Here is a 57,671-nt window from a genome sequence, read left to right on the forward strand (position 1 = left end):
ATGGCGTTTGGCCGCGCCGGCGGCCGTCCCAATCGTAGAGCTCGTTGTCCCTTATTTCATAACCGGCGCTGGTCGGCATGGCATGCAGTCGATGGCGTCCGCGCGGCAGCGAAACCGTCCGCATGGTTTGGCCGTTGGCGATCAAATCTTGCAGCACAAAATTACCCTTGAAAGCATAATAGTTCTCTGGTCGGCCAGATGATTATAGGCATAATTCCGGCCAGAAAACAGCATGGGCCTGCCGATGAGGACCGGCAGAAGGAGGAGAAAATGCTGGTTTTGCCGTTGTCGCGCTATCAGCGCGCCCATGGGATGAAAACACCATCTTCTTCTCCGCTGCTGATTGTTTGATCGACTTCAAGGTGAGGATCATGAGTTTCAAAATCGCCATTATCGGCGCAGGCAGCGTCGGCTTCACGAAAAAATTGTTCACCGACATTCTCTGCGTGCCGGAATTCCGAGACGTGGAATTCGCGCTGACCGATGTCAGCGAGCACAATCTGACGATGATCAAGGCGATCCTCGACCGGATCGTCGAGGCGAACAAGTTGCCGACGCGGGTGACGGCCACGACGGAACGGCGCAAGGCGCTGGATGGCGCGCGCTACGTCATCAGCTGCGTGCGCGTCGGCGGGCTGGAAGCCTATGCCGAAGATATCCGTATTCCGCTGAAATACGGCATCGACCAATGCGTCGGCGATACGATCTGCGCCGGCGGCATTCTCTATGGTCAGCGCAACATTCCGGTTATTCTCGATTTCTGCAAGGATATCCGCGCGGTTGCCGAAACGGGTGCGAAGTTCCTGAACTATGCCAACCCGATGGCGATGAACACCTGGGCGGCGATCGAGTATGGCAAGGTCGATACGATCGGTCTCTGCCATGGTGTCCAGCACGGGGCCGAACAGATCGCCGAAGTTCTCGGCGCCAAGGACAAGTCGGAACTCGACTATATCTGCTCGGGCATCAATCACCAGACCTGGTTCGTCGATCTTCGCCTCAATGGCCGCAAGATCGGTAAGGATGAGCTTATCGCCGCCTTCGAAGCTCATCCGGTCTATTCGCAACAGGAAAAGCTGCGCATCGACGTGCTGAAGCGTTTCGGCGTCTATTCCACCGAAAGCAACGGCCATCTCTCGGAATATCTGCCCTGGTACCGCAAGCGGCCGGACGAGATCAACCGGTGGATCGACATGTCCGACTGGATCCACGGCGAGACGGGCGGCTATCTCCGCCATTCGACTGAAACTCGCAACTGGTTCGAGACGGAGTTCCCGCAGATCCTCGAGAGCGCCTCGAAGCCCATCGACCCGGCCAAGCGCTCGAACGAGCATGCGAGCCATATCCTCGAGGCGCTGGAGACCAATCGCGTCTATCGCGGTCACTTCAACGTCAAGAACAACGGCGTCATCACCAATCTGCCTGCCGACGCCATCATCGAGTCACCCGGCTTCGTCGATCGGTTCGGCATCAATATGGTAGCCGGTATAACGCTGCCGGAAGCCTGCGCCGCGACCTGCATTTCCTCGATCAATGTCCAGCGCATGTCGGTTCACGCAGCCGTCAGTGGCGATCTTGACCTGCTGAAACTGGCAGTTCTGCATGATCCGCTGGTCGGCGCCGTATCGACGCCGGAGGAAGTCTGGCAAATGGTCGATGAAATGATCGTCGCCGAGGCCCGCTGGCTGCCGCAATATGCAGATGCCATCGAAGGCGCGAAGGATCGTCTGTCGCGCGGCAAGGTGAAGACCCGTGACTGGAAGGGTGCGGCCAGCCGCAACGTGCGCTCTATCGAGGAGCTGAGAGCGGAAAAAGCAGCCGTGAAACAGGCCGGCTAGCGAAGGGAAGTTCGGGGCATGTTGGCGGCGACGGGACTTTCAGGAGGAGACCCGTCGCGCAACGCCAGCCGGTTCCCGTTCGATGGAGGAGCGCGGCGCACCCATGGGGCGCTCGCGACAATGGGAGAGAGAAAACGATGAGACATGTTCGACCGATCAGCATTCTTGCGGCGTTGACGATTGCCACATCAGCAATCGCCATGAGCGCCTACGCATCGGAACCGACGGTGCCACCCGTGCCGCCGGTTTTCCCGGCCGAAGGCAAGATCAAATATGTGCCACGCGACTCCATCCTGGAGTTCAAGGCGCTGCCGGAATATCACGAGCCGGGTTGGGTCACCGATAAATTCGTGAAGACCGGCAAGTTGCCGCCGGTCAAGGATCGCCTGCCGAAGGAGCCGCTCGTCTTTAAGACCGGCAACATGCCTGACGGCATCGGTGTTTACGGCGACACGCTGCGCCATGTCATCGGCGGCCGGCCGGAAGGATGGAACTACGGCGCCGGTCAGACGCAGGGCTGGGGCGGCATCGACATCGGCCTGTCCGAGTGCCTGACGCGCACCGCGCCGCTGTTCCAGGTGGAGGCGAAGGATACCGAGCCGCTGCCGAATCTCGCCAAGAGCTGGGAATGGTCGCCGGACGGCCACAAGCTCACCATGCACCTGATCCAAGGCGCGAAATGGTCCGACGGCGTGCCCTTCAATGCCGACGACATCATGTTCTATTGGGAAGACGAAGTCATCGATCCGAACGTCTCGCCGCTCGGCGGCGGTGCATCGCCGGAAGCCTTCGGCGATGGGACGACCCTCAAGAAGATTGACGACTACACGATTGAATGGACTTTCAAAGACGCCTTCCCGAAGCAATATCTCTACACGATGGCCTATCCTAACTTCTGTCCGGGTCCATCGCATATCCTGAAGCCGCAGCACCCGAAATATTCGAAGAACACCTACGACCAGTTCAAGAACGCTTTCCCGCCGGAATATATGAACATTCCGGTTATGGGCGCCTGGGTGCCGGTCGAGTACCGTTCCGACGACATCATCGTCCTGCGCCGCAACCCCTACTACTGGAAGGTCGACGAAAAGGGCAATCAGCTGCCTTATCTCAACGAGCTGCACTACAAGCTCTCGACCTGGGCGGACCGCGACGTACAGGCGGTTGCCGGCTCCGGCGACCTTTCCAATCTGGAGCAGCCGGAAAACTTCGTCGCCTCGCTGAAACGCGCAGCCCAGCCGGATGCTCCGGCACGCCTCGCCTTCGGACCGCGGCTCATCGGCTATAACTTGCAAATGAACTTCTCCGCCAATGGCTGGGGTAATCCGGACGCACGCGGCCAAGCAATCCGCGAGCTCAATCGCAACGAGGATTTCCGCAAGGCCGTGACCATGGCGCTCGATCGCAAGGCGATCGGTGACTCCCTGGTCAAGGGACCGTTCACAGCGATCTATCCCGGCGGCCTGTCCTCGGGCACCAGCTTCTACGACCGCAACTCGACGGTCTATTATCCGTTTGACCTTGCCGGCGCGAAGGCCGAACTGGCAAAGGCCGGTCTCAAGGACACCGACGGCGACGGCATTGTCAATTTCCCGGCCGGCGTAGCCGGCGGCAAGAATGTCGAAATCACGCTGCTGGTCAGCAACGACTACACCACGGACAAGAGCCTTGCCGAGGGCGTCGTGGCCCAGATGGAGAAGCTCGGGCTTCGGGTTATCATCAACGCACTCGACGGACCGAAGCGCGACGACGCCAATTATAGCGGCCGCTTCGACTGGATGGTCCGCCGCAACAGCACGGAACTGGCCTCGGTCGTTCAGAACACCGAACAGCTTGCTCCGGTTGGCCCGCGCACGAGCTGGAACCACCGCGCGCCTGAAAGTGGTCAGTTGGACTTGATGCCCTTCGAAAAGGAGATGGTCGATATCGTCAACAAGTTCGCGACCACGCAGAATAGCGACGAGCGCGTGGCCCTGATGAAGCAATATCAGAAGCTCTCGACCGAGCACCTCTACAACATCGGCCTGACGGAATATCCGGGCGCGCTCATCATCAACAAGCGCTTCTCGAATGTGCCTCCGGGTACGCCGATCTTCATGTTCAACTGGGCCGAGGACTCCATCATTCGCGAGCGTCTATGGGTCGCGGCCGACAAGCAGGGCAAATACGAGCTGTTCCCCGAGCAGCTTCCGGGTGCCCCGGGCAGCTCCGGTCCGATCAACTAACGGGGCAGGGCAGCCGGTTTCCGGGCCGGCTGCCCGCCACAAGCCAAGAATTCCGGCTGCGTTAGGTGCAAGCCGGGCAAGGTGAACCCAGCCGGTCCGTGCTATTCTCAGCGAATGCAGACCGCCGGCGGCAAGAAGAGAAGCGAACCGTCCCATGTTGCGATTCCTGCTCGTGCGCATAGCCTCTGCCATACCCGTGCTCATCATCCTGAGCGTGGTGACTTTTGCCATCATCCAGGCACCACCCGGCGACTATGCCGACTTCATCCGCTCGCAGCTGATGAACCAGGGTGGCGCTTCCTTTGCCCAGGCAGACGCTCAAGCCCAGATCTATCGCCACGAGCACGGGCTCGATCAGCCGATCGTCGTACAATATTTCAACTGGATCGGCGGGATCCTGACCCGGGGCGATTTCGGCTACAGCATGTTCTACAACAAGCCTGTCGCCGATGTCGTCGGCGAGCGCCTGCCGCGGACCCTGGCGCTCGCCCTCGTATGCCATCTCTTCGCCTCCGTCCTCGGTATTGGCTTCGGCATATGGGCCGCCACCAGACAATATAGCTGGATCGACAGTCTGCTTTCCGGCATCTCGTTTCTGGGCATGACGGTGCCGCGCTTCCTGATGGCGCTGATCATTGTCTACATTCTCGTCTTCCAGCTCAACGTCTCGGAAATCGGCAGCTTCTATTCGCCGCAATTTGGCGGTGCGCCGTGGTCATGGGACAAGTTCGTCGACCTGGTCAAGCATGTCTGGCCGGTCGTTGCGATCGCCACTTTCGGCGGGCTCGCCTATAACATGCGCGTCATGCGCGGCAATCTGCTCGATACGTTGAATGCGCAATATGTCGAGACTGCCCGCGCCAAGGGCCTGTCCGGCGGCGCCGTCGTCATGCGCCATGCCGTCCCGAACGCCCTGCACCCGCTCGTCATGTATCAGGGTGTCGTACTGCCCTATATGCTGACCGGTGAGATCGAAACCGCCATCATCTTTGCGCTGCCGACCGTGGGGCCGGCGATCGTCGGCTCGATGGCGGTCGGCGATGTCTATGTCACCGCCACCTTCATGATGGTGCTGTCGGCAACGCTGATCGTCGGCAATATCATCGCCGACATGCTGCTGGCCCTGCTTGATCCCCGTGTCCGCCAACAGGGAGGGATCCACTGATGCTCGCCTTCAGCACATCCCCGCCGCCGCTCGACGACGAGAAGATCAAACCGAAAAGCGGCAATGAGAGCTATGTCGCGCTCGTCTGGCGTCGCCTGAAGCGCTCCTGGACAGGCATGGGTGGCCTGATCCTTGTTGTCCTCTTGCTGCTGATGTCGCTCTTTGCCGAATTCGTCGCACCCGTCGACCCCAAGGCGACCGATACCGGATTTGCGCCACCTCAGGTGATCAGCTTCCACGACAAAGACGGCAATTTCGTCTTCCAGCCACGGGTCTATGCGCTCGCCGAAACCGATGAACTCGATCCGGTCACCTTCCAACCGATCGTCGGGCCGGACTACAACAATCCGCGCCTACTCGGCTTCTTCGTCAGGGGTGCGCCCTATAACCTGTTTGGCCTGATCCCCGGCAACCGCCATCTCTTCGGCTCGACCGACGGCCAGCCGGTGCATTTCCTCGGCACCGACAAGTTCGGCCGCGACGTGCTCTCGCGTGCCATCTATGGTTCGCGCATCTCGTTGATGATCGCACTGACCGTCGTCTTCATCGTCACCGTCGTCGGCACGACCGTCGGCATGGTTTCCGGCTATTTCGGCGGCACATTGGACGCCTGGATCCAGCGTTTCGTCGAGCTGGTGCTGGCTTTTCCGCAATTGCCGCTCTACCTGGCGCTGACCTCATTGATCCCCGTGACGGCGCCAACCAACGTTTTCCTTGCCTTCGTCATCATTGTCATGTCGGCGCTTGGCTGGGCGCAGATGTCACGCGAGGTGCGCGGCAAGACTTTGGCCCTGGCGCGGATCGATTACGTTCGGGCCGCCATGGCGGTCGGGGCCACCGACCGGCGCATCATCCTCCAGCATATTTTTCCGAACGTGATGAGCCATGTCATCGTCACCGTGACACTGGCAATCCCGAGCGTCGTGCTGCTCGAATCCTTCCTCGGTTTCCTAGGGTTTGCGGTCAAGCCGCCGCTGATCTCCTGGGGGCTGATGCTGCAGGACACGTCTACCTATTCGGTCATCGGGTCCTATCCCTGGATCCTCTCACCCGTAGCCTTCGTGCTCGTCACCGTCTTTGCGTTCAATGCGCTCGGCGATGGCCTGCGCGATGCGATCGATCCCTATTGAGAGGAGACGGAACATGGCTCTCGCGCTCGTCAATCCCTTCGCCCCCGATATCAGGCTCGATGCTGCCAGCAAAACCGTGGCGCCGGTCATCGACGCCCGCAACGTCGCCGTTAAATTCAAGGTCGAGGACGGCATCGTCGACGCTGTCAAGGACATCTCCTTCCAGCTCTATCGCGGCGAAACCATCGCCATCGTCGGTGAATCCGGCTCAGGAAAATCGGTGACCGCCCGCACGGTGATGGGGCTGCTCACCAAACGTGCCGTCGTCTCAAAGACATCCACCGTCAGCTACGACGGCAAGAACGTGCTTAAATTTTCCGAACGCGCCCGCCGGCAACTGCGTGGCGACCGCATCTCGATGATTTTTCAGGAGCCGATGAGCTCGCTGAACCCGATTTATACGATCGGCAGCCAGATCGTCGAGGCGATTCGCGTTCACCGCAAGATCGGCCGCCGCGAGGCCGAGAGACGGGCGCTGGCGCTGTTGCAGCAAGTGCAGATTCCCGATCCGGAAGCGCGGCTCAGGCAATATCCGCATCAGCTTTCCGGCGGTCAGCGCCAGCGCGTGATGATCGCCATGGCACTCGCCAACGACCCGGACGTGCTGATCGCCGACGAGCCGACGACAGCGCTCGACGTTACCGTACAGGCGCAGATCCTGAATTTGATCCGCAACCTGCAAAAGCAGCTCGGCATGGCGGTCATCCTGATCACTCATGACCTAACCGTGGTTCGGCAGTTTTCCGACTATGTCTACGTCATGCAGCATGGTGAGATGCGCGAGCATAATACGACGGAAGAGCTCTTTGCCCATCCGCAGCATCCCTATACACAGCATCTGCTCGCCTCCGAACCACGAGGGCAGGCGAAGCCGCTGCCGCCGGACTGCGACACCATCCTCGAAGGCAAATCCGTCAAGGTCGCCTTCATGCTCCGCCACGGCTCCTTCCTCAAGCCGGATCTGCGCGAGCTGATCGCCGTCGACGGCCTCAGCCTGGAGCTTCGCCGGCACGAGACCTTGGGTCTCGTCGGGGAATCCGGCTCCGGCAAGACCACATTCGGCCAAGCGCTGCTGCGGCTGATCGATGCCGATAGCGGCGAAATCTATTTCGACCGGCAGGCGATCCACGGCCGCTCGCGGGCCGAAATGCGGCCTCTACGCTCGCGCATGCAGATCGTTTTCCAGGATCCCTTCTCCTCGCTCAACCCACGCATGCCGATCGGCCAGATCATCGCCGAGGGGCTAGTGGTCAATAATATCGGCGCCAACAAGGCCGAGCGACTGGAGAGAGTGAAGGAAGCGCTGGTCAGCGCCGGCATGCCCTCGAACATCCTGTCGCGTTTCCCACACGAATTCTCCGGCGGCCAGCGTCAGCGCATCGCCATCGCCCGGGCCATCGCGCTGGAGCCGGAATTCATCCTGCTCGATGAGCCGACCTCGGCGCTTGATCTCTCTGTCCAGGCGCAAATCATCGATCTCCTGCGCAAGCTGCAGGACGAGCGAGGCTTGAGCTATCTGTTCATCTCCCACGACCTCAAGGTCGTCCGCGCCCTTTGCCATCGCGTCATCGTCATGCAGCACGGCAAGATCATGGAAGAGGGACCGGTCGACGACGTTCTTTCCCATCCCAAGACCGCTTACACCGAGCGCCTCGTCAGAGCGGCGTTCGAAGTAGCCTCATAAGCATTCAGGAGACTTTCACATGGCAGGCAATCCCAAGATCACCTTTATCGGCGCCGGTTCAACCGTTTTCATGAAGAACATCATCGGTGACGTTTTGCAGCGTCCGGCGCTCACGGGCGCAAAAATCGCGCTGATGGATATCAATTCGCAGCGACTGGAAGAAAGCGCCATCGTCGCTCGCAAACTGGCCTCGACGCTTGGTGCATCTGCCGCGGTAGAGACCTTTACCGATCAGCGCCAGGCCCTTGACGGCGCCGACTTCGTCGTCGTCGCTTTTCAGATTGGCGGTTACGAACCCTGCACCGTGACCGACTTCGAAGTACCGAAGAAATACGGCCTGCGCCAGACGATCGCCGATACGCTGGGCGTCGGCGGCATCATGCGCGGCCTGCGCACTGTGCCGCATCTCTGGAAGATCTGCGAGGACATGCTGGCCGTCTGCCCCGAGGCCATCATGCTGCAATACGTCAACCCGATGGCAATCAACACCTGGGCGATCGCAGAGAAATACCCCACGATCAAGCAGGTCGGCCTGTGCCATTCCGTGCAGGGCACGGCGATGGAATTGGCCAAGGATCTCGACATTCCCTACAACGAAATCCGCTACCGCTCGGCAGGCATCAACCATATGGCCTTCTATCTGAAATTCGAGCATCGCCAGCCGGATGGCTCCTACCGCGATCTCTATCCCGATCTCGTGCGCGGTTATCGCGAGGGGCGGGCGCCAAAGCCCGGCTGGAACCCACGCTGCCCGAACAAGGTCCGCTATGAGATGCTGACCCGGCTCGGCTATTTCGTCACCGAAAGTTCCGAGCATTTCGCCGAATACACGCCCTATTTCATCAAGGAAGGCCGTGAGGACTTGATCGAGAAATTCGGCATTCCGCTCGACGAATATCCGAAGCGTTGCATCGAGCAGATCGCGCGCTGGAAGAACCAGGCCGAGCAATATCGCAGCGCCGACAAGATCGAAGTGGCCCAATCGAAGGAATATGCTTCGTCGATCATCAATTCGGTCTGGACCGGCGAACCCTCGGTCATTTACGGCAATGTCCGCAACAACGGCTGCATCACCTCGCTGCCCTATGATTGCGCCGCCGAGGTTCCCTGCCTGGTCGACGCCTCCGGCATCCAGCCGACCTTCATCGGCGACTTGCCGCCACAACTGACCGCATTGATCCGAACCAACATCAACGTTCAGGAACTGACGGTGCAGGCGCTGATGACCGAAAACCGCGAGCACATCTACCATGCTGCGATGATGGATCCGCATACGGCCGCCGAGCTCGATCTCGACCAGATCTGGTCGCTGGTCGACGAGCTCCTGGCCGCGCATAGCACCTGGTTGCCGGAATGGACTCGCAGCGACCGCAAGGTTCAGGCCGCTTAAAACTATTCTCTCCCGGTTTTGCGGCCAAAAGGGCCCCGCAGCATCGCTGCGGGGCCCTGCCTCTTCGCCGCCGTGGAGAAGGTGAAAATCCAAAGCCTGCTATTCTTAAAGCTGATCTGATGTGGCAATGCCCCGCCGCCTGCGCTAAAAACGGGGCGAACATTGGGAGAGATCAATCACATGACGAGTTCAGACATCTTCAAAACCGGAACTTTTGTCGGCCGCATTTGGCGTCCTGACGTGAAAGGGCCGGCTCTTGTCGTCGTTCGCGACGGCGCGCTTTATGACATCACCTCTAAGGAAGCGCCGACCATGCGCGACCTCCTGGAAAAGGATGATCCCGTCGGTTTTGTCCGCGCGCAGACGGGCGAAGCCGTCGCCAAACTCGATGACCTGCTGGCCGCAAAGACTGACACTTCAGCCGTCCATCTCCTTGCCCCCGTCGACCTGCAGGCGATCAAAGCCTGTGGCGTCACCTTTGCCCGCTCAATGCTGGAACGCGTTATCGAGGAGCGCGCCGCCGGCAATCCGGATCTTGCGGAATCGATCCGAGGCAAGGTCACGGCCCTCATTGGCGACAGCCTTCGCAACCTGAAGGCCGGTTCGCCGGAAGCTGCCAAAGTGAAGGCGGCGCTCATCGAAGAAGGCGTCTGGTCGCAATATCTCGAAGTCGGCATCGGCCCGGATGCCGAGGTCTTCTCCAAGTCGCAGGTCATGTCTTCGGTTGGCGTGGGCGCCGATGTGGGCTTGCACCCGATCTCGAAGTGGAACAATCCCGAGCCGGAAATCGTGCTTGCCGTCGACAGTCAGGGCCGGGTCAAGGGCGCGACGCTCGGTAATGACGTCAACCTGCGCGATGTCGAGGGACGCTCGGCGCTGCTGCTCGGCAAGGCGAAGGACAACAACGCCTCCTGCTCGATCGGCCCCTTTATCCGCCTGTTCGACGAAACCTACACGCTCGACGATGTGCGCAACGCCGATCTCGACCTCAAGGTCGAAGGCGAGGACGGCTATGTCCTGCACGGCCGCTCGTCAATGAAGGAAATCAGCCGCGATCCTCTCGATCTCGTCTCCCAGACCATCGGCCGCCATCACCAGTATCCGGACGGCTTCGTCCTCTTCATGGGCACTCTCTTCGCTCCCGTTGAAGACCGCGATACGCCCGGCCAGGGTTTCACCCACAAGGTCGGCGACATCGTCACCATCTCCAACGACAAGCTCGGCGCATTGAAGAATCGCGTGCTGCTGTCGACGGAATGTGCTCCCTGGACCTTCGGGACATCACATCTGATGCGCAATTTGGCTGGGCGAGGGCTGATTTGACGGCGGCGAGACGCGGAGATTCGGCTATCTCACGTCGCTGCCGGTAGGTCATGGATTGTCGGGGCTGGCGCCTCTACCAACACTCTCAAAGGCCGTACGGCTGCACAGGGCGTTGCACCGAAGATCCGATCAGCCGCCCGGATCGCCGCGATATCGACACAAGCCGCCGGCACTCCGAAACTGTCTTGTCGAGCATGGCACCTGACAGAGGCACGCCGTTCGTTCTGGGATAGGGCATACCGTCGTCCCGGAGGATGTTTATGAGGCGATCCAATTCAATCTGCTTCTCACGCTCGGTCATCGCTCTATGGTTCCAATCGCAAAGGATGAACGCCATGAACATCATGGCGTCTCCTTACCGCATCGGAAAATTTGAGCGCATTGAATGCGAAGGACAACTTGGCAATCGAGGCAATGAATCATCCATTGTCCATATGAAGGCTGCAGTGAATATGTGGCCGAACGTCCGAAAGCTCACCTGCCAGGACGTGCGTTAGGAGAAGCTTTCCTGACGCTGTCATGCGATGGAGGTAGTGGTACGGTTTATCATCCTACCCCATGCCAATGAGCTAAGAGACGGAAGCCCATTTACTGGAATGCTTGCGCACGCAGTACGCATTCGCGCGAGACCCCAAAAGGGCCGAGCGCCCGCGACGGCCCATGTCAATGGGTCGACATTGGCTGCGGCTGGTTCTGACGGCTGCGCGCTGCGGTGAGTTCGGAGGTGGTGTGATTGAGGCGGTCGGCGAGGACGCGCATGATTTCCACGGCCATTTCGGGAAAATCGCTGAGCAGCTTCAGGAAATGCTCCTTGCTGATCTTCAGTGCCTCCAGCCTTGATGTCGCCTTAACGGTGGCGGTACGGGAGACGTCGCAGAGGATCGCGATTTCGCCGACGATGGAGTTGATATCGACCTCGGCGACTTTGATCTCTCCGGTCGGGCTATCGACAAGAATATCAGCGGTTCCGGAAAGAACAACGTAAGCGGCATCGCCTTGATCGCCTTGATGAAACAGTGCCTGACCGGCATTGTAGCTGACGCGATCCGAGGTAAACGCCAAAAGCTTCAATTTTGCGGGTGCGATGCGCGCAAAAATCGGCACCCGCTTCAGCATTTCAACTTCATCTTTCAGAAGCATGAGCTTCAAACCCCCACAGTCGGGCCCCAAATACCACCGAGGTAATAGGATATTACGATAACAGTTCCTTGAACATACCGTTTTTCTCTAAAAGATCGGTGGATGTGCCGCTTTCGACCAGGCTGCCGCGGTCGAAAACCAAAACACGATCAAACAACTCCGCAAAGCTCGGATTGGATAGAACCCAAACGACTGCCGGCGCGTACTCGCTGTTGTCGACCCCGGTCAGGATCGCGCGGGCGATCTGGTCCTGGACGCGGTGGTCCAGCGCCGGCAGTGGGCGATTGCAGATGATGTAGTCTGCTCGCTTCAGCAAAGCGCGGCCGAGACTGAGTTTCTGCCGCTGCACGTTGGTCAGTCGCTTTCCGCCGGAACCGACGTCGAAATCGAGGCCGATCGACAGCACGCTGTCCTGCATGCCGAGCCGTTCGAAGACATCATACAGGATGCTGTGGATGCGCTCGGGCGCGTCGGCCTGCTGGTGTGCGATCCTGCCGAACAGCACGTTGTCCATCAATGTCGCCGAGGCAGTGAAGCGTTCTGGATCGTAGCGCTCGATCACACGGGCCAGATCGGCCGGGATATGCTCATGGAATTTGGCGCGCGCCTTGACGATCTTCTCCATCAGCATCTGTGTCAGAAGACCGAAGCGGTGACGAGGTTCGATATAGGAGAAGCTGAGGCGGATGATGGACACCCGCTCGTCCGGCGTTGCGGCGTCGAAGCCCTTTCCGTTTAGCTTCTGCAGCAAAGCTTCGTAAGTTGGAATATCCTCGGCCGTCATGAAGGTGAGCTGCTGGAAGAACGGATGGTCCGGCGGCAGGTCGGTGAAGAGTTCGACGGCGTTCTCCGCAATTTCCAGGCCCATGTCGTAGAGATCGGTATCGAGGCCGGTCTCGGTGAATAGCCGTTGGAAATAGGGGTGGGCTGCGAGCTTGCGGTTGGTCATCAACGGCCGTTTCAGCGTGCCGAACAACAGGTTTTCGCCGACAGTCGCCTGCGGATTGTAAGTGTTGAATTCGAAAGGCACGACAAGCCCGTCGAGATTCTCCTCCTGCAGTCTGAGGCGCAGTGCGTGGCGCAACTCAACGATGCGTGAGGTGAGATCGTCATGTGTCGCCGCGTCGACATTCGAGCGCAGTGCCATGTCGAGTATATCCTGGGACATGGCCACGGCGTCGAGGACAGGGCGGATGACCGAGTAGATATCATGCGGCCCGGTGGCACCGGCGGCGGCGTAGTCCACCCAGTCGCTGTTGAGATCGAGTTCCGGGTTGCCAGCGCGACGCGCCTCGACCATCTGCCATTTGATCTCGTTAGCTGCGGCATCATCATAATCGGCGGTCTTCAGTGGCGCATGCTTCAGGCCGTAGAGAAGATTGCTGCGCAGCGTGCCATGGAAGAAGAACGTATCCGACGAGGCATAGGCGATGCGCCGTCCCGTCAGCGATTCCGGCAGCTCCAGCAGGTCGCGGCCATCGATCGCGACGCGGCCACTATCCGGCCAGACAAGCCGGCCGAACGCCTCCGCGAGGTATTCGCCGCCAGCGCCGCTGTCGCCGACAATTGCCACCTTCTCGCCAGGTTGGATCTCGACCGAGACGTGATCGAGCACGCGAGCACCGCTGTCGTCGACCACAGTCAAATTCGTCGCGACCAGCGCATGGGTGATCCGGCCGGCGGGTGCAGGCGAGACAACCTGGATCTTCGAGTCAATCAGGCCATCGACACTGAACTGCTCGACGACCTGATTGTATTTGACCTGCACGTCCTGGCGCGACTGATCCCAGTCGATGAGCTCCTTCAGCGGCCCCGGCAGGTCTTTGTAAGCGTTGATGACAGCTACAAGCTGACCGATATCCAGGCGCCCCTGCAACGCAAAGAAACCGCCGATCGAATAGAACAGGAAGGGCGTGACCTGGGCGAGGAAGTTGTTGATGAATTTCACCAGGAACTTCCATTGATAGAGATCGTAGCGGATCGAGAATATCAACCCGAGACGAGCAGCGATGTCGGCGCGCTCCAAATTGGTGGTGTCGTTGGCATGGATTGTGCCGATGCCTTCGACGATTTCGCCGACGCGGCCGGAAAGTTCGCGGGCCGTGAGCTGCCGCTGGCGTCCGAGTTCCAGCAGCCGCTTGCGCATGCGCGGGATGACAACCGCCTGCACCGCGACGATGGATGCAGCGATCATGCCGAGCCAGAAATTCTGCATGATGATGAAGACGAGCGCCGTGATCGCCTGGCCGCCGAGCAGCGCCGGCGTCACATAGGCGTCACCGGTAAAGCCGCCCATGGGCTCCACTTCGTCCTTGATCATCGTGGCGATTTCAGCCGGCTTGACCCGCTTGAAATGCGCGGGCGGGAAACGCAACACACGGTCGACCAGCTCGAAACGGATACGACGCAGCATGCGCTCGCCGAGTCGGCCCTTGTAGGTGTTGATGTAAAATTTGAAGAGGCCGTTGAGGACGACAAGCGCCAGGAACACCAAACTGAGCGCAATCAACATCCAGAAACGGGTGAGTTGCAGGCCTTGAAATACTTCGAAGTGCCCAAGCACGGGCACGTCGAAAGCGATGTGCATGAAGGTTTGGGTTTGGCCCGGATGCTCGAAACCCTTGCCCTGGATCGGTCCGTTGACGATCTGCTTAGGCAAGTCGAAGGACAGAAAGTATGGGATCATCGAAGCCGCGACGATCGTCAGGATCCAAATTTGCTCCAGCCGAGTATTCGACCAGATGTAACGCGCTAGGCTCTTTTCCATCGCTTAATGCATGCTTCCAAATTCAACAGTCTTTGCCGTCGGCGCCGATGTTGCAGAGGTGCGGGAGGAGTTCATCGTGAATGCGCGGCCCCCATATTGGAGTCGGAACGCTGCCCGGTCTTTCGCCCGGGGACCTCCCGATTCATTGATTTCTCGATTTATATCACAAGATTGCAAAAGACGAGGAGGGCAAAACGATAAGGCGTTGCAATCGATTTTTTGCCGCAACCGTCACGACGCGTCGCGAATGATCGCCGAGGTTCGCTGGGCACCGGCGAGGTCGATATCGGGGTTCGACGGCTTCGGCCGCGACAACGCAATTTCCACCGCATTCACGAGCTGATCCGTTGTCAGGCCCGCTTCCGGAAGGGTCAGCGCCAGGCCGAGTTTTTCCAGTCGCTCCGCACGCACCGACTGCTCCGTCTCGCCGCCGGCCGTAAACGGGACCAGGATTGACCGGCAGCCCGTGACGAGGAGATCGCCGACCGTATTATAACCTGCCTGCGAGATCGACAGTTCGGCGGCCCTCAGCAGCGACGGGAAATCCTTGCGGAAACGGACTAGGTCGACATTGCCGGGCGCGTCCTTCGCCAATGCGCCAAAATCCTGCTCCGGCAAGTTCGGTCCGGTGATCAGCAGCCAGCGGCGATCGATCGCTACGCGGCTTGCCGCCTCCAGCGAGGCACGGACCAGGTCGCGCCCAACCGCACCGCCGCCGGCCGAGACGATGATGTCGAAAGTCTCCGTTGGTTCCGGCGGCAGGGGCGGGGCGACAAGGCCGGTATAGGTTATCTTGTCGGATATGGCTGATGTCAGCGGAAACGTCTCTTCCAGCCGAACGAAGCCGGGATCGCCGTGGACGAGAACGCCGTCGAAATGATCGCGCAGCAATACCACTGTCTCTTCATCACGCCCCGGCTTCTTCTGCTGCTGCAAGATATCACGCACCGAGGTATAGAGCTTCGGCTTGGGACTGGCCGCGGCGATGGCGTCGAGCAGCGGCAGCAACTCGAAGCGCATTTGACGGCGGCCGAACGGAAAGGCCTCGACGATGACGACATCTGGCTTGGCCGTCCGGAAGGCCTCCAGCAGCAGGTCGCGACGCGCTGACAGGAATTCTTCGCCTGCGGCATTTCCCGTTTGATCGGCCAACCCTGAGAATCCCGCACTGCTGGCGACGACCGGCGGCAGGGTGACCGAGGTGACATCCGAGCCTGGAAAACCGTTCACCGGTATGCCGCCAGTGACCACCGTCACCTGGCAGCCGTCCTTGGCAATTGCGCTGGCGATGCGGCTTGCACGGGCGAGGTGACCGATGCCGAGCAGGTGCTGAACATAGAAAAAGACACGCGGGGACGAAGTATGTGAAGGCGTCATGCGGATTTTCGCCATTGCTCTTCTTTTTGCCACTGCTCCTCGAACAGCCGCGTTAATTGCCGGATGCTGGAATGGTGGTCGAAATGTTCGCGCACCCGCTTCTCGGCGGCGTCGCCAAGCCGATGGCGCAGTGTCGGATCGCGGATTGCCCGTTCCATTGCCGCTGCCAGTGCCTTCGGGTCTTCCGGCGGCACGACAAAACCATTCTCGCCATCCGTGAGCAGCTCTGGCACACCGGAAATATTGGTGGAGAGGCATGCAAGACGCTGACTCGAGGCTTCGACCAAAACATTCGGCAGGCCATCGCGGTCGCCATCGGCAGCCACACGGCAGGCAAGCGCAAAAAGATCCGCCTGGCGGTAATGCGCCAGCACGTCTTCCTGCGCCATCGCGCCCTTCCAGGTGATACGGTTGCTAATGCCCAGCGTCTCGGCAAGTGCCTTCAACTTCGTCAGCCCATCGCCGCCGCCGATATGGGTGAAGCGCCAATGAAGATCGGTGGGCAGCAGCGCCAGCGCCCGCAACAGCACATCATAACCCTTCTTCTCCACGGCGCGACCGACACTGAGCAGGAAAGCGGGCTCGGATACCTCCGAGCCGTCACGGTCGGAATGTTGCCCCGCAAATGCGTCGAAACGGGCGAGATCGAGGCCGTGATAGCTTAGATGCACGCTCTCCGGCGTCGGTGTCAGATCACGCATGTGCTCAAAGCCGGTGCGCGTGCAAGTCACTGTCCAGCGCGCGCGTTCGAGCTTTTCCGACAGCTCCCAGTCCGGTGAGGTCCAGATATCCTTGGCATGCGCAGAGCAAGTCCAGGGAACGCCTGTCATGATGCTGGCATAGGCCGCCACCGAGGCCGGCGTATGGATGAAATGCGCGTGCAGCCACTCGCCATTGTCGGGCCACTCATGCACCAGCACCAGCGCCTGGCCGAAGCGGCGCACGCGGTTTGGCGTGATGTCACGCTTGAGATCGGCCCAGAATTGCCTTAGCAGCGGCTTGAAACCGGGCTTCTTGATCCCGGCCAGAAAGGCGCGCAGCACGCGTAGCGGCTCGTTGTGCAGATACTCCGGCAGGTAGACAACCCGCGCCCTGATCTCGTCATGGATGGGATGGCGCTTCTTGTCCGTCGGCTTGCGCATCGAGATCAGCGTCAGGTCGAAGCCGGCCCTCTCCAGCCCGAGCAGCTCCTGCGCGATGAATGTCTCGGACAGGCGAGGGTAGCCCTTGAGAACCACCAGGATTTTTTTTCGCATCGATCGGTTCCGATGCACTATTCAGCGACGACCGATAGCGGCGGATAGTGGTCGCGGTCATCAAACCATTCACCGACGATGCGGGAAATATGCACCAGCCCTTCCAGCCGCATGTTCTCGCCGCTCGCCGACGGCGGCGCGCGGTTCGGCAGGCGCTTCAGCGCCGCCGCGAGCTGTTTCGGATCGGCCGACTCCTCCGGTAGCAGCATGTCGACAAGGCCCAGCTCGCTTGCCCGCTGAGCGCGGATCAGCTGTTCTTCGCGTGGCCGCGTGCGCGGGATGATCAGCGCCGGCTTATCGAAAGACAGGATTTCGCAATAGGTGTTGTACCCACCCATAGCGACCACGCCCTTGGCGCCCGCGATCAACTCTTCCATCTTGTTGTCGAACTCGATCACCTGCAGGCAGTCAATCTTGCTCGCGCGCTCGATCAACTGGTTGCGCTCCTTGGCCGGCATGTAAGGGCCGAGAACGATCAGCGTCTTGTGTTGAAGCGTATCGTCGTGCTCGAAAGCGCCGATGACATCGCTGACCAGATCGGCACCGTCGCCGCCGCCACCGGTCGTGACCAGAATGTAATCATCGTCAGGCACATGTTCCGACCTGGTGCCCAAAGTGGACACACCGCGCTGCAGGAAGCCGACGAACTCCATCTTGCGCCGCACACCTGACGGCACGTCGAGACCGAGAAGCGGATCATGGAAATCCGGCGGGCCGTAGACCCAGACGCGATCGTAAAACTGATCGATCTTCTGCAGAACGTTGTTCTTCTTCCACTCCGCTTCCAGCAGGTGCGGCGCGTCCATGACGTCGCGCATGCCGAGCACGAGCGTGGTGCCGCGCGCCTTCAGATATTGCAGGGTCTCCTCGACCTCACCCTTCAGGCCCATCGGCTCCTTATCGACAATGAAGATGTCGGGCTGGAAGGTCTCCGCCGTGTGGCGGATGATCGACTGGCGCATCTTCAACGTGTCCTGAAGATCGACATGGCTCGCCATCGAGGTATATTCGCCGTCACGCAGCTTGATGACGCTCGGCACCTTCACAAAATCGACTCGTGCTCGATAATCGAAAGCACCGGCAATCGTCGCACCGGAAATGATCAGGACGTTCAGCCCACGATAGTCTTCAACGAGCGCGTGCGCGATCGTTCGGCACCGCCTGAGGTGGCCGAGACCGAACGTGTCGTGACTATACATGAGGATTCGAGCATCTTCTAAGCGCCGCTTCATGGGCAAAACCTCAGGAATGAAAGTCATTTTAGCGGATTGTCAGCAAACGACGTCCGCGGCCGCTCTTCGAATTGCAATCCATTTCTTGGCCACGCTTTTCGCTATTTGTAGGGATCGGCTGCGTCACGCAAGCCATCTCCTAAAAAGTTGAACGCCAGAATGACCAATATCACCGGGACCATCGGGAAGAGTAGCCACGGATAAAATGCGATGACACTGACGCTCCTTGCCTCGGTAAGAAGGATGCCCCAGCTGGTGATCGGTGGGCGAAGACCGAGCCCCAGGAAGCTCAGCGCGGTTTCGCCGAGGATCATACTGGGTATCGAAATAGTCGCCGTCGCGATCAGATGCGACATGAATCCTGGTACAAGATGACGGCCAATGATACGCGGCGAGCTTGCACCCATCAATTGTGCTGCAAGTACATAGTCTTCTTCGCGTAAAGACAAGAGCTTGGAGCGAACGGCGCGTGCCAATCCGGTCCAATCGAGAATGCCGAGGATGATGGTGATGCCGAAATAGATGATGATGGGGCTCCAGGTCACCGGCATGATCGCCGCGAGCGCCATCCACAGCGGCAGGCTCGGCAGCGATTGCAGCACTTCGATGACCCGCTGGACGAGAAGGTCGAACACACCGCCATGATATCCCGCCAGCCCGCCGATGACTATCCCCAGCACGAAGCTGATGGAGATGCCGATCAACCCTATCGTCAGCGAGATGCGCGCTCCGTAGATGATGCGGGACAATACGTCGCGCCCGAGCCGATCAGTGCCGAGCAGGAACATCTGGCCGCCGACAGCGGGGCAGACCAAATGGAGATTCGAATCCACCAATCCCCAGAAGCGATAGGCATCGCCACGACAGAAGAAGCGGATCGGCTGAACATCTTGCACATTGTTCGTATAGACCCGCCGTAGCGTGGCGAGATCGAGGGTCATCTTGCGGCCATAGACGAAGGGCCCGACAAATTCGCCGTTGTTAAAGAAACGGACCCTCTGTGGTGGCGAATGGATAAAATCGACATTGCGGGTGTGCAGGCCGTAGGGCGCCAGGAATTCCGAAATCAGGATCGAGCAATAGAGCAGCAGCAGAAAGATGCCTGAAGCCAGAGCAAGCTTATGCCGCTTGAACTTCCACCACATCAACTGCTTCTGCGAGGCCTTGTAGTAGCGTGCCTGGCCGGCCGACATGGCCTCGAACTGCTCCGGATCGAAGGCTGCGGTGGAAACGTAGTGCTCTAATGGTGCGCCTGGACGCGGCAGGGGTGCGTTCATTTCGTGCTCCTGCCTTGCAAGCGGATACGTGGGTCGAGGAAGCCGAGGGCGATGTCGGAGATCAATACGCCGATAACGTTCAGGAAAGCGAGAAACATCAGGAACGAGCCGGCGAGATACATATCCTGGCTCTGCAGCGCCTTGATCAGCATCGGCCCGGTCGTTTCCAGCGAGAGCACGATGGCCGTGATCTCGGCGCCGGAGATGATCGACGGCAGGATAGAGCCGATATCGGCGACGAAGAAATTGAGCGCCATGCGCAGCGGATATTTCACCAGTGCCCTGAGCGGGTGCAGCCCCTTGGCCCGGGCGGTGATCACATATTGCTTCTGCATCTCGTCGAGCAGGTTGGCGCGCAGGCGGCGGATCATGCCGGCAGTGCCCGCGGTGCCGACAATGACGACGGGAATCCACAGATGTGAGAGGATCGAGCGCGCCTTTTCCCAACTCATCGGCTGCGACAAGTATCTCTGATCCATCAGATGGCCGATCGAAACGCCGAACCAGACATTGGCGAAATACATCAGGATCAACGCCAGCATGAAGTTCGGAATGGCGATACCGAGCAGACCCAGGAAAGTCAGGCCGTAATCGCCCCAGCTATATTGATGGGTGGCGGAATAGATGCCGATGGGGAAGGCGACCAACCATGTCAACAGGATCGTCGTCATGGATACCAGGATCGTCAGCCACAGCCTGTCGCCGACGACCTCCGAGACCGGCAACTGATATTCGAAGGAATATCCGAAATCGCCGTGCAGCATGCCGGCGACCCAACGGACATATTGCAGGGCTATGGGTTTATCGAGCCCATATTCGTGGCGAAGATCCTCGATTTCCTGCAGATTGGCGGTTTCGCCCTGGGCTTGAAGCTCCGCGATCTGGCTTTCGAAGAAATCGCCTGGCGGCAACTGGATGATGGTGAAGACCAGCATCGAGATGACCAGCAGCGTCGGAACCATGACCGCAAGGCGCCAAAGAATATATCTAAACACGCGGTTGATCCTCCTTCAGCCAGAAGGTGTCGGGCATATAGACGCCGAGATAGCAGGTCGGATCGAAACCGTAGAGCGCTTTTTCTGGCATATTCTGCAGATGTGACGCGCGCAGGATTGGCTGCAATGTTCCGTTGATCAGGCCAATGGAAAAGACCTGCTGGGTATAGATCGATAGCATCTGGTGCCAGATCTCGGCGCGTTCGAAAGAGGAGGCCGCAACGCCCCATTGGCCGAGAAGCCTGACCAGTTCTGCCGCTTCCGGCAGGTCGGGCGCGACGCCCTTAGTGCCGCCTGAAAGATAATGCATGCCCCAGAGCGGCCATTGCATCTGGTCGTCCATCGTCGGAGCAAGCTCGCCGGGGTTCATGTCGGCGGTTGCCACCCCATTGTCGAGACCATACCAGATCGACATCAGGATGCGTCCGCCCATGGCGCGGCTTCGGAAGACGTCGCGCTGCGACACGCGGGTAAAGAGCGCGATGCCGACTCTGCGCCAGTGATCGGTAACCAGTTCCAGCACATCGGTGTCGAGCGTGCTTTCGCCGGCAGTTTCCACGGTGATCTCGGCTCGCCGTCCGTCCGGCAGCAGGCGAATGCCATCCCTGTCCCGTTTGTCGAGGCCCGCCGCATCCAGCAGATCATTGGCCTGAGCCGCATCATGGGCAATCCACGCGGATGAATATTCCGGTCTGTAGAGCGGGCTTTCCGGCAGGACAGTATCGGCGCTTTCGGTGCCGAGGCCGTAGAAGACGGCCATGTTGATCTCGTGGCGATCGATCGCCATCGAGAGTGCCCGTCGCACCCGCACGTCGCGCAGGATATCACGCCACACGGGATCGGCACTGTTCAGGTTCGGCAGCAGTGCGACACGTGAACCGCGCGCCACCTTCCAGAGATGGACCTTGACCGGATAGCGCTTTTCCGAATCCTTCAGGAAGGTGTAGTCGTTGAAATCGATTCCGGTCGCCTGCAGATCGCTTTCACCCGCGCCTGCCTTGGCCGCGATGATCGCCGAGGAACTGATATTCAAAACGAAGCGGTCGATATAGGGCAGCTGCCGACCGTTTTCATCCACGCGATGGAAATAGGGATTGCGCTCGAACACGAATTGTTCGGCCGGTGGCGCCGTCGTGTTGCGCCAGGGATCGAGCACTGGCAGTTTGGGATTTTCTGGCCGGTAGCTGCGCGCCATCTTGGTGTGCAGCTCTGTCCATTTGCGAGCACGGTTTTCCTGCATCAGGGAGGAGAGGCGGATTTCGTCCTGATATTTCTTATGGAATTGCTTTAGGTAATGAGCAGGGCCGGCGATGACCAACGGCTGCGGTGCCGCCAGGCTCGGCAGGAAATTCGGATTGGGTTGATCCCAGGAATAACGCACCGTCAGCGAATCGAGAACTTCGAAGCGCGGCAGGCTACCGTGAGGGCGCAGCTCCAAGGCACCGCCGCCCGGCGTCAGCGCTTTGTTAAGAATGACGTCTTCCCACCAATAGCGAAAATCGTCCGAGGTGAACGGCTGGCCGTCCGACCATTTGTGCCCCTCACGTAGCTTGAAGGTGAAAATCGTGTCGTTCACACTGGTGAAAGATTCGAGGATATCCGGCTGCAGGCTCAATGTCTGGTCGTAGCCGACGAGGCGAGCATAACCGTAGATCGTCATGTAGCGGATATCGTTCTGGCTGCCGATGATCGTGCGCACCGAGCCACCGTAACGGCCAGGCTCGCGGCCCAAGGCCGCCATATTGACGATGCGCGGCATCTTCGGCAGGCGCTGGGCAAGCGGCGGCATCTGGCCGGCCCTGAGCCAGTCGTGCAGGTAGTCCGGCTCGTTGTCTGCGTCTGCCGCCATGACCGGCAGCGGCAGCATGCTGGAGGCCAACAGGCCAAGGAAGGTTCGACGAGTTACCACGTGCGCAATTCCTGAACATCGGCGTCGCGGCGAGCGCGCACGAAATGACCACCACCAAGATCGGCGTAGGCGAGATCCACACCCTCATCCTCCGCAAAGTGCGGGCCCCAGCTCTGCTTGGCCGCCGGGCCTTCGGCATTCAACGCAGAGAAATCAAGCGGCCGGTCGAGATCGGGGAAGGGGACCGCGGCGAGCAGCGAGCGGGTGTAGGGATGGACTGGATCGCGCAAGATGATCTCGCGCGGAGCGATCTCGACGATGCGGCCGCGGGCCATGACGGCGATGCGGTCGGCCATGTAGTCGACGACGGCGAGATTGTGCGAGATGAAGAGATAGGTAAGCCCAAGTTCCTTCTGCAAATCCTTGAGAAGATTGAGGATCTGTGCCTGCACGGATACGTCGAGCGCCGAGACCGGCTCATCGAGGATCAGCAGTTTTGGCCCCAGCGCCAGGGCGCGGGCGATACCGATTCGTTGGCGCTGGCCACCGGAAAAGCTGTGCGGATAGCGGCTCAGATAATGCTGGTCGAGCCCGATTGCCTGCATCAGACCCTTGACCTTCTCCTTGCGCTCGCTGCTGTCGCCGTGCTCATGGATTTCAAGGGGTTCGCTCAGGATATTGCGGATCGTCATGCGCGGCGACAAGGACGAAACCGGATCCTGGAACACCATCTGGATCTTGGTCCTGAGCTCCATGAGCTCGTCGCCCTTGACGGCCAGCACATCGATCTTGCCCTCGCCGTCTTCGAACGTCACCGCGCCGCTATCTGCCGTGATGGCGCGCATCAAAATCTTGCTGACCGTCGTCTTTCCGCATCCGCTTTCGCCGACAAGACCCAGACATTCGCCGCGACGGATATCGAAGCTGACATCATCGACGGCACGGAACTTCGTGCCCGCTCGCCGTCCGAACAATCCGGTTCCTTTGGATGTATAGGTTTTGGTGAGATTGCGCACCGTGAGCAGCACCGGCGGCGCGGCATTACCGATGCCATTGGTTTTGACCAATTTTTTCTTGCCGGAGAAAGTGCTGAGATTGACTGGCACATCGCGCAACGATTTCAGCCGCTCGCCGGGTTTCATGTCGAAATGCGGCACCGCCGACATCAATGCCCTGAGATAGCGATGTTGCGGCTGCCGGAAGATTGTCTCGACCGGTCCCGCCTCCATGATCTCGCCGTGATAGATGACCACGACCTCATCGGCCATATTGGCGACAACGCCGAGATCATGGGTAATCAGCAGGATGGCCATGTTGAACTTCTGCTGCAGGCTGCGCAGCAGGCCAAGGATCTGCGCCTGGATCGTCACGTCCAATGCCGTTGTCGGCTCATCGGCGATCAGAAGCGCAGGATTGCAGATCAGCGCCATGGCGATCATCGCGCGCTGACGCATGCCGCCCGACAATTCGAAAGGATACATGTCGAAAGTGCGATGCGGGTTCTGAAAACCGACGAGGCCCAGCATCTCCTCGGTCTTCTCGCGCTGCTCGGCCCTGTTGGTGGCGGGATTGTGGATGCGAAGCGCCTCGCTTATCTGATTGCCGACTGTGTGCAGCGGCGAGAGCGAGGTCATCGGCTCCTGAAAAATATTGGCCATGCGGGCGCCGCGAAGCTGGCGCATCGCGAGGCTGTCGCGCTGTAGCTCGAGAATGTCCGTTGTCTCACCGTCGAGCGGATCGGTAAAAAGAATGCGGCCGGTCGCCTTCGCCGGCATCGGCAGGATGCCCATGATCGACTGGCTGATGATCGATTTGCCGGACCCGGACTCGCCGACCAACGCCGTCACCTTACCCGGAAGCACCCGGAGATTGGCGCCTTTGACCACACGCAACTTGTCGCCGTAGATCGAGAACGAGACGTCGAGGTTCTCGATACGCAATAAATCAGTCCCAGACGCCATACTATAGTAGTTCCCGCTTGCATGACCTTTATGGCCCCGTATGGCACACTAACGTAGGCCATAACGGGTGTCCAGTTAGTCAAAGGGGTACCGCAACTGTAAAAAAACTGTCGTTTTTCCAGTGATCTATAGCAGGATGCTCAACTAAGCGGTCTTGAATATCACTGAATGAACTTCTCGCCTTGCGGGCGGCTCTCGAACTTCTTGGCATCCCGATGCAATAAGATGACCTGTTCTGCCTCCGAAAGCACATCGGCGGCCGCATCAAGAATGACTTCTGTCGTTCCATTGCCTGAGACGATCGCCTTTGGATGCACGACCGTAAAGCGCTGGCGCACGCCCCGCAGTTTCTCTTCGCCGAGCGTTATCCACTCGCCGCCGGTGTAGCCCGCAAAAATCTGACTTGCCACCACCTCCGTCGAATATTTCTTGGTCAGCGATTGCAGCCGCTCCACCTCGTTGACGGCGGCGCCGAAAGCGGAGAACGTCAAGCGATCCTTCAGCCCGACATTGCCGAACATGACGTTGCCGATATGCAGACCGATGCCATAACGAACTTCGTTCAAGCCGCGAGCCTGACGATCCTTGTTAAGAGCGGCAACCCGGTTCTGCGCGTGGAAAACGGCTGATAGCGCCGCTTCGCAAGCGACCTTCGAGGGGTCCTTATGCCGGCCGCAGGGATAGACAGCGAGGAAGCCGTCACCGAGGAAACTCAAGATTTCACCGCCGTTGCGGTTGAACGGCGCAGCGATGGCGTCGAAGAATTCGTTCAGCGTATCGATATAGGCTTGGCGCCCCTCCTTCTCGGCATAGAGGGTCGACTGACGCATGTCGCCCATGACCAGCGCGGCGCGGATCGTCTCGCCGTCGCCGCGGCGGATCTGGCCGTTCAGCACGCGTTTACCGGCGTCGCCTCCGAGATAGGTGGTGAGCATATTGTTGGCGAGCTTGCCGAGCACCGCCATCTTGGCAGCCATGGCAAGATGATTCTGCATGCGCATCAGCGCGCCGATCATTTCCTCGCTGAAACCGCTGATGCTGTCGGTCGACCAGGAGCCCATCATTCCCTGAGCGGAGCCTGCGCCGAAAGTCTGCACGAAAGCGATATAGTCGGTGATCTTCTCCTTGCGCAGATCCTCGAAAACCGGAAATTCCAGCGGCCCGTCAACGTCGACGCGGCGGCGCAGGTGCAGCAGATTGTTGGCGAGCAGATAATAATAGGGGCTTTGCACGAAGCGCTCCGGCTTGTCGTGCGTATGCCGGTAGCCTTCGATCGTCAGCCCGCCGGCGCGCCGCCAGGTGAAGCCGAGCGCGTCATAGAGCGGATGCAGCATCGAGAAGGTCAGATGCACGCGGGCGATCGGCAGGCCGGAGGCCGCAATGCGTTCGCAGAAGCCGCGGACGATGCTCTCCAGATTTTCGCCTGTCAGCGCCGACTGTGTCAGCCATTCGGCGACCTTGTCGAGAAAAATGTCGGAAACACTCGAATGAACGGTCATCATCCCCGTGGCCTATTCCTACGATCCAAAATGCTTCTTTCCCGGCGTCGCGCCAACTTCCATATGAAATGGGCGCGGCGATAAGGTCGTGTCCAAAGGATATTGGCACGGGTCGGATGGGCGAACCATGCAACGGCGACAGCGCATTTCTTTCAGAAGTCTTGAATCGCGCCGGCGCCGTGAAAGATTTGCTGCGCCTTCGACGCGTCCTGGAGGACACACGGCGCAACAGAAAAAAGCCGCCAGGATTGCCGGCTCTCGTTTTGTTCTCCTTCAAATAAGTCAGCCATGCCGCTGAAACAATGGCTGAAAACGCCGGAGCTGAAGAAAAATTTGCCGGAGAGAAAAATCTCTATGGCGTACCAGGCGACGGCACGGGCGTATCCAGCGCTGGAGAAACGGCAGTACGCAGCTTCTCCCGCAACGCCATCGCCGCCATAGCATAGCCGCCGCTGGCGCCGTCGATGAAATGCATGTGGTCGCGCATCAGCGGCGTCGGCACGAAGCAGGTCATCAGCGCGCTTTGCTGCCGATGCAGGCCGTAACGGCACACACCTGCCGCTTCGGCTTCGCGCAGGCGCGCTTCGATGCGGGAAAGATGTGCGGCGTCCACATCGATGGTCATCTTCAAGCCATCGTCGAATTTGCGAAAATCGGAATTTGCCGCAAGGTCACGCCGATAGATCTTGGCATCGAAGGTTGCGGCGCGAATCCCGAATCTGTCGAGGATGTAGATGATAACGATCTGGGCGGCGATCGAAAGCTTGCGCAACCAACGACCGGGCACCGACGCCTTGGCTCGAGCCTCGATTTCGGCGCCTTCAAAGGCAAGCGCCGGTGTCGGGCCTTCGACCGGCACGGGGTGGCCGCCGCGGTTCTGCTCGATGGAAATCGCGATGATATCGGAAACGAGGCGCTGGAATTCCGGGCCATTTCCGGCCGAATCGGGAACGGCGATGATCGAGACGATCTCGCCATTGCGCGCCTCGATCGGGTTCCATCGGCAAGAAAGGCCGGTCAGATCTGGCCGCGCCTCCCGCGGCGCCGCTTCGACGGCAAAGCGTCCTGCCTTCATCTGCTTTTCCGCCCAGCTCGCACCGCCACCGGAAAACATCGCGTAGGAAACGAAATCGCTGGGGCCGAAACGGGCGACCCGCACATCCAGCCCCTCGGCGCGGACATCCGCCATCGGCACCAGTGCCGTCCGCAGACTGAGCTGCAACTCCTCCATCACCCATGTCCGCACCGCTGCCAGCGCCTCTTTCACGCGACCTTCGCCGGAGGGAGGAATGGCCACCAGAGCACCATCGCCGCCGAAGACGAAAGGATAGTCGCCATTGTCCATCGCGTTAAGCACCGCGGAAATAACACCGGCTCCAGCCATGTTGACCGATTTGTACTGACCGGATTCGATCGCCTTCGTCGAGCTGACGATATCGGCGATCGCCAGGAACCAATCATGGGGAAGCGGCTGATAATTGTTGCTGTCGGTGACGCCTTCGAAACGGGTGAAAACCGGCAGATTGCGGAAGAAATCGTCGTTCGATGGATCGGCCATGATATCCTCCTTATGAGCGAGCGCCGCAAAATCCTATCCCTACAGCAACTGCATCGAAAAACCAGTGGGCGGTCGACGCGATATCATCCATCATGCTACTGCGGCAATGAGCGAGACACCGCGACGCCAAGGACAAGATATATACGATGAGCCGCCTGGATAGTTTCATCCGCCGCCTGACCGCGCAGCGCGACATTCTCAATGCCGTTGCCGATGAGGTTAAAACGCACGACGGCCCTGTGCTCGAGCTTGGGCTCGGTAATGGCCGCACTTTTGATCATCTGCGCGAGCTTTTCCCCGACCGCCGCGTCGTCGCCTTCGATCGGGCAGCCAATGCTTACGGCCCATCGATGCCAGAGGCCGGCAATCTCGTGCTCGGCGAAATCAAGGACACTGCAAGGGATTTCATCGGTATCGGCGCGTCGCTTGCCCATGCCGATATCGGCACCGGTTATGAGGACAGGGACGCCGTCACATTGACCTGGCTGCCTGAACTTATGGCCGGCGTTCTCGCCTCGCGGGGCCTGGCCGTCAGCGGCCTCCCCCTCGATCACCCCGATCTTGATGCGTTGCCCTTGCCATCAGGCGTGAAGGATGGCCGTTACTTCATTTATCGGCGCAGATAGCCGTCAACGCAGGAACAGGATGTCGAACTGCTCGCCCTCAACCGGCAAGTCGACTACTTTCATTGGCTGAGTGCGGTCTTCAAAAAAGGCGAGACATTCCGTGTAGTAGCCGGCGAGATTGGCGATGAATGCGCTTGTCTGTTCCACGCCATAAAAGGCCGGCGTGAATTCCATATGGAGCGGCACCCCGCGGGCCATCAGGGCCTGCATTGAACGGATGGCCACGGGCTCATAGCCCTCGATATCCATCCAGATCAGCCCGATATCGGCAGCCTCGACACCGATATCGTCAAGAATGCGGCCAACGGGCCGGACCGGCACGGAAATCTTTTCATCGCCGGCGCTTTGGCGCAGCGCGCTGCTTTTGCCGTGGTTCTTGTGGTTCAGATAGAAGTCGAGTTGCCCCTCGCGGTCGCCGGCCGCGCAGTTTATCGCCGTTACCAGATCCTGGATTCCATTATCGGCGATGTTCATCGACAGGAGCCGAAAGTTGCGGGGATCGGGCTCGACAGCGATGATATGGCGATAGGCGCCGCTCAAGGCGAAGTAGCAGGTCTGCGTGCCGATATTGCCACCGAGTTCGAGCAATACCGTGCCCTTTCGCAGCAGGCCGCGCTCACGCAGAACCGTGAGCAGCCGGTCGACGTGATCGCGCTCGAAATGCCCTTTACGAAACACTTTGCGGCCGATGTATTCGGCCGGCGAAAAGCTCAAGACGTGATCGCCGCAATCCACTGTCATGGTCTTCACACGCGGACCGATGGCGCTGACAAGAATGTCGCGGCCAAGACGGGTATCGAATAAACGCGTGGCGATGCGATCCCTGATCTTGCGAAGGGTGCGTCTCCAGAATTTGGCGGTCAAAAACTTGCGGTCGAACATGGCGGCCATCCCTACACGCCTGGACGGCCTATGCAAAGCGACCGCTCTCCTCCTTCGCAACGATATAGACGCGCAGAGGCTCGCCGCGGCCGCGGACGGCGATCTCGCGGCTTTCGATGCCGGCGATATCGACGCCGGAAAGGCTCGCCACCGGCTCGGAAAAGACCAGAGCGCGGTTGAACTCCTTGGCCACGCTTTCGAGGCGGCTCGCCACGTTGACGGTATCGCCGATCGCGGTCACGTTCTTGACGTTGCCATAACCCATCGAACCGATCACCGCTAAGCCGGTATGAAGGCCGACGACGATTTCGAGGCCGACCGACAGCTCGTCTGCCAGCTCTTTGCCGAGTTTGTCGATCTCCCTGATGATCTCGGCGGCCGCCTTCAGCGCCTGCCGGTTGGCCTCCTGCGGCGTGGTTCGCAGGCCGAACAGGGCCATCGCGCCGTCGCCGATGAACTTGTCCATCCGGCCGCCATTGCCTTCGACGATGCGGCCGACGATCGAAAAATAGCGGTTGAGCAGGAAGACAATATCGAAGGGCAGCCGCGACTCGGTCAGCGTCGTAAAATGACGCAGATCGCAGAAAAAGACGACGATCTCACGTTCGCGACCTGGGCTCGCCGTTTGGCTGTAGACTGGAATGGTCGATTCCGCCATCGGCGTCAAAAGCGGCACGACACTGACGTTGCTCGTCGGACGCAATTGGCAAGCGAGGCGAACATCCGGCGTGGCGCCGATACGGTTCAGCGTCTTTTGCTCCAACGCCTCGGGCGGCGGCAGTTTTTCCCCGCCATCGATAATCTGGACGCGGCAAGTTGAGCATTGGCCCTTGCCGCCACAGACAGAGTAATGCGGGATGCCGCCGAGACGGCTTGCTTCAAGCACGGTGAAACCGCGAGGCACATGCACGACTTCGCCGCTCGCGTAACGGATCGCGACCTGATGCTGGCGTTCACGCAGCCTGCGATGGGTGCGGAATGCGAAAAGGCCAATGATGGACGCGCTGAAAGCACCGTAGAAGCCGGCGCGATAGGGCCATAGGTCGCTGACCATCTGGTTGCCGGGTACGGATCCGGTTTCGCCATAGCTGCGCAAGTCACTGTAATAGCCGCCTCGATAGCCGCGCTCGTCGTTCTGCGCCGCCTCATGCGATACCGTCCTGCCCATGGCGGCGAAACCGAGCAGGGCGAGCACGGGCAAAACGATGGCGAAAGACAGCATGAGGGGCGCAACGGTCTGATACCAGGAGCGATAGCGCAGCCAGAAATGAATACCGATGCAGCCATGGATCCAGACGACCATCAGCACGATCGTCTGGCGCACGCCGTTTGCCGGCGAGGTGATCCAGAGGCTGCGGACGATTGCACGGTAGTTGTCGTGGTAGCCGTAGACATCATGCAGGATTCGCGTACCGATGATGTGGTCGATCAGGAGGACCGGAACCAGCAAACCGGTGACGATCTGGAAGGCTTCGCCCGCCGGCATCACCAGGGTGCGGCGCTGGTAAAGCATGCGCAGGACGAGGAGGACATGCACGATCAGCGCACCGTAGAGAAGGACCGTGCCGACCGGACTGCGCCAGACGGCTAGGAACAGGTGCTGCGCGTGATCGGCGGCACCCAGCGAGATCAATCCGAGAGAATGATTCGCCAGATGCATGATCACGAAGACAAAAATGACCAAACCGGAGCCGAGGCGGAACTTTCGCACAAGACGATCGGAGATGATGGGTTTTCTCGCCTCTGTGGTCATCAAATCCAGTTTATATTGTCCGTTCACAAAAGAACGGAAAGCGGTTATCGCCTAGTGATCTAGCTGCAATGCCGCATGCTGTCGAGGATGCGGCTTTTGAAGCGAGAGCCTTATTGTAACGCAACCTGTCGGAATTCGGGCATTTCCCGTAGATTTCCGGGCCAAACTATCACTTTATTGTCAACTATTCGCACGCGCCATGAGGATCGCCTTCTACGCCCCACTGAAATCGCCCAGCAATCCGGTGCCGTCGGGCGACCGGTTGATGGCGCGACTCATCATCGCGGCCTTGGAGATGGTGGCACACAGGGTCGAGATCGCCTCGGAATTGCGCAGTTTCACGCCGACGCCGGAGGCTGGGCCGCGGGCCGAAATCGCCGGCATGGCGAGACACGAAACCGAGAGATTGCTCGAAAAATGGCGAAACGAGCCGCCGCCGGATCTCTGGTTCACCTACCATCCCTACTACAAGACGCCGGACCTGATCGGCCCGCCACTCGCGGCGACGCTTGGCATTCCCTACGTCACCGCCGAGGCGTCTTACAGCCGGCGACACGATGACAGCGGCTGGGGCGAAAATCAGCGGTTGGTGGCGGAAGGCGTCCGGCAGGCTGCCGTCAATCTCTGTTTTACCGAACGTGACCGGATCGGTCTCGTCGATGCCGTCCCGGAGGGGCACTACGAGCGCTTCCTGCCCTTCATCGATTCGGCGCTCTTCGGACCTCCGACAGAGGCCGTCGCCCCCCATCGGCTGATAACGGTTGCGATGATGCGGCGCGGCGACAAGTTCGACAGCTATGCGATGCTCGCGCAGGCGCTGGAGCTGATCCGTGATCGCGAATGGACGCTGACCGTCATCGGCGACGGGCCGATGCGCGAGGAGGTGCGGATGTTGTTTTCCACCTTCGATCATGATCGCATTACCTGGCTCGGAGAACGCGCGGCGCCGGAGATCGGGGCCGAACTGCGGGCAGGGGGCATCTATGTCTGGCCCGGCTGCGGTGAGGCCTATGGCCTTGCCTATCTGGAGGCACAAGCAGCCGGTCTGCCCGTCGTGGCGCAAGCAACTGCGGGCGTGCCGGAAGTGGTGATGGAGGGCGTTACAGGCCTTTTGGCACCTGAGGGCGATCTGAAAGCTTATGCCGATGCGATTGCACGCTTGTTGGACGACGACCTGAAACGCTGGGCGATGGGCGATGCGGCCTACCGTTTCGTTCATGAAAACCGGTCACTGACCGCGGCCTCGAAACGACTTGAGACCATCTTGCGAAAGCATTTGGGAGATTCCTATTATGAACGATAGAGCCGAATGGCAACCTCTGCGCAATGAATTGCAGCGCTGGGCCGATGCCGGGCGAAAGGCGAAACTATGGTTTCGCGACGACGACGCCATCGAACCAACCGCAGCGCTCGACCAACTGCTGGCGCTCTCAGATCGCTTTTCGATACCCATGGCGCTGGCGGTGATCCCCGCTCATACCGCCAAGCCGCTGGCCAATCGCTTGGCGAGCCAGAAAGGGCTGACGATAACCGTGCATGGCTGGACGCATCGCAATTATGCGCCGGACGAAACCAAGAAGCAGGAACTGGGCCCGCATCGCCCGCAAGAGATTGTGCTGGATGAACTTCACAAGGGCTTTGACAAGCTGAAAGCGCTTTATTCCGAGCAATTCGCGCCGATGCTGGTGCCGCCGTGGAACCGGATCGACAAGGCATTGCTGCCGGAGCTTGCTCCTCTCGGATACCGCGCCGTTTCCGTCTACGGATCGGGAAAACCGGGACAACCGATCGCCCTAGTCAATACCCATATCGATATTATGGATTGGCATGGCACGCATGGCGGACGACCGCATGGCGAGCTTGTCGGCTATCTCGTGCGAGAACTGCAAAACCGCTTCAAGGGCGATGACGAGCCGATCGGCATCCTGACCCACCATCTGGTCCATGACGCCACAGCTTGGGATTTCGTCACAACGCTGTTCGAGGAGACGGCTGTTCACCCGGCCGTCGACTGGCGCCAGGTCGGCGACTTCATGGGCTGACTGTGAGGCACGATGTTATCCCCAAAACGCGTCTTCGCACTTTTGGGATGCCGTCTCAAAGCTCAAGCAACTGACCGTCAAACGCAGCAAAGGCGCCGGCGAAACTCGCTTGCGCATCCCGCTGCATGTCATCCAGCTCCCTGTCCGTACGTGCAGGCGCATGGTGGAAGAGTGCGAGACGCTTTGCGCCCGCCTTTTTCGCCAGTTTGACGCCTTCCTGCCAGGTGGAATGCCCGAAACCCAGATGTTTCGGCATCTCCGGCTCGATGTAGGTCGTGTCGTAGACGGCCAGATCTGCATCCATCATCAGCGCAAGGGCTGCTTCGTCCAGTCGACCGGCCATGTGCTCGGTGTCGTAGACCAGCGCAATGACGCGGCCAGCCCATTCGATGCGGTAGCCGATGCAGCCGCCCGGATGATTCAGTTTGACGGTATGGATGACGATGCCCGGATGCGGTTTCAGCGTATCACCAGCCGCGAAATCACGAAACTTCATCGTCGCGCGACATATATCGGGCTCCACTGGAAACCATGGCGGGCGCATGAACTGGCCGATCAGTTGTCGCGTCGTCGTCTTGCCGGCGAGATGGCCAGACCAGATATCAACACTGACCTTGGGATCGTAGATCGGATTGAAGAAAGGCAGACCGATGATGTGGTCGTAGTGCGAGTGGGTGAAGAAGACATCGACGTCGCGAACACCTTCTTGCGCAAGCGACAAAGCCGCTTCCCGCGCTCCAGTCCCAGCGTCAAAAATAATGTGCCTGCCGTCATGCCGCAATTCGATGCAGGATGTATTCCCGCCGTAACGCTCGAATTCCGGTCCTGATACGGGAATACTTCCCCGCACACCCCAGAATCTAAGCTCGAAACTATCGTTTTTCATAGAAGTTTTGACACCATTCCCCTTTCCGTCAACGTAAGCACACTTTTCCTATCGTGCGAAGCCAGCAATTTTCGCAAAAGTCATACTCCCTTGAAAACTAAATCCCGCCATTTCATCAACGCGGAAGCCCGGTTTATGTTCAGCAACCAATTGCACACAATTAATATAGGTATGCGATGACAAAAAGTGATGAAGCTTCTGGCAACAGGTGATAGAGCTTGAGGTTATGGGTGTTCGGTGTCGGGGGACATACGAAAGCTCACATCTGCAATGCGTGTTATTCGATTGTTATCAGTCCTGGTGATCCTCGCGATCATCGCCGCCGTTGGGTTTTTCGCGCTTACCTCGCATGCGGAAATCCCCGCCGAAGAAGCATCGGCCCATTCTCAGTTTGACGCGCAGCTCATTGCGCATGGCGAAGCTTTAGCCTCGGTCGGCAATTGCATCGCCTGTCATACTGTCCCCGGCAAACAGGCTTTTGCCGGCGGCCTAGCGATACCGACTCCGTTCGGAACGCTTTATTCCACCAACATAACGCCTGATCCGGAGACCGGAATCGGCCGCTGGAGCGAGGCGGCCTTCAATCGCGCCATGCGAGAAGGTGTCAATCGCGAGGGCAACAACCTCTACCCGGCCTTTCCGTTCGACCATTTCACCCAGGTGACGGACGAGGACAATCGCGCGTTATATGCCTATCTGATGACACGCACGCCTGTGCACGCCGCAGCGCCGGCAAATCAGCTGCCATTCCCGCTGACGCTGCGGCCGTTGCTCGCCGGCTGGAAGCTTTTGTTTTTCCGCGAGGGTGCATTCACACCGGATCCGGCTCAGAGCGATGCCTGGAACCGTGGCGCCTATCTTGCCGAAGGCCTCGGCCATTGCGGCGCATGCCACACGCCGCGGAATAGCCTCGGCGCCGAGGACGCAAGCCGGCACTTCGCCGGTGGCGACGCGGAAGGCTGGCACGCGTTTGCGATCAACGGCGCTTCGGCAGCGCCCATTCCTTGGGACAAGGACAGCATAGCCTTCTATCTGCGTCATGGCTGGCACCAGTTCCATGGCGTCGCCGGCGGGCCGATGGCGGAAGTCACCGGCAATCTCGGCTCGCTCTCCGACAGCGATATCGACGCCATCGCGACCTACGTCGCCTTCAACATGGGCCAGCCTTCGGCGGACAAGGCGAAAAAGGCGGATGAACTGCGCAAGGCTTTTTCGGGTGATCAAGGCAAAGTCGCTCTGGTTTCGACTGAGCAAGACCCCTTGGCGGCCAAGACCGGATCCATGCCGGGCGCTGCGATCTACACGGCCACCTGTTCCACCTGCCACGAGGGCGGGCGGCCGCCGCCCTTCGGCGGCATGAATTTCGGCTTAAGTACCGCAATCCATGCACCGAGCCCACAGAACGCCATCAACATTGCGCTTTATGGGCTACCGCCGGCCGATGGCCAGCCGAGCGCCGTCATGCCGGCCTTTGGCGGTTCGCTGAACGACACGCAGGTCGCCGATCTTCTCGCCTATCTTCGTGCGCGCTTCACCGATGAGGCGCCTTGGCAGGACGTGGCAAATCAAGTCGCCAAGACGCGGTCGGGAGCAATCAAGGTTACAGTCGTCCCATCCGACGGCATCGAACGGGCACCCCTGAACGTGGGTGCGAAGGAGCAACCATGACAATTACGCTCACAATCAATGGCAAGGACCATGACGTCGAGACGGATACCGATACGCCGCTACTTTACGTGCTCAGAAACGATCTGGCGCTCAATGGCGCCAAATTCGGCTGCGGCCTCGGCCAATGCGGCGCCTGCACCGTCGTGGTCGACGAGCAGCCCGTGCTGTCCTGCGTAACCCCGATCACGCTTCTGCAAGGCAAGGCGATCACGACGGTCGAAGGACTCGGCACCATCGACAATCCCGGACGGATGCAGGCCGCATTTATCGAAGAGCAGGCGGCGCAGTGCGGTTACTGTATCGCCGGCATGATGATGGCCGCAGAAGCGTTGCTGAGACGAAATCCCGATCCGAGTGACGACGATATCCGTGCGGCACTACGCACCAATCTCTGTCGCTGCGGCACCCACATGCGCATCATGGCGGCAATCCGCCGCGCGGCAAAATCGCAAACGCAGACGACGAAGAGGACAGGCTGATGGACACCCTGGACAAAATGGAGATCACCCGTCGCGGCCTGCTGGCAGGCACCGGCTTCTTGATGCTCAGCTTTTCCGTCAGCGGCGCGAACGCCCAGGAGGCCGCTCCGGCAGCCGAGGCGGCGAAAAGCCCACCTTTGCCGGGCGACCTGGCCGACACCCCCTATCTCGATTCCTGGATCAAGATCGGCGCCGACAGCCACATCACCGTCTTCACTGGCAAGGCCGAACTGGGGCAGGGCATCAGGACCGCGCTGATCCAGCTCGCCGCCGAGGAATTGCAGGTAGAGCCCGGCGATATCGAGTTGATCACCGCCGATACCGGGCTGACCCCCAATGAGGGTTATACGGCCGGCAGCATGTCGATCACCGGCAGCGGCGTGGCCATCCGTAATGCCGCCGCGCAGGTGCGGAACCTGCTGATCGCCCAGGCCGCCAGCCATTTCGGCCTTGATGCCGGCACATTGCGGGCCAAGGGCAAGGCCATTCTTGCCGCCGATGGTCGCTCCGTCGGCTATGGCGAGCTGGTTTCCGGCCAATCCTTGCATCTGAAAGCGCAACCGCAATCGCAGCTGACGCCACCCACCGCCTTGCGTTACATCGGCAAGTCTATGCAGCGGGTCGATATTCCCGCCAAGGTCACGGGCGGCGTCGCCTATGTCCAGGATCTGAAGCTCGACGGCATGCTGCACGCCCGGCTGGTACGGCCGCCGAGCTATGGCGCGAAGCTTCAGGATTTCGATCACAGCAGCGTCGCCTCCATGCCCGGCATCGTCTCCGTCATCCGCGACGGCAATTTCCTTGCTGTCGTTGCGGAACAGGAGTTCCAGGCGGTCAAGGCCATGCGCGCGCTGACCGCCATCGCCCGCTGGCATGAAAGCCCGGCTCTTCCCGAACAGGCGAATCTGCCTGCGGTTCTGGAAAGTCTGGAAAGCGACGTCGGCACGGTCGCACAGTCCGGTACGACCAGCTTCAACGGTCCGACGATCTTCGAGGCGACTTATACGCGCCCCTATGTCAGCCACGGCTCCATCGGCCCGTCCTGCTCGGTTGCGGTGATGGATACGGACGGCAACGTCAAGGTCTGGACGCACACGCAGGGCGTCTTTCCCGATCGCGGCGCGATCGCCGATCTGCTCGGGTTGCCGAACGAAAAAGTCCGCGCCATTCATATGCCGAGCGCCGGCTGCTACGGCCACAATGGCGCCGACGATGCCGCCGGCGATGCCGCGCTGATCGCCTCCAAGCTTCCGGGCCGGCCGATCCGCCTGCAATGGATGCGCGATCAGGAGCATGGCTGGGAACCCTTCGGCCCCGCCATGGTGATGAAGGTCAAGGCTTCGCTCGACGCCAACGGCAAGATCGACAGCTGGGACTACGATCTCTGGAGCAACACCCATTCGACCCGCCCCGGCAAGGCGGGCGAACTGATCGCCGGCCGGCTGAAGGAAAATCCCGTCGCGCCGCTGCCGGTGAAAATGGAAATAACGCCGCTCGGCAACGGCGACCGCAATGCCGATCCGCTCTACGTCCTTCCGAACCGGCGTGTCCACTGGCACTTCGTGGCGGACATGCCCTTGCGCGTTTCGGCGCTCAGAAGTCTTGGCGCCTATGCCAACGTCTTTTCCATCGAGAGCACGATGGATGAGTTGTCGCGCTTGGCCAATACAGATCCGGTCGAGTTTCGGCTCCGCCATCTGGCTGACCCGCGTGCCCGCGACGTGGTGCAAATGGCGGCGGACAAGTTCGGCTGGAGCAACAGCAAGCTTCCCGACGGACACGGCCGCGGTTTCGCTTTTGCACGCTATAAGAACCATGCTGCCTATCTCGCCATTGCCGTGGAAGCCAAGGTCGAGCGTGAGACGGGCAGGGCGCAGGTTCTTCGTGCAGTCGCGGCGATCGACAGCGGCCAGGTCATCAACCCAGACGGCATTCGCAACCAGACGGAAGGCGGCATCCTGCAGTCGATGAGTTGGACGCTTTACGAAGCCGTGACCTTCGACGATACGCGCATCACCAGCACCGATTGGTCGCGCTATCCGATCCTGCGCTTCACCAGCGTTCCAGAGACGGTCGACGTCCACATCATCGATCGGCCGGATCAGCCTTTCCTCGGTACCGGGGAGGCGGCGCAGGGGCCGACGTCGGCAGCCGTCGCCAACGCCATCCGTGATACCATCGGCAAGCGGCTCTACAACCTGCCGCTGACGCGCGAGCGGATCAAGGCGGCAATGACAGCCTGATAATCTGTTGGCGCGGTCTTAGAATACCGCGGCAAACCTTTTCGGATCATGCCCTGGTGGAGGCGGCGAGGCTGCCTTCACCCTTAACGCGCAATGTCACGAGCCTGCAATCATACTGTCGCAAAACTGTCATCCAGCCTGTCTAAATGTCGCCTTAATTTAATCCGCACGACATTTTGGTCGCCAATGAACGCCCCCACACGCCCCTTGCTTGCTGCCGTCTCCGCGGCAGAACTTGAATTGAGCTACGGCGAGACAACGATACTTCGCGGCATCGACTTTTCCCTTCCCACAGGCCAGACGCTGGCGTTGCTCGGACCCTCCGGTTGTGGCAAGACCACGCTGTTGCGGCTGGTCGCCGGCCTTCTCGCCCCTAGCAAAGGGCGGATCTCAATCGGCGAGCAGATCGTCGCAGACGCCGCCAAAGCTGCTTTCCTGCCGCCGGAGCGGCGTGGGCTCGGCATGGTGTTTCAGGACTATGCCTTGTGGCCGCACCTGACAGTCGGCGGCAATGTCTCTTTTCCGTTGGAAATGCGCGGCGTCAACAGAGCGGATCGCGAGAGCCGCACGTTGAGGGCGCTGGAACGCGTCGGGCTCAGCGGCTATGGGCAGCGCAAGCCGAGCGAGCTTTCGGGCGGCCAACAGCAGCGCGTTGCCATCGCCCGCGCCATCGTCGCCGAACCGGCACTGATCCTCTTCGACGAGCCCCTCTCCAATCTCGACCGTGAATTGCGCGAAACCATGGTCGGCGAGATCGGCAATCTGATCTCCTCCCTCGGGCTGACGGCAATCTACGTCACACACGATCATAGCGAAGCCCTTAGCCTCGCCGACCAAGTGGCGATCATGCGTGGCGGACTTATTGAGCAGCTGGCGCCGCCGGATGTCCTCATCGACCGGCCGGCAACGCCGGAGGTCGCGGATTTCCTGCGGCTAGGCTGCGTTGCCGCCGTGGAGCGCCATGGTGAGACCTGGCGGCTGGTTCGAGGCGGCGCGGCGATTGCGGCTGCCGATGCGGCGGCTCCGGATACCACGCATGCGCTGCTGCCCCTGGGCGCCATCGAACTTGTGGAAGCTTCGCAGGTAGCGCTCAGCGGCATCGTGCTCCGCTCGCAATTTCGCGGTGATGGCCATCTCGCCACCGTGCAAATCGGATCGGACGAGGACCACGGCGAACTCCAGTTAATCAGTAGGGCCAAACTTCGCGCGGGCGAGCCCGTCGGCCTGCGGATCGATCCCCAGCATATCCGCTGGTTTTCAAGCAGAGCTTATAAATAAAGGGAGTTTTTGAGGATGTTTAAATCGATCAAGAGCATGGCGCTTGCCGCTGTGACGGCCATGATGATGGCCGGCGTCGCGCATGCAGACATTACCGTTTATACCGCCGGTCCCCAGGACCTCATCGACAAACTCGCCTCCGGCTTCACGACGCAGACAGGGATCAAGGTCAAGGTCTTCCAGGCGACGACCGGCAAGGTCATGGCCCGTATCGAATCGGAAGCGTCGAACCCGGTCGTCGACGTGCTGATTTCGGCTTCCTGGGATACAGCAACCGACTTCGCCAAGCGCGGCTGGCTCGTTCCTTACACCAGCCCGAACGCTGCCAAAGTGCCGGACTTCCTGAAAACCGATACCGCCGTGGCTCAGGGCGTCTCCGCCCTCGGTATCGCCTGGAACCCGAAGAGCAACACACCGAAGCCGACCGAATGGGCCGACCTGACCAAGCCTGAATACAAGGATCTGGTCAACATTCCGGACCCTGCCCAGTCAGGCTCCTCTTTCGAACTCACAGCCGCGTTGCAGGGCACGGATGGCTGGAAGCTGTTCGATGACCTCAAGGCCAACGGCGCGATCGTCGCCGGCGCCAATGCCGATGCGCTGAACCCGGTTCTGCAAGGCGCCAAGGCTGCCGTTTTCGGCGCCGTCGATTATATCGCCATGGGCAGCAAGGCCAACGGTGAGAACATCGACGTGATTTTCCCGGCCTCCGGCACCGTCATCGCGCCGCGCCCGGCCATGATCCTCAACTGGTCGAAGCATCAGGACGAAGCCAAGAAGTTCATCGACTACATGCTCTCCGATGAAGGCCAGAAGGCTGTCGCAGACGATTATCTGATGCCCTCGCGCACGGACATTCCGGCCAACCGCCCGCTAATCAGCGATCTCAAAGTGCTGCAGTACGACGCCAAGGCGATTTACGGCAAGCGCAAGGACACGCTGAAGGAATTCGCGGACAAGTTCGCGAAATAAGGTCTGAACAGGATGAAGGCGAACGGCATCAGCGGTGCGGCACCGGCAGCGTGGCTCGCGACATTGGGCCTCGTGCTGGTGGTGGCGGTGCCGTTCGCAGCCATCGTCCTGCAGGCGATTTTTCCGGAGATCGGGCAGGGCTCCTTTGCGGCGCCCTTCTCGCAATTCCTCGCGGCACTCGGCGACAGCGCATTACTGACGATGAGCCGCAACACGCTGATCCTCGGTTTCAGCGTCGTTCTTTTGTCCGCGCTGCTGGCTGTGCCGCTCGGCGTGTGCCGGGCACTCTATAAGGTGCCCTTTGCCGGCTTTTGGGACGTGGTTCTGCTCGTTCCCTTCATGATCCCGCCCTATATTGCCACGCTTGGCTGGATCATGACGCTGCAGCCTCGCGGTTATCTGCAGCAGTTGGCCGGCTTCAATCTGGCGCCGGTATTGTTTTCACTCTTCGGCATGACTTTCGTCATGGCGATGAACACGTTTCCGGTCGTCTATTTCGCCGTATCGCGCACGGTCGAAGCGGTCGGCTCGCGCTATGCCGACATCGGTCGCGTCTTTGGCGCCTCGTCAGCGCGTTCCTTCTGGCGCATCACTCTGCCACTGTCAGCCCCTGGCCTTGCCGGCAGTCTAATGCTGGTCTTCGCAGCCGCGATCGAGGAATACGGCACGCCGGCTGCCCTTGGCGGGCGCACGAAATTCCAGGTACTGGTCACCGGCATCGATCTGCGCGTCTCCGATTGGCCGATCGACCTGCCGGGTGCGGCGATACTGTCGATCGTGCTGCTTGCCATGTCGCTTATAACCTTCCTGTTGCAGCGTTGGATCCTTGCTCGGCGATCCTATGAGACGACGGGCGGCAAGCCGCAAAACAAGGACAAGCGGCCGCTCGGTGCCCTCGGCATTCCCGTCCTCATCGCCTTTGCCGTCGTGGCCTTTCTTGCGACCGGCGTGCCGTTGCTCGCCATTCTCGCCACCGCCTCGTCCAAGACGATTTCCGGCGGACTGACACCGGGCAATCTCGGCTTTAACAATTTCCTCGCCGTCTTCAAAGACAGCGCCGGCGCGCTGCGGGCGCTTGGAAACAGTATGGCGCTCGGCGTTGGAACCGCGTTTCTGACCGGCCTGATCGGCGTTCTCGCTGCCTATACCACCGTCAAGACACGCTATCGTGGCCGCATGCTGCTCGACATCATGACGATCCTGCCGAATGCCCTGCCGGGCATCGTCGTGGCCGTCGGCCTGATCCTGGCCTGGAATATGCCCGGCCTGCCGTTCACACCCTACAATACCGGTCTCATCCTGCTGCTTGCCTATTGCTGCCTGCTGCTGCCGCAGCCGGTGCGCTACACCACAGCCGCTTTCCAGCAGATCGGCGACAATCTGGAGGCGGCAGCGCGCGTCTGCGGCGCCAGCAGATTCACCGCCTTCCGTCGCATCATGCTGCCTTTGGTTTTGCCCAGTCTGGCAACTTCTATGCTGCTCGTCTTTGCTGTCGCGTCACGCGAACTCGTCGCCTCGGTCGTGGTCGCGCCTGTCGGCATGCAGACGATCGCAACCTTCATCTGGCGCCAGTTCGAGCAGGGATCGATCGGCCTCGGCATGGCGACGGCCTTCATTACCATCGTCATCACCACGCTGCTGCCGCTCTGCGTCATCGGCCTCATGCGCCGCGTCAGCGTCATTCAGGACTGATCGGGCTGCCGCGCCTCACGCCGAAAGCGGCGCAACCGGCTCGTGCGCAAAGCCCGCCGAATCCAGCGCTCTACGGATGAGGCCGGACGCCTTGGCATCGTTCATGAAGGCCGTCACGAAGGCGAACGCCGAAGGTTTGTCCTTTCCGACCGCGATCGCGATCCCCGTTTGCTGGAAGCCGCCATCAAGAACGCGGGCGTTCGGAAACCTGGGGAGGAGGGTATGAAAAGCATCGCGCGACAGAGCGAGAGCCTCCGCTTGTCCCGTCAACAGAAGATCGACCGCAGCGGCGATCGATTCCTGCGCCGTCGGCACGGTCTTTGACAGGCTGCGCGTCGAAGCGCGGATCGTCGTCGTGTTGGCAATGCCGACGACGCGGATACCCTCACGATCGACCTCGGCAAGCGTCCTGATACCGGATGCGCCGGTCACGAGATAGGTACTTTCAAGCACGTAATAGGCCGGACCGAATGCCACTCTCTTGCGGCGTTCCTCATCGACCGGCATGAAGCTGACATCGATCACGCCCCGCTCCAGCGCGTCGGTGCAAGCGCCGGAGTTCATGAAGATGACGATGTCCAGGGATACGCCAAGCTGGGACGCCAGCGCCTCCGCCAAATCGACGGTCACACCCTTGACCTCATCTCGGTCGCGCGTGGCAAAAAGCACGGACGGGGCGGGGGCGGCGATGATGCCGACTCTCAGCTTTCCGGTCGGGGTGAGCTCTCCAAAGGCAGCTTCACGATCAAGCGGCATGTGGGCATTGTCCATGGCTTCACACATCAAATCAGACCGTCGGATCAAGCCGAAACCGGTGTGCCGACACCGATGAGAGCCTCGCCTTGATTCACCGACAGGCTCGTCAGCCGGTAAAGGATGAAGCCCGCCTTTTCCGATTGAATAGTTGCAAGAGCTTCGCCGAATACGTTCTTGATTTCACCCAGCAATTCGCCAACGCCGACGGTCTCGGTGAGATCCTTGCGAGGATACCAGAGGCCGGTGACCGGCGCGGTCGGCACCCACATGGTCACCACCTTGCCTGACCCCACGGTACTCTTCGGAGCATCCGCGACCATGCTGAGATGCTGCATCACCCGGCGGACGCCATCCGTGAGCTGCGTGACGGTCGCGTCGCCCCAAAGGCCGTTGCCGCTGACCTCCGGCAGGATGCTCGGAATGCCGAGCTTGCCCGCGGCATCGACCGTGTAACCGGCCCCGCCGGCTGCGACCAGCACGGGAATGCCGAAGGCGGCGGCCATGGCCTGGGATTTTTCCGATCCGGCCGGGAAGATCGTGAACGGCTCCAGACCCTCGTCCAGATCGCCGCCATGCATATCGATATAGGCGTCGACCTGCGGATAGACCTTCGTCACCAGCCAGTTCGCAAGCCGCTCGCTGGTCGAACCCTCCGGATTGCCGGGGAACATGCGGTTCAGGTTCTTGCCGTCCTGCGGCATGATGTAGATGTTGCGCTTGTGGAATGCCCGGACGTTGAGGATCGGCAGGATCACCAGCGTTCCTTTGATCTCCTCCGGCTTGGTCTGCATTGTCCGCACCGCCGCCTCGATCGAGCAGAATTCCGACCCATGGACGCCGGCCGTGATCAAAAGCGTTGGGCCAGGTTGCCCGCTCTCGATGATCGCGAAAGGGATCGCCGTTTCATCAATCGGAGTAACATGGCCGAACTCGACGCGGGCTTTACCGGTGTGAAGAGCAGGCAAATTTTCCATGGCGCAACATCCTCTCAAAATAGCGGTGGGATTTATATCTGACATCGCGGAGACCGCGCCGAAAACGTGCGAGAGATTGCGTCAGGATAAACACCCTGTTGCTGTTACGACAAGGCCGAACCTCATGCCGCCGGAAAATCGCTGCTTTCGGCCAGCTGCCTATAGGCTTCGACTGCGTAGAGCACGGTCCGCATCTGTGCCTCGTGGCAATCGATGAAGGTCTGGTCGTAGACCGTCTCGTCGGTCGCCTCGGTTATGATCGTCAGCGGCGCCTGATAGAGCGAGCTGACCTGCTTCAGCACGGGGATGCCGTAGCGGACCTCGAACGGAGCGTTCGGCATGTGTTGCCGGACACAATCGATCTGCTTGGCGTTGAAGGCGACAAGGGTTTTGTCCTCCGCAAGTCGTCGCGCCACCTCGCCAAGCAAGGTCTCGCCGATCGTCTCCCAGCCGGGATGGGTGCAGATGATGAGGAAGAAACCCTTCGGGATGGTCCAGAGCTCGAAACCGCGTGGCAGGTAGCCGGACATCGGCCGTGTCCATTCATGCGAAGGATAGCCGTGCAGGTTAAGATGAAGCTTGGCGGAAGACAGTGCCAGGGCCGTTGTTCTTGCGTCACGCTCATAGGCAGGGGCCGGGACGGTGAAAGAGAGATCGTCCCCAAAGGCCGTATAGCGGGCCGCGTGATGCATGTGGAACGGGTTTTCGACGATCAGTCTCTGGTGCAGCTCATAGCCGTCGACGTTCTCGACGGGAATGATGGCGAAATGTGAATTGGGATCGGCGGCAAGGGCTTGTGCGGCCCTCAGCGCGCCGACCGGACCGCTGGTCTCGTTTGCATGTTGGCCGGAGGAGATGAGGACGGCAGGGCCGGGGCCCTTGTGATAACGCCCGAGTACATCGCGACCCTCGCGTGAAACGGCCTTGATCGGCTCTCCCTCGATCTTGGATAACTCGTTTCGAATCTGACCGATCTTTAGCGGCCGGCCGGCGGTTTCCATGGCGATGTCGGGGCCTGTGGTCTCCTCATGCTCGCCGAAATCCTCGATCGTCATCACGATCCGCGGATCGACCTTTGCAGCACGAATATCCGGTACGACCTGGCCGGGTCTTGCTCCGCCACGACCGGCCATGGCGCCCATTTCCGCATTCAGGCATTCGCGCAGGGTGAAAAACAGGTCCTCGTGCATGGCTTCGCGCAGGCTGATGCTTTCACTGCAGAAATCGAGATCGCGATCGTTGGCCGGCAGCTCGACTGTGATCCGCAGCCGGTCGAAATACGGCTGCTGCCGCTCCCAATGATGCTGCTTGACGGCATCGACGGCGGCGAGGAACAGGGTTTCAAAATCAGTCTTCAGGCGCTGCCCGGCATCGGCGACACCGACTGCCCGCCGCCAGCCGCAGCAACGGAGCACCGGCGTGCCGACATGATCGTCCTCGACGACGTTCGGCGCGAAGACGGCATGCGTGTTCGTTTCACCGGCTTTCGTTGTGAGCGTCACGTCATAGACGAGATCGAGCTCATTGGCGTGAAAGGATATCTCGGCATCGCCGACGAGGGCGCCCAGCGGATAGGCCTCGATCAGGAAACGATGGGAATCGGCGGCCGCATGAACGGGGTAGCCGACCTCGATCCGGGCAAGGGAGGAAACATCGACCTCTTCCAGGAAGAAATAGACCAACGGCTTGTAAGCGCTGCGGATGCGCGCCTTGATGCCGGCCGCAGCGAGCTTTTCTTCCGCGGCCTTGCGTGAGGGGCTGTCGTCGAACAGCCAGGCCTCGACCGGTTGGCTCGGGGGGCTGGAAAGCAGCAGGGAGACCAGCGCGTCGAGCGTGCGCGGAACATCGAGATTGAGAATAGTGGTCATTTTTCCCTCGTCGGATCGAGATAGTCGCGGAGCCAGTCGCCGAGCAGATTGAGCCCGAGGACGGTGAACATGATGGCGAAGCCCGGAAAGACGCTGACCCACCAGGCCGACTGCACATAGGTGCGACCATCGGCCAGCATGCCGCCCCAGCTCGGTATCGTCGCATCGACGCCGAGGCCGACGAAGGTCAGGCTGCTTTCGAGCAGGATGTTGTTGGCGACGTTGAGCGTCATCAGCACGATCACCGGGCCGATGATATTCGGCAGAATATGCATGAAGATGATCCGGCCCTTGCCGACGCCGATGGCCCGTGCCGACTGGATGAATTCCCGATCGCGCAGGGACAGCACCTGGCCGCGCACAAGGCGGGCATATTGCACCCATTGCGCGATGATCATCAGCGATATCAGGACGGAAAGACCCGGGCCGACGATGGCGATGAAGGTCAGCGCCATCAGCATGAACGGCATGGCAAGCTGAACGTCGGCGATGCGCATCAGGATCATGTCGGCAACACCGCGGAAGTAGCCGGCGATCAATCCTGCCGTCGTGCCGACGATCGTGGCGCCGCCGACCGACAATATGCCGACGATCAGCGATATCTTGCCGCCGGCGGCGATACGGGCCAGCACATCGCGGCCGAGCGGATCGGTGCCGAGAATATGTTTCAAGCTGACGAAGGGCGGGAGCAAGCGGGCCCGTAGATCCATCATATCTGCGCTGCCACGGAAGATCACGTCGGAGAAGACGACGAGCAGGACCATGCCGGCGGTGAAAATGATACCGAGGATCAGTTCCAGCGGCGTATGGCGAAAGAAGGAGATGCGTGTTGCGGAAGAGACGGCCATGGGCATCACTTCCTTCCGATGCGGGGATCGATGATGCCGTAGGCGAGATCGATCGCAAGGTTGGTGAGCACGATCATCAGCGCCAGCACGGTGATCGTCCCCTGCAGCACCGGATAGTCGCGCGCCGAAATCGCGTCGAAGGCGAGGCTGCCCATGCCCGGCCAGTTGAACACGCGTTCGACAATGACGACGCCCCCGAGCAAGTCGCCGAACTGCAGGCCGACGAAGGTCAAAAGCGGGATCAGGCAATTGCGAAGCGCATGCTTATAGAGCACGACGCGTTCCTTCAGCCCCTTTGCTCGCGAGACGAGGATGTATTGCGTCGACAGCGTTTCCAGCATCGCAGTGCGCACGATGCGGACATTGACGGCGGAAAGGATGAGCGCCAGCGTCAGGCAGGGCAGGACAAGACCCTGATAGACGAGGAAGCCGCTCGACGGCAGCCACTCGAACTTGATCGAGAAAATCAGCACCAGCATGATCGCCAGCCAGAAATTCGGGAAGGAGAGCCCGATAAGTGAGAAGATGCGGATAATCTGATCCGACCAGGAGCCGGCCTTGACGGCAGCATGGATGCCTAGCGGGATCGAAATCAGGAAAGAAATGATCAGCGAGAGGAAAGAGAGCAGCAGGGTGGCGGGCAAGGCTTGCGCAATCAACGTCCAGACCGGCGTGCCGCCGAAGAAACTCTTGCCGAAATCGCCCCTGATGACGCCCCCGATGAAATTCAGATATTGCATATGGAAGGGCTGATCGAGACCCAGACCAGCGCGGATGCGCTGCAGATCCGCTTCGCTGATGGCGCCGCCACCACTCACAAGCATGGCCGTAGGATCGCCGGACAGGCGGATCGCATAGGAGACGAGCAGCGTGACGACGATCACGACGAACAGCGCCTGAAACAGACGTTTTAAGATATAGACTGGCATGATTTGCCCCTGCTGAAACGATGACTGCTCGCCTGTCAGCGGGCAGTCATGCCGGGTTCCGATCTATTCAACAGTGGTATCGAGGAAGCGGAAGCGGACATCCGGCGTCGGCGCCAGATTGTGAACACGCTTGTTGATGGCATAGAGCGTGTTGCTGTTATAGAGCGGGATCTCATAAGCCTGATCGGCGGCGTAGTCGGCGATCTGGTTCAGAATCTTCTTGCGCTCATCGACATTGTAGGTTGCGCGTTGCGCTTCCAGCATCTGATCGAGCTTGGCATCCTTGATGTAGGGATTCCAGAACTGGCCGCTGTGATACAGCAGATAGGCCGTGTTGTCGAAGTCGAAGGTCCAGCCACCCCACTGATATTGATAGAGCGGACCGGTTTTGCCGTGCGGTACCAGATCGGTGTAATAGACGTTGGATTCATAGGACTTCAGCGAGACATTGATGCCGACAGCTTGCAGATAGGCGGCAACCGTCTGGGCGACTTCGCGGAAGGTGGCATTCGTGCCGATGAAGGACAGTTCGACGTTGGTGCCGGGCTTGACGCCGGCCTTGTCGAGCGCGGCTTTGGCAGCCGCAGGGTCGAAAGGCAGCGGCTTCAAGTTCGGATCATAGCCGAAGGACAACGAGCTCTGCAGGCTGGCGATCGGTTTGGCGTTGCCCTGCATGATCTGTTCAATGATTGCATCCCGATCGATCGCCTCGATCATGGCCTTGCGAACGGACGGGTCCTTGGTGATGCCGTCGGCGCTGTTGAAGCGCAGCATAACCACGTCGGGGCCGGTGATGCTTTCCACTTCCAGCTTGGGGTCGCCTTTGATCGTATCGATCAGGCTGATTGGTACCAGTGTGGCAATGTCGATGCCGCCCGATTGCAGCTCGGACACCTGGGTTGCCGCTTCCGGAATGAAGCGGTAAACGAGGCCGCTCAGCTTCGGCGCGCCGCCCCAATAATCGGGGTTGGCCTCCAGTGTCAGACTGACCTTCGGCTTATAGTCGACGAACTTGAAGGCGCCCGTGCCGACCGGATGAAGATTGAAATAGGCGTCGCCCTTTTCCTGAATATATTTCGGCGGCACGATCATCGCGCCATAACCGGCGAGCTTGGTGATCAGCACCGGATCCGGCGTCTTCAGGATGAAATCGACGGTATAGTCATCGACGACGTTGACCGAGCCGATCGAGGTGTAGTTCGCCTGTTGCGGTCCTTTGGCGCCATCAGGACCAAGGAGCCGGTCGAAGGTGAACTTGACCGCGGCAGCGTTGAAATCTTCGCCGTCGTGGAATTTTACGCCCTTGCGGAGAGTGAAACGAATGCGTTTGTTGTCGTCCAGGAATTGCCAGCTGGTGGCAAGGCCGGGATAGAGTTTCAAATCCGGGCCGCGCAGAACAAGGCCATCATAGAGGTTGCTGCCGATACGACCCCAGGTGAGGGTGAACGTATCGATCGGGTCCCAGCTGCCGTCATCTGTTTCAAGCGCGACGGTCAAGGTGCCGGCGGCATGGGCCGGCGTCGTCGTTGCGATCGGCAGAAGCGAAAGAGCGGCGGCAAAAAGAAGATTGCGATATCCTGTCAATTTCATTGTCTTATTCCCCTTGATATTTTTGTGGCAATGCAATTCGGGTAGGCGGTCTGTCCTTATGGGAGGGCTGCGGACAGCTTCTGCGGCTCGGCCGCAACGAAGTGGGAGGGCGAGAAGCGGCGATATTCGACAAGCGCCGGCTCGTCGCCGATTTTCCGGACAGGGCTCGGAATGGCGCCGGTCAAAAGTGAGGTGTCGATGCCGCGATCAGGATCCGGGATCGGGATCGCCGAGAGCAATTTCCGCGTATAGGGATGCTGCGGATTTTCGAAGATCTCCTGCCGCGTGCCGATCTCAACGATTTGGCCGAGATACATCACCGCGACGCGGTGGCTGATCTTTTCGACCACAGCCATGTCATGAGTGATGAACAGGTAGGAGAGGCCGCGCTCCTTCTGCAATTCCAGCAGCAGGTCCAGGATCTGCGCCTGTATCGAGACATCGAGCGCCGAGACCGACTCATCGGCGATGATCAGTTCGGGATCGCTCGCAAGCGCGCGGGCAATGCAGACGCGTTGGCGCTGGCCACCGGAAAGCTCATGCGGAAATCGTGTCCGATAGTCGCGCGGTAGGCCCACGCGGTCGAGCAGATCATTGGTGCGTGCGTCGATCGCCGTCCTGGTTGGCAACAGCTTATGAACGACCATCGGCTCGGCAATGCTGGCACCGACCCGCTGACGCGGATCGAGTGCGGCATAGGGATCCTGAAAGATGTATTGGATCTTCTGCAGCAGCGAGTGTTTCTCGCGGTCGTTCATTTCGGCGATGTCACGTCCGCGAAAACGTATCTTGCCGCCAGTCGGCTGCATGATCTGCTGCAGCATGCGGCCGGTCGTCGATTTGCCGCTGCCGGATTCGCCGACCAGTGCCAGCGTCTCGCCAGCCGACATCTCGAAGGAGATGCCTTCGACGGCGTGCACCCGATGCGTCGTGCGCCCAAATATGTTCTTCTTCGCCTGGAACCGGGCGGTCAGTCCGTCGACCTGGAGAAGCGGCGGCTTGGCGCCCGAGCGCTCTGCCTCCAGTTTCTCGCTATTGGGCGCGGGCTTTCCGGACATGCTGCCGAGCCGCGGTACGGCGGCAAGCAAGGCCTGCGTGTAGATGTGCCGAGGATGGGAAAACAGGGCACGCACCGGTGCATCCTCGAGCTTTTCGCCATAGCGCATGACGATGACGTCATCTGCCATCTCGGCGACCACGCCCATGTCGTGGGTGATGAAGATCACTGCCATGCCGAGCTCGCGCTGCAATTCCCTGATGGTGTTGAGGATCTGTGCCTGAATGGTGACGTCCAGTGCCGTCGTCGGCTCATCGGCAATCAGAAGCTGGGGCCGGCAGGAGAGTGCCATGGCGATCATGACGCGCTGGCGCATGCCGCCGGACAGTTGATGCGGATATCGCTTCATCATCGCGTCGGCGTCGGGGATGCGGACTTTTTCCAGCATATCGCGCGAGATGCGATTGGCCTCGGCCCGGGATGTCCTTTGATGCAGCAACACGGCCTCGGTGATCTGGTCGCCGATCGAAAAGACCGGATCGAGCGAGGTCATCGGCTCCTGGAAGATCATGGCAATCTCGCCGCCGCGGATTTGCCGGATGCGTTCGGGGCTTGCCTTGAGAAGATCGAGCGGGCCGGCGCGGCTTCGGAAAATCGCCTCGCCGCCGCTGATGCGGCCGCCGGAATAGTCGGTGAGGCGCATGATGGCCCTCGACGTCACCGATTTGCCTGAGCCGGATTCGCCGACGATGGCGAGCGTCTTGCCGGCGTGGACATCGAAGCTGAGCGACTTCACAGCCTGAAAGGCATCGAACCTTTGGGGAAAGTCTACCGATAGCGAGCGAACCGAAAGAAGGGGGGCAGAAGGGTCAGTTCGGGTATCGGTCGGTAGGCTCATAGGGTTGCCGCTGACCTCGCTGCCTGCTCGTAATAGCCCGACAGCGCCCTCAAATGCGAGGCTATGTCGGAAAGATCGTCCTGAGACAGGCCGGAAACCTTGGTGGCCTCGACCAGCAGCCGCTCGCGGATTTCGGAATAGCGCGTCAGCGCCTCCAGGCCCTTGTCGGTCACCTGGATCATCTTTTCCTTACCGGTCTTGCCGGTCTTGACGAGGCCGGCAGCCTCCAATTTCTTCACGGCGTAGTTGGCGACATGGGTGTCTTCGATGTCGAGCACGAGGCAAAGATCGGACAACGTCTTCGGCCGCCCACGGTGCCGCACCGAATGAATGATCAAGATCTCGACCGGCGAGAGACTAGGCACGCCGGCGGCCGCCATGCAGCGAACCATCCAGCGGTTAAATGCATGTGAAAAAAGGATCAATCCATACTCAAGTTCGGAGAGGGCTGGAGAACTGCCCCCCGCCAAATGGGCGGACGACACGATCAGTTCTCGGGGAGATTTCCGTTCCTTCGTCTTATCCAAAGAGCTCTCACATTTTCGGATTGAAGTACGTCAAGCAGACTATCCGACGAAGACAATTTGTCAACAAATTATCGCTAAGATTGAACTATACTCGACCGGCCTTTTTCCGGATCACACGACCGCACCCAAGCCGGCCAAGGAGGCAACTTCTACGCCTCCGGCTTGCCGTATCCACCGCCGGTCGGTGTGACGACGGTGAAGGCCTCGCCGGCGTCCAAAACGGTATGGGCGGCGCCGATCAGCTCCTCGATGGTACCGTCGTTGCGCCGGACATAGTTGCGGCCGGTCTGGCCCGGTTCACCACCCTTGGCGCCAAACGGAGCGACGCGGCGATGGCCGGAGAGTATGGCGAATTCCAGCTTCTCGCGGGTGCGAATGGTGCGTTGCGTACCGTTGCCGGAGCTCCACCTGCCGCGTCCGCCGGAATTCGGGCGGATATGGAAATCCTCCAGCACCACGGGAAAGCGTGTTTCGAGAATTTCCGGGTCGGTCAGGCGCGAATTGGTCATATGCGTGTGCACCGCATCTGCGCCGTTGAACCCCGGACCGGCCGGCGCGCCGGAGCAGATCGTCTCGTAATATTGATAGGCGTCGTTGCCGAAGGTGAGGTTGTTCATCGTCCCTTGGGCGGCGGCAAGTGTGCCGACCGCACCGAACAGGCAGTTGGTGACGGCCTGGCTGACCTCGACATTGCCCGCGACGACGGCCGCCGGATATTTCGGCGTCAGCATCGTACCATCCGGAATGATGATCCGGACCGGCCTGAGGCAACCGGCGTTCATCGGGATATCGGCTTCGACCAGCACGCGGAAAACGTAAAGCACGGCGGCGCGGGTTACCGGCCGCGGCGCATTGAAATTATCAGCGCGCTGCTCCGAGGTGCCGGTGAAATCCACCGTCGCCTCACGCTTGTCCCTGTCGATCGAAATCCTGACGACGATCTTGCAGCCCTGATCCATCTCATAACTGAACTCGCCGTCCGGCAGGCGATCGAGGACGCGGCGCACGCTTTCGGCTGCATTGTCCTGGACGTGGCCCATATAAGCGTCGACAACCGCTTCGCCGAAGTGGACGATCATCTTCTTCAGCTCGGCGACACCCTTCTCATTGGCGGCGACCTGGGCCTTCAGGTCGTTGACGTTCTGCGCCAGAGTGCGCACCGGATAGCGGGCGCCGGTCAATAGCTTCGCAAGCTCGCCTTCGCAGAAATGGCCTCGGTCGAGCAGCTTGAAATTGTCAATATAGACGCCTTCCTCTTCGATATGGGTGGCCAGTGGCGACATGGAGCCGGGCGAGATGCCGCCGATATCGGCGTGATGGCCGCGGCTGGCGACCCAGAAACGAATCTTCTTGCCGGCATCGTCGAAGACGGGCGTGCAGACAGTCAGGTCTGGCAGGTGGGTGCCGCCATTATAGGGCGCGTTGATCAGGAAGACATCGCCTGGGTGAATGACCGGATTTTCGCGGATGGCAGTTGCGACCGAGGCGTCCATGGAGCCGAGATGCACCGGCATATGCGGCGCGTTGGCGACAAGATTACCCTCGGCATCGAAGACTGCACAGGAAAAATCCAGCCGCTCCTTGATATTGACGGAATAGGCGGTGTTCTGCAGCGTCACGCCCATCTGTTCGGCGATGGACATGAAGAGATTGTTGAAGATCTCCAGCATCACCGGATCGGCTTTGGTGCCGATGGCGGTGCGCTCCGGCAATGCCTTGATGCGGGTCAGAATGATGTGATCCTTCGCCGTCAGCTTCGCCTGCCAGCCGTCCTCAATGACGATGGTCTGATTCGGCTCGATGATGATCGCCGGTCCGGTCACTGTCTGGCCAGGCAGGATCGCCTCGCGCAGCACGACGGCCGCGTCATGGCTTTCTCCTTGCGAATGGAAGGCAGTGCGGCTGGTCGCATCGGCTTCGCCTTTGCCTGTTTCTTTCCGCTCGATATCGATCTCGGCCGCCGCGCCTCCGATCGTCTCGATTTCGACCGCCTCGACCACCAGCGGCTTATCCCCGGCGACGAAGCCGAAGCGGCGCTTGTGCAGCAGTTCGAATTCGCTGCGCAACCGCGCAGGATCGTCGATCTCGGGGAAGGTGACCTCAACGGCCAGCATCGTGTCCGTCCCGGCATAGCGGATGTGAGCGCGCTGGACGGTGCGGATATCGTCCGCTGCCACTCCCTGCGTTTGCAGTTCCGGTACGCATTCGCGCTGCAATTCCCGCCCCAATGCGGCAATGGCCGTGGGCGCGGCATTGTCGAGCGGTACGCCAAGCGCCTTCTGTCGCGTCGCCCTGATGTCGGCAAGACCCATGCCATAGGCCGAGAGCAGGCCCGACATTGGATGCAGCAGAATACTTTTCATGCCGAGCGAGTCTGCGACAAGGCAGGCATGCTGTCCGCCCGCGCCGCCAAAGCAGTTGAGCGCGTAGCGCGTCACGTCATAGCCGCGCTGCACCGAAATCTTCTTGATCGCCTCGACCATGTTGGCAACGGCGATGCGAATGAAGCCGTCAGCCACTTCTTCCGGGCCGCGGCCATCGCCGATCTGAATCGCCAACTCGGCGAACTTGCCGCGCACGGTTTCGACATCCAGCCGCTGGTCCTGGTTCGGCCCGAAAATCGCCGGGAAGAATTCCGGTAGCAATTTGCCGGTCATGACATTGGCATCGGTCACGGCCAGCGGTCCGCCATTGCGATAGCAGGCAGGGCCGGGAAAGGCGCCGGCAGAATCCGGGCCTACACGGAAACGGTCGCCGTCGAAATGCAGGATCGAGCCGCCGCCGGCAGCTACCGTGTGGATCAGCATCATCGGCGCACGGACGCGGACACCGGCGACCTCCGTCTCGAAAGCGCGCTCATACTCGCCGTCGAAATGCGCCACATCCGTCGACGTGCCGCCCATATCGAAGCCGATGACATTGGCGAACCCAGCCTGCTCGCCTGTCTTGGCGAGACCGACTACGCCGCCTGCAGGGCCAGAGAGGATGGCGTCCTTACCCTGGAACATGTCGGCGGCGGTCAGCCCACCGGACGACATCATGAACATGACGCGCGCACCGGTGCGAGCAATATCAAGCTCTTTCGAGACTTGGTTGATGTAGCGGCCGAGCACTGGCGAGAGATAGGCATCGACCACCGTCGTGTCGCCGCGGCCGACCAGCTTGATCAGCGGCGAGACTTCGTGGCTGACCGAGACCTGCTCGAAACCGAGGCGTCGTGCGATCTTGGCGACGGTTGCTTCATGCGCCGGAAATTTATAAGCATGCATGAAGACGATCGCGACAGCGCGATAGCCTTTGCCGCGCAGATCCCGCAATGCTGCTTCCGCCGTCTGCTCGTCCAGGGCAAGCTCTACCGTGCCGTCGGCAAGCACGCGCTCCTCGATCTCCACCACGTCGTCATAAAGCGCTTCGGGCTTGATGATTTCGGTGGCGAAGATCTTCTTGCGCTCTTGATAGCCAATGCGCAGCGCATCGCGGAACCCCTTGGTCGTCACGAGCGCCAAACGTTCGCCCTTGCGCTCCAGGAGCGCGTTGGTGGCGACCGTGGTGCCCATCCGCACCTCGCCGATCAGGCCGGCCGGGATCGGTTCGCCACTTGTCAGGCCGAGATGCAGACGGATGCCATAGACGGCGGCGTCGCGATAGGCGTCGGGATTTTCCGATAGGACCTTGCGGGCATGCAATTCGCCTGCGGGGTCGCGTCCGACGATGTCGGTGAAAGTGCCACCACGATCGATCCAGAAATCCCAATGCCCCGCTGCGCTGCCTGACAAGACCGCCTCCACCAAACTGCTCAAATAATCACTAAGAAAATATCGATAAATCGTCGACGTTTTGTCGTCAACGGCGAATCCCCATCACGACAGACTTAACTGGGCGTACAGGATAGGCCACAAAAGCGGGCTTACGACAATGTTGGCGGATCGTTTAGTGCAGGCCGCCGACGCCGAGCAAGCGCTCGACGGCGTCATGGTCCTGAGAGAGGGCGCTCGGCGTCCCCCGCCAGGCCAGCCGTCCGCGCTCGAGGATGATCACCCGATCGGCGAAATCCAGTGCGCTCTGAATACGTTGCTCGACCAGCAGGATGGTCATGTCGCCGGTTTTGGCGAGATTGGCGAACGCGGCCATCAGTTCTTCGCAGATCACCGGTGCTAGGCCCTCAAGCGGTTCGTCGAGGAGAAGCACGGAAGGACGGCCAAGGATGGTGCGTGCCGTCGATAACATCTGCTGTTCGCCGCCGGAAAGCTGGTTGCCGAGATTTCTGCGGCGTTCCTTGAGACGCGGGAACATGTCGTAGGCTTCCTGCAAGGCGCTCTTCGGTCGTCCCTTCAGCCCGACGGAGAGATTTTCCTCGACCGTCAGCGTCGGGAACACATCGCGCGTCTGGGGCACGTAGCCGAGACCCTGATGCGCGCGCTTGGCGCTCGGCAGGCTGGTCACGTCGGTGCTGCCAAGGCTGATACGACCGTCATAGCGGCGCGTCTGGCCGGCGAGCGTCGCAAGCAGCGTCGTCTTGCCCATGCCGTTGCGGCCGAGTACGGCAAGCCGCGCGCCGGCGGGAACGGAAAAGGAGACACCTTCCAGCACCCGCGTCGGCCCATAACCGGCGCACAGATTTTCCACCTCAAGCGGCGTGGCCGGCATTGGCGTAGCTCCCCAGATAGGCCTCGCGCACGCGCGCATTCTTGGTGACGTCGGCGGGCGAGCCGTCAAAAATGACAGTGCCGGCCGCCAATACGACGACGCGCTTGGCGAAGCGGAAGACCAGATCCATGTCATGCTCGATCATCAGCACGGCAAGATCAGCTGGCAGATCGGCCAGCGCCTGCTCGATGCGGGCGGTATCGCTCTGCGGCACGCCGGCGGCGGGCTCATCGAGCAGCAGCACTTTCGGCTTCAACGCCATGGCTACGGCAATCTCCAACAGCCGCTGCTGGCCATACGCAATCTCCCTGACCTTGCGGTGCATGAGATCGCCGAGACCTAGTGTGCCGAGCAGCTCGCCGGCCTCGACCATGACATCGCGCATGGCCAGGAAATTGCCGAACATGCGACCGGAGCGGCCGGAACGCTGCAGCACGGCCAGGCCGACATGCTCGGCGGGCGTCATATCCTGAAAGAGCCGCGTCACCTGGAACGAGCGCACCAGCCCACGCCGGACACGACCAATAGCGTCGACCTTGGTCACAGTCTCGCCGCCAAGACGGACGGCACCGGAATCCGGTCGCAGATTGCCGGTGACGAGATTGACGAAAGTGGTCTTGCCGGCGCCGTTCGGCCCGATCAATGCCACGCGATCGCCCGGCGCCATCGACAGGCTCACGTCGTTGGTCACGGTCAGCCCGCCGAAAGCCTTCCTCAGATGATCAACTTCGAAGATCGCGCTCATGAACGGGCCTCCCCGCTGCGAGCCAGATAGGCTGCGGCCGTGCCGTAGATGCCCTTCGGCGCGAACAAGACGACAAGGATCAGCAGCGCACCGACAATAGTCAGCCAATGGAAGGGATTGGCGGCCGAGACATAGTCTTCGAACAACATGAAGATCACGGTGCCGGCGAGTGCTCCGAACAATGAGCCCGTGCCCCCGAGCACGAGCATGACCAGCGCCTCGGCCGACTGTGTGAAGGAGAGGCTGTCGAGGCCGACCACCTGGGTCGAGATTGCGTTCAGCGCACCGCCGACGCCGGCGACGGCTCCGGAGATGACATACATCTTGATCAGCGCTGCCTTCGGTGAAGCGCCCATGGCACGGATGCGCAAGGAATCTTCCTTGATACCGCGGCAGAGCATGCCGAAGGGCGAGCGCACAAGAAAACGAAGCAGGATCAATATGATCAGTAGAAGCGCTACGGCATAGATATAAGCCGTATGCCCATAAAGATCGAATTCGAACAGGCCGAGCAACGGGTCGGCGGAGATGCCGGAAAGTCCGTCGCTGCCGCCGGTCCAATCCGAGGCTTTGTTCGCGAATTCGTGGAAAAGGTAGATCAGCGAGATCGACAGCACGAGCTGCGGCAGGCCCTGTGCTCTGAGGATGACAATGCCGCAGATCAACCCGGCGATCGCTCCGCCAAGGATGCCGGCCACCGTCATG

Annotated in this window: 44 protein-coding genes (2 of these 44 cut by a window edge); 17 read left to right on the forward strand and 27 right to left on the reverse strand. The window is 60.3% G+C overall.

The features are described 5' to 3' along the window. A protein-coding gene (locus tag PY649_RS20765) for an AraC family transcriptional regulator (protein WP_285870545.1) crosses the window boundary here: on the reverse strand, nt 1–157 show its start. The gene continues 746 nt to the left of window position 1, outside the view; the window shows 157 of its 903 coding nt (coding positions 1–157); its start codon is at nt 155–157; its stop codon lies beyond the left edge, outside the window. Between the two features lie 214 nt (nt 158–371). Here PY649_RS20765 and PY649_RS20770 point away from each other — a divergent pair, with 214 nt between their 5' ends. The 8 genes from PY649_RS20770 (at nt 372) to PY649_RS20805 (ending at nt 11,252) form a co-directional block, all read left to right on the forward strand. Beyond that, entirely contained in the window at nt 372–1,838 is a 1,467-nt protein-coding gene (locus tag PY649_RS20770) for an alpha-glucosidase/alpha-galactosidase (RefSeq protein WP_285870546.1), read from the forward strand. 137 nt (nt 1,839–1,975) lie between these two features. Beyond that, a complete protein-coding gene (locus PY649_RS20775) occupies nt 1,976–4,063 on the forward strand; it encodes an ABC transporter substrate-binding protein (RefSeq protein ID WP_285870548.1) in 2,088 nt (695 codons plus the stop codon). Nucleotides 4,064–4,217: 154 nt separating this feature from the next. Then, the gene (locus tag PY649_RS20780; RefSeq protein ID WP_285870549.1) at nt 4,218–5,228 is read left to right on the forward strand and encodes an ABC transporter permease; all 1,011 of its coding nucleotides are present in this window, start codon (nt 4,218–4,220) and stop codon (nt 5,226–5,228) included. Next, the gene (locus tag PY649_RS20785; protein ID WP_285870550.1) at nt 5,228–6,358 is read left to right on the forward strand and encodes an ABC transporter permease; all 1,131 of its coding nucleotides are present in this window, start codon (nt 5,228–5,230) and stop codon (nt 6,356–6,358) included. Before PY649_RS20780 ends, PY649_RS20785 begins: the two co-directional genes overlap by 1 nt. 13 nt (nt 6,359–6,371) lie before the next feature. Beyond that, entirely contained in the window at nt 6,372–8,042 is a 1,671-nt protein-coding gene (locus tag PY649_RS20790; protein WP_285870551.1) for an ABC transporter ATP-binding protein, read from the forward strand. 19 nt (nt 8,043–8,061) lie between these two features. Next, entirely contained in the window at nt 8,062–9,432 is a 1,371-nt protein-coding gene (locus tag PY649_RS20795) for an alpha-glucosidase/alpha-galactosidase (protein ID WP_285870552.1), read from the forward strand. 180 nt (nt 9,433–9,612) lie between these two features. Further along, nucleotides 9,613–10,755, forward strand: a complete 1,143-nt coding sequence (locus tag PY649_RS20800) for a fumarylacetoacetate hydrolase family protein (RefSeq protein ID WP_285870553.1) — start codon at nt 9,613–9,615, stop codon at nt 10,753–10,755. Between the two features lie 335 nt (nt 10,756–11,090). Further along, nucleotides 11,091–11,252, forward strand: coding sequence for a hypothetical protein (locus PY649_RS20805; protein WP_285870554.1), 162 nt, complete (start codon nt 11,091–11,093; stop codon nt 11,250–11,252). 166 nt (nt 11,253–11,418) lie between these two features. On the opposite strand, the gene PY649_RS20810 is transcribed toward PY649_RS20805, so the two are convergent. From PY649_RS20810 to PY649_RS20860, 11 genes are all read right to left on the reverse strand, one after another. Continuing rightward, on the reverse strand, nt 11,419–11,895 hold the full coding sequence (locus tag PY649_RS20810; RefSeq protein WP_285870555.1) for a cyclic nucleotide-binding domain-containing protein: 477 nt from the start codon (nt 11,893–11,895) through the stop codon (nt 11,419–11,421). 52 nt (nt 11,896–11,947) lie between these two features. Continuing rightward, nucleotides 11,948–14,662, reverse strand: coding sequence for an ABC transporter transmembrane domain-containing protein (locus tag PY649_RS20815; RefSeq protein ID WP_285870556.1), 2,715 nt, complete (start codon nt 14,660–14,662; stop codon nt 11,948–11,950). Nucleotides 14,663–14,893: 231 nt separating this feature from the next. Beyond that, on the reverse strand, nt 14,894–16,039 hold the full coding sequence (locus PY649_RS20820; protein ID WP_285870557.1) for a glycosyltransferase family protein: 1,146 nt from the start codon (nt 16,037–16,039) through the stop codon (nt 14,894–14,896). Beyond that, nucleotides 16,036–17,295: a glycosyltransferase family 4 protein gene (locus PY649_RS20825; RefSeq protein WP_285870558.1), complete on the reverse strand. Its 1,260-nt coding sequence runs from the start codon at nt 17,293–17,295 to the stop codon at nt 16,036–16,038. Before PY649_RS20825 ends, PY649_RS20820 begins: the two co-directional genes overlap by 4 nt. Nucleotides 17,296–17,312: 17 nt before the next feature. Beyond that, nucleotides 17,313–18,527, reverse strand: coding sequence for a glycosyltransferase family protein (locus PY649_RS20830; protein WP_285870559.1), 1,215 nt, complete (start codon nt 18,525–18,527; stop codon nt 17,313–17,315). A gap of 101 nt (nt 18,528–18,628) precedes the next feature. Further along, nucleotides 18,629–19,804, reverse strand: coding sequence for an ABC transporter permease (locus PY649_RS20835; protein ID WP_285870560.1), 1,176 nt, complete (start codon nt 19,802–19,804; stop codon nt 18,629–18,631). Continuing rightward, nucleotides 19,801–20,799 (reverse strand): ABC transporter permease, encoded by a 999-nt coding sequence (locus tag PY649_RS20840; RefSeq protein ID WP_285870561.1) that lies wholly within the window; start codon nt 20,797–20,799, stop codon nt 19,801–19,803. Before PY649_RS20840 ends, PY649_RS20835 begins: the two co-directional genes overlap by 4 nt. Next, nucleotides 20,792–22,648, reverse strand: a complete 1,857-nt coding sequence (locus tag PY649_RS20845) for an ABC transporter substrate-binding protein (RefSeq protein ID WP_432761385.1) — start codon at nt 22,646–22,648, stop codon at nt 20,792–20,794. The genes PY649_RS20840 and PY649_RS20845 overlap by 8 nt, the downstream gene beginning before the upstream one ends. A gap of 53 nt (nt 22,649–22,701) precedes the next feature. After that, complete coding sequence (locus PY649_RS20850; protein ID WP_285870563.1) at nt 22,702–24,609, reverse strand: ABC transporter ATP-binding protein; 1,908 nt, start codon at nt 24,607–24,609, stop codon at nt 22,702–22,704. A 161-nt stretch (nt 24,610–24,770) separates the two neighbouring features. Next, nucleotides 24,771–26,111 (reverse strand): adenylate/guanylate cyclase domain-containing protein, encoded by a 1,341-nt coding sequence (locus PY649_RS20855; protein ID WP_285870564.1) that lies wholly within the window; start codon nt 26,109–26,111, stop codon nt 24,771–24,773. A 349-nt stretch (nt 26,112–26,460) separates the two neighbouring features. Continuing rightward, a complete protein-coding gene (locus PY649_RS20860; RefSeq protein ID WP_285870565.1) occupies nt 26,461–27,666 on the reverse strand; it encodes a DUF3095 domain-containing protein in 1,206 nt (401 codons plus the stop codon). A gap of 146 nt (nt 27,667–27,812) precedes the next feature. On the opposite strand from PY649_RS20860, the gene PY649_RS20865 reads away from it, so the two are divergent. Then, on the forward strand, nt 27,813–28,292 hold the full coding sequence (locus tag PY649_RS20865; RefSeq protein WP_285870567.1) for a class I SAM-dependent methyltransferase: 480 nt from the start codon (nt 27,813–27,815) through the stop codon (nt 28,290–28,292). 3 nt (nt 28,293–28,295) lie between these two features. Here the strand turns inward: PY649_RS20865 and PY649_RS20870 are convergent, their stop codons facing one another. Further along, nucleotides 28,296–29,174, reverse strand: coding sequence for an FkbM family methyltransferase (locus tag PY649_RS20870; protein WP_285870568.1), 879 nt, complete (start codon nt 29,172–29,174; stop codon nt 28,296–28,298). Nucleotides 29,175–29,202: 28 nt separating this feature from the next. Then, nucleotides 29,203–30,927 (reverse strand): adenylate/guanylate cyclase domain-containing protein, encoded by a 1,725-nt coding sequence (locus PY649_RS20875; protein ID WP_285870569.1) that lies wholly within the window; start codon nt 30,925–30,927, stop codon nt 29,203–29,205. Nucleotides 30,928–31,126: 199 nt separating this feature from the next. Between PY649_RS20875 and PY649_RS20880 the strand changes: the two genes are divergently transcribed. Beyond that, entirely contained in the window at nt 31,127–32,230 is a 1,104-nt protein-coding gene (locus PY649_RS20880; protein WP_285870570.1) for a glycosyltransferase family 4 protein, read from the forward strand. Then, nucleotides 32,220–32,969: a polysaccharide deacetylase family protein gene (locus PY649_RS20885; protein ID WP_285870571.1), complete on the forward strand. Its 750-nt coding sequence runs from the start codon at nt 32,220–32,222 to the stop codon at nt 32,967–32,969. The genes PY649_RS20880 and PY649_RS20885 overlap by 11 nt, the downstream gene beginning before the upstream one ends. A gap of 55 nt (nt 32,970–33,024) precedes the next feature. Here the strand turns inward: PY649_RS20885 and PY649_RS20890 are convergent, their stop codons facing one another. Next, nucleotides 33,025–33,855, reverse strand: a complete 831-nt coding sequence (locus PY649_RS20890; RefSeq protein ID WP_285870572.1) for an MBL fold metallo-hydrolase — start codon at nt 33,853–33,855, stop codon at nt 33,025–33,027. 270 nt (nt 33,856–34,125) lie between these two features. Between PY649_RS20890 and PY649_RS20895 the strand changes: the two genes are divergently transcribed. The 6 genes from PY649_RS20895 to PY649_RS20920 all read left to right on the forward strand — a co-directional run bounded on the left by PY649_RS20895 (nt 34,126) and on the right by PY649_RS20920 (nt 42,187). Then, on the forward strand, nt 34,126–35,523 hold the full coding sequence (locus tag PY649_RS20895; RefSeq protein WP_285870573.1) for a c-type cytochrome: 1,398 nt from the start codon (nt 34,126–34,128) through the stop codon (nt 35,521–35,523). Continuing rightward, the gene (locus PY649_RS20900) at nt 35,520–36,002 is read left to right on the forward strand and encodes a (2Fe-2S)-binding protein (protein ID WP_285870574.1); all 483 of its coding nucleotides are present in this window, start codon (nt 35,520–35,522) and stop codon (nt 36,000–36,002) included. The genes PY649_RS20895 and PY649_RS20900 overlap by 4 nt, the downstream gene beginning before the upstream one ends. Next, a complete protein-coding gene (locus tag PY649_RS20905; RefSeq protein ID WP_285870575.1) occupies nt 36,002–38,245 on the forward strand; it encodes a xanthine dehydrogenase family protein molybdopterin-binding subunit in 2,244 nt (747 codons plus the stop codon). Before PY649_RS20900 ends, PY649_RS20905 begins: the two co-directional genes overlap by 1 nt. Nucleotides 38,246–38,431: 186 nt before the next feature. Continuing rightward, nucleotides 38,432–39,523, forward strand: coding sequence for an ABC transporter ATP-binding protein (locus PY649_RS20910; RefSeq protein ID WP_285870576.1), 1,092 nt, complete (start codon nt 38,432–38,434; stop codon nt 39,521–39,523). A gap of 15 nt (nt 39,524–39,538) precedes the next feature. Next, complete coding sequence (locus PY649_RS20915; RefSeq protein WP_285870577.1) at nt 39,539–40,495, forward strand: ABC transporter substrate-binding protein; 957 nt, start codon at nt 39,539–39,541, stop codon at nt 40,493–40,495. Nucleotides 40,496–40,507: 12 nt separating this feature from the next. Then, nucleotides 40,508–42,187 (forward strand): ABC transporter permease, encoded by a 1,680-nt coding sequence (locus PY649_RS20920; RefSeq protein WP_285870578.1) that lies wholly within the window; start codon nt 40,508–40,510, stop codon nt 42,185–42,187. Nucleotides 42,188–42,202: 15 nt separating this feature from the next. Here the strand turns inward: PY649_RS20920 and PY649_RS20925 are convergent, their stop codons facing one another. The 12 genes from PY649_RS20925 to PY649_RS20980 all read right to left on the reverse strand — a co-directional run. Continuing rightward, complete coding sequence (locus PY649_RS20925; RefSeq protein ID WP_285870579.1) at nt 42,203–42,943, reverse strand: transporter substrate-binding domain-containing protein; 741 nt, start codon at nt 42,941–42,943, stop codon at nt 42,203–42,205. Between the two features lie 44 nt (nt 42,944–42,987). Further along, nucleotides 42,988–43,917, reverse strand: coding sequence for a succinylglutamate desuccinylase/aspartoacylase family protein (locus tag PY649_RS20930; RefSeq protein ID WP_285870580.1), 930 nt, complete (start codon nt 43,915–43,917; stop codon nt 42,988–42,990). A 122-nt stretch (nt 43,918–44,039) separates the two neighbouring features. After that, the gene (locus PY649_RS20935) at nt 44,040–45,785 is read right to left on the reverse strand and encodes a M14 family zinc carboxypeptidase (RefSeq protein ID WP_285870581.1); all 1,746 of its coding nucleotides are present in this window, start codon (nt 45,783–45,785) and stop codon (nt 44,040–44,042) included. Beyond that, nucleotides 45,782–46,633 carry an ABC transporter permease gene (locus PY649_RS20940; RefSeq protein WP_285870582.1) on the reverse strand — a complete coding sequence of 284 codons (852 nt, stop codon included), beginning with the start codon at nt 46,631–46,633 and terminating at the stop codon, nt 45,782–45,784. Before PY649_RS20940 ends, PY649_RS20935 begins: the two co-directional genes overlap by 4 nt. Before the next feature lie 5 nt (nt 46,634–46,638). Next, nucleotides 46,639–47,562, reverse strand: a complete 924-nt coding sequence (locus PY649_RS20945; protein WP_285870583.1) for an ABC transporter permease — start codon at nt 47,560–47,562, stop codon at nt 46,639–46,641. A 63-nt stretch (nt 47,563–47,625) separates the two neighbouring features. Next, nucleotides 47,626–49,152: an ABC transporter substrate-binding protein gene (locus tag PY649_RS20950; protein ID WP_285870585.1), complete on the reverse strand. Its 1,527-nt coding sequence runs from the start codon at nt 49,150–49,152 to the stop codon at nt 47,626–47,628. Between the two features lie 56 nt (nt 49,153–49,208). Then, a complete protein-coding gene (locus PY649_RS20955) occupies nt 49,209–51,047 on the reverse strand; it encodes an ABC transporter ATP-binding protein (protein ID WP_285870586.1) in 1,839 nt (612 codons plus the stop codon). Continuing rightward, the gene (locus PY649_RS20960; RefSeq protein ID WP_432761386.1) at nt 51,044–51,595 is read right to left on the reverse strand and encodes a winged helix DNA-binding protein; all 552 of its coding nucleotides are present in this window, start codon (nt 51,593–51,595) and stop codon (nt 51,044–51,046) included. Before PY649_RS20960 ends, PY649_RS20955 begins: the two co-directional genes overlap by 4 nt. A gap of 128 nt (nt 51,596–51,723) precedes the next feature. Continuing rightward, nucleotides 51,724–55,350 (reverse strand): hydantoinase B/oxoprolinase family protein, encoded by a 3,627-nt coding sequence (locus PY649_RS20965; RefSeq protein WP_285870588.1) that lies wholly within the window; start codon nt 55,348–55,350, stop codon nt 51,724–51,726. 154 nt (nt 55,351–55,504) lie between these two features. Beyond that, nucleotides 55,505–56,221: an ABC transporter ATP-binding protein gene (locus PY649_RS20970; protein ID WP_285870589.1), complete on the reverse strand. Its 717-nt coding sequence runs from the start codon at nt 56,219–56,221 to the stop codon at nt 55,505–55,507. Then, nucleotides 56,202–56,966, reverse strand: a complete 765-nt coding sequence (locus PY649_RS20975; RefSeq protein ID WP_285870590.1) for an ABC transporter ATP-binding protein — start codon at nt 56,964–56,966, stop codon at nt 56,202–56,204. Before PY649_RS20975 ends, PY649_RS20970 begins: the two co-directional genes overlap by 20 nt. Next, nucleotides 56,963–57,671, reverse strand: the 3' portion of a protein-coding gene (locus PY649_RS20980; protein WP_285870591.1) for a branched-chain amino acid ABC transporter permease. 296 nt of this gene lie beyond the right edge of the window; 709 of the gene's 1,005 nt are visible here — the last part of the coding sequence; its start codon lies beyond the right edge, outside the window; it ends in the stop codon at nt 56,963–56,965. Before PY649_RS20980 ends, PY649_RS20975 begins: the two co-directional genes overlap by 4 nt.

The sequence above is a fragment of the Rhizobium mayense genome (assembly GCF_030272705.1).
Classification (GTDB): domain Bacteria; phylum Pseudomonadota; class Alphaproteobacteria; order Rhizobiales; family Rhizobiaceae; genus Rhizobium; species Rhizobium mayense.

Coding starts and splice junctions, on each gene's coding strand:
- PY649_RS20790 (WP_285870551.1), top strand. CDS start 6,372: ATGGCTCTCGCGCTCGTCAATCCCTTCGCCCCCGATATCAGGCTCGAT.
- PY649_RS20785 (WP_285870550.1), top strand. CDS start 5,228: ATGCTCGCCTTCAGCACATCCCCGCCGCCGCTCGACGACGAGAAGATC.
- PY649_RS20905 (WP_285870575.1), top strand. CDS start 36,002: ATGGACACCCTGGACAAAATGGAGATCACCCGTCGCGGCCTGCTGGCA.
- PY649_RS20885 (WP_285870571.1), top strand. CDS start 32,220: ATGAACGATAGAGCCGAATGGCAACCTCTGCGCAATGAATTGCAGCGC.
- PY649_RS20815 (WP_285870556.1), bottom strand. CDS start 14,662: ATGGAAAAGAGCCTAGCGCGTTACATCTGGTCGAATACTCGGCTGGAG.
- PY649_RS20945 (WP_285870583.1), bottom strand. CDS start 47,562: ATGCCAGTCTATATCTTAAAACGTCTGTTTCAGGCGCTGTTCGTCGTG.
- PY649_RS20910 (WP_285870576.1), top strand. CDS start 38,432: ATGAACGCCCCCACACGCCCCTTGCTTGCTGCCGTCTCCGCGGCAGAA.
- PY649_RS20890 (WP_285870572.1), bottom strand. CDS start 33,855: ATGAAAAACGATAGTTTCGAGCTTAGATTCTGGGGTGTGCGGGGAAGT.
- PY649_RS20875 (WP_285870569.1), bottom strand. CDS start 30,927: ATGACCACAGAGGCGAGAAAACCCATCATCTCCGATCGTCTTGTGCGA.
- PY649_RS20900 (WP_285870574.1), top strand. CDS start 35,520: ATGACAATTACGCTCACAATCAATGGCAAGGACCATGACGTCGAGACG.
- PY649_RS20845 (WP_432761385.1), bottom strand. CDS start 22,648: ATGGCGGCAGACGCAGACAACGAGCCGGACTACCTGCACGACTGGCTC.
- PY649_RS20940 (WP_285870582.1), bottom strand. CDS start 46,633: ATGGCCGTCTCTTCCGCAACACGCATCTCCTTCTTTCGCCATACGCCG.
- PY649_RS20955 (WP_285870586.1), bottom strand. CDS start 51,047: ATGAGCCTACCGACCGATACCCGAACTGACCCTTCTGCCCCCCTTCTT.
- PY649_RS20860 (WP_285870565.1), bottom strand. CDS start 27,666: ATGGCCGATCCATCGAACGACGATTTCTTCCGCAATCTGCCGGTTTTC.
- PY649_RS20825 (WP_285870558.1), bottom strand. CDS start 17,295: ATGCGAAAAAAAATCCTGGTGGTTCTCAAGGGCTACCCTCGCCTGTCC.
- PY649_RS20830 (WP_285870559.1), bottom strand. CDS start 18,527: ATGAAGCGGCGCTTAGAAGATGCTCGAATCCTCATGTATAGTCACGAC.
- PY649_RS20930 (WP_285870580.1), bottom strand. CDS start 43,917: ATGGAAAATTTGCCTGCTCTTCACACCGGTAAAGCCCGCGTCGAGTTC.
- PY649_RS20935 (WP_285870581.1), bottom strand. CDS start 45,785: ATGACCACTATTCTCAATCTCGATGTTCCGCGCACGCTCGACGCGCTG.
- PY649_RS20770 (WP_285870546.1), top strand. CDS start 372: ATGAGTTTCAAAATCGCCATTATCGGCGCAGGCAGCGTCGGCTTCACG.
- PY649_RS20810 (WP_285870555.1), bottom strand. CDS start 11,895: ATGCTTCTGAAAGATGAAGTTGAAATGCTGAAGCGGGTGCCGATTTTT.
- PY649_RS20915 (WP_285870577.1), top strand. CDS start 39,539: ATGTTTAAATCGATCAAGAGCATGGCGCTTGCCGCTGTGACGGCCATG.
- PY649_RS20850 (WP_285870563.1), bottom strand. CDS start 24,609: ATGGCGTCTGGGACTGATTTATTGCGTATCGAGAACCTCGACGTCTCG.
- PY649_RS20970 (WP_285870589.1), bottom strand. CDS start 56,221: ATGCCGGCCACGCCGCTTGAGGTGGAAAATCTGTGCGCCGGTTATGGG.
- PY649_RS20975 (WP_285870590.1), bottom strand. CDS start 56,966: ATGAGCGCGATCTTCGAAGTTGATCATCTGAGGAAGGCTTTCGGCGGG.
- PY649_RS20795 (WP_285870552.1), top strand. CDS start 8,062: ATGGCAGGCAATCCCAAGATCACCTTTATCGGCGCCGGTTCAACCGTT.
- PY649_RS20950 (WP_285870585.1), bottom strand. CDS start 49,152: ATGAAATTGACAGGATATCGCAATCTTCTTTTTGCCGCCGCTCTTTCG.
- PY649_RS20835 (WP_285870560.1), bottom strand. CDS start 19,804: ATGAACGCACCCCTGCCGCGTCCAGGCGCACCATTAGAGCACTACGTT.
- PY649_RS20855 (WP_285870564.1), bottom strand. CDS start 26,111: ATGATGACCGTTCATTCGAGTGTTTCCGACATTTTTCTCGACAAGGTC.
- PY649_RS20800 (WP_285870553.1), top strand. CDS start 9,613: ATGACGAGTTCAGACATCTTCAAAACCGGAACTTTTGTCGGCCGCATT.
- PY649_RS20870 (WP_285870568.1), bottom strand. CDS start 29,174: ATGTTCGACCGCAAGTTTTTGACCGCCAAATTCTGGAGACGCACCCTT.
- PY649_RS20820 (WP_285870557.1), bottom strand. CDS start 16,039: ATGACGCCTTCACATACTTCGTCCCCGCGTGTCTTTTTCTATGTTCAG.
- PY649_RS20805 (WP_285870554.1), top strand. CDS start 11,091: ATGAACATCATGGCGTCTCCTTACCGCATCGGAAAATTTGAGCGCATT.
- PY649_RS20865 (WP_285870567.1), top strand. CDS start 27,813: ATGAGCCGCCTGGATAGTTTCATCCGCCGCCTGACCGCGCAGCGCGAC.
- PY649_RS20920 (WP_285870578.1), top strand. CDS start 40,508: ATGAAGGCGAACGGCATCAGCGGTGCGGCACCGGCAGCGTGGCTCGCG.
- PY649_RS20880 (WP_285870570.1), top strand. CDS start 31,127: ATGAGGATCGCCTTCTACGCCCCACTGAAATCGCCCAGCAATCCGGTG.
- PY649_RS20925 (WP_285870579.1), bottom strand. CDS start 42,943: ATGCCGCTTGATCGTGAAGCTGCCTTTGGAGAGCTCACCCCGACCGGA.
- PY649_RS20895 (WP_285870573.1), top strand. CDS start 34,126: ATGCGTGTTATTCGATTGTTATCAGTCCTGGTGATCCTCGCGATCATC.
- PY649_RS20780 (WP_285870549.1), top strand. CDS start 4,218: ATGTTGCGATTCCTGCTCGTGCGCATAGCCTCTGCCATACCCGTGCTC.
- PY649_RS20775 (WP_285870548.1), top strand. CDS start 1,976: ATGAGACATGTTCGACCGATCAGCATTCTTGCGGCGTTGACGATTGCC.